Below are 57,671 nucleotides of genomic sequence, written 5' to 3'. Positions count from 1 at the left end.
TCAAATATAGAGAATGGACTGGAAATGGTCATAAAATTCATGCAACTAATAGTGTTGAAGAAACCTCTCATAATTTAGCATTAGTTTTCGGTGTTACTTATGAAGAATATTATGCAAAATTGCCAAAAACATTTAAAGAAGAAAGTTTTAAACGCGACTTGATTGGTACTAATGGTTGGGATAACTTCCCTCAATTATTTAATGTCTTAAATAACACATTAGAGTATTGCGTGCTGCGTAACTTTGAAGGTTTTTTTGATAATATGACAAGTGAAGATCATCTTGATATTGATATAATGGCGCGTAATTATGAAGAAGCTCAATTAATACTTAATGGGCGAGAGCTTTACCCTTTTTCTAAACGAGTTGCTAATGAGGTGATTGTATCCGGAGAAAGAGTCAACTTTGATATTCGTACAATCGGTGATGGTTATATGGATAGCGAGTTTTCCGAAAAGTTAATATCTTCAAGATACCTTTTTGAAAATATCTACTTTAGACCTGAAAATAAAATTTATTTTTACAGTCTCTTGTATCATGCGTTAGTTCATAAAGAGCGTATTGCGGCCGACTATGAGAATAGATTTGAAGTTATGGCTAATAACCTGGCTATCTCTGGCATAAAGGAACAAAATGATAAGCTATCCCTGTTAAAATCATATATGGGGGAAAACTGTTTTGAATTCGTTGAACCTAATGATTTGTCAGTGTTTTACAATTTTAAACTAGTAGGTGCTAAATCTAGCTTTAAGCGACATGTTGTAATGAAGTATAGGGCCTTTAAGAAAATGGTTAAAAGGATGGTTACTTTAAATGAAAGGTAAATTGATCGCAGCTCGTAATTATCTTTTTTCTTTTTTTTGGTATTTATTGTATTCAAAGAAATATAAAAGGTATGTTCATAGCATAGGTATAAGTGATTTAAGACCTACAAGAGTTAAGTTTTGGAACCAAAAAGCAATCTTTTTTAAAGGCGTTTATCAAAAAAGAGAAGTATTTATTAAGTGCTATAAAAATCAAGAGAAAATAGGTCGCGAGATTCAACTCGCTAAAGTTATTGGTTCATCGAGTAATGACCATTTATGTAATTTACTGCTTCATGATGTATCACCTTTCGGTGTAACATTATGCTCCTCAATGTTGAACGCGAGCACATTAACCGAGTTTTCGCGTAAAATTACAGAAGATGAGTTGTTCTATGTGAGTAAACAATTTTACGATATATTGATATATTTGAGAGACCGTAAAATTGTTCACTGTGATATTAGACCTGATAATATTATGATAGATAATAACTTGAATGTTACATTAATAGATTTTGAATTTTCAATTGCGCTTAGTATATCTGAATTTAAAAAACACTATGAATATACGTTAGAACGCTTAGTTAATCTAGGTGGGGAGTACAAATTTTCATCTCTTATTTGGGACGATGCGTACTCCTTTAATGAAATTTTAAAAGAGTTAAGTAATAAAAGCAAAATTGATTTAAATCTAATGAATGCCGAATATGTCAGGAAGATTCAAGACATGATTGGTGAGTTTGTCTATGCTCACTAAAATAGCTTTTACAGCTTGTCTGATTGAACTTTTTATTGGTGGCAGCGGTCAAGTTTTTACTATTTTTGGTATCCCTTTAAGGCAGATTTTTTTTGTATTTTTGTTATTATCTTTCTTCCTAGATTTGATTTTATCCAATGATAGTGTGCGTTTCTCAAAGCATCATTTTGTAGTTTTTTTGATGATTTTTGGTGTTTTTCTATTCGCTTTCATTGGCATCATGAAAGGGCATGATCATAATATTATTTTTAATGATGTGTCACCAATGTTGTACTTTTTGATGTTTTTCCCATTTTATTTTTATATGAATAAATGGGATATTAGTTTTACATATATCTATAGAATTCTTTACGTTTCTAGTTTCATTGTTTCAACGTTCGTAATTGTATCGTACTTTGTAATTAAGACTTTTTTTGATGGTCAAGGCTATAGCTACGGAATATTGTTAGAGTCGTGGACTGGTCGGGAGATTTTATGGTTTAGACCTGGTGGCTTTGTATTTTATCCTAGTTTATTTTATGTGTTAGTCACATCAGTAATTATCTTTGGACGTGTATATGATAAGTCAAAGGTCAATTTCTTTGAGTTATTAACCCTTGGTTTAGGTATCTTGGCAATTTTTCTATCAATGACTAAAGGGTTAATACTATGCCTCGCTATTGGCTTTGTTTTGGTTTTGGCCTCTAATAAGTTAAGTTTGAAAAAGTTTTTATTGATTGCAGTAGCGCTGGGTCTTTCATTTTTTATATCACTTTCATATTTAGATTTTTCTAGATTAACAAATTTAGAAAATGATAGGGGGATGGAAAATAGATATCAGGTAATTGATGAGTCCTTGGAAGTTTTAGAACATAGTTACTTAATTGGTAATGGATTCGGGACTGAGCTACCAACTAAAAAACAACACCAAGAGAATTCATATATGGATATACTAGTTGAACAAGGAATTTTTGGTTTATGTTTATATTTATACTTGTTCTATTTATGTCTTGTAGATTTTAAATTTTTGACACACTTTAAAATCGCAATGATAGCTTCAGTTTTGATGTCTTTAACTAATCCATATGTCAACAATCCTATAGGTATTGGGTTTATTTTGATTTTATTGACACTCAACTTAAGGCGTCGTAAAAGTTTCAGTTTATCGGAGGAAAACAATGCTTGAAGTAGGCGCAGTATTTGTCACTTACAACCCTAATTTTGAAGAGTTTAAAAAAAATCTATTGGCAGCTTCATATCAGGTTAGTACTATTGTCATTGTTGATAATGGTTCAGACTTTTTCGACGAAGAAAGTATTGATGAGCTTGTAAAAGGAATAAAAGTAAAGGTTATTATTAATGATGGTAATTTGGGTATCGCTGACGCCCTTAATATAGGCTGCAAATATTTAAAGTTGAAAGGTATTACTCATTCGTTATTACTTGATCAAGATAGCTTGATTACAAATAACTTAGTCGAATCACTGATTAATACTATATCGTGCTCTGATAATATTGCGGTTGTCGGTCCAAAAATTGTTCCAAAAATTTTCGAGAACAATACCGGCGAATTTAGATCAACGTTTATAACTAAATCATCTAGATTCACTTTTAAAAGAACAGTAATAAAAAATACGCCATTGGAAGTTATTTTCAACATTACTTCAGGAAGTTTGATTGATCTTCATGTTTGGGAGGAAACTGGCGAGTTTTGGGCAGGATTGTTCATTGAAGGGGTAGATAATGAGTATGGTTTAAGAATGCAAAAATTTGGGTATAAAGTTGTCATTGATAATAAATCAATACTTTTTCAAGAGTATGGCGCTCAGATAGAAAAGAAAATTTTCGGAAAGAGTTTTTTTCCTACATTTCATAGCCCTCTTAGGTACTATTACCTCTCAAGAAACAAGGTTCATATATTTAAAAAGTACGGATTTAAGTATCTTTATTACTTTTCTTGGGACTTTATTTCAAGTTTAAAGTTGCTTTTTTTATTGGTGTTTTTTGAAGATAAAAAGTTTTGTAAGTTTAAGAATATCTGTTTAGGTATTGCTGATGGAATTAGAGGTAAATATGGCTGTAAATAGTAGCTCTTCAGCCCCCATAAGTGTCATCATCCCTTGCTACAATTGTGAAAATACAATTGAAAGAGCTGTTCAATCAGTTGTTAATCAGACTTGTAGCGTAGCCGAAATTATTCTAATCAATGATTGTAGCCAGGATTCGACCCTTGAAGTTATTTCTTTACTGGAAGTAAAGTTGGGTGTGTCAAATCTGATTAAGATTATTAATTTAGAAAAAAATTCTGGTCCTGGTGCAGCACGGAATATAGGCTGGGACGTTGCTATTGGAGAGTACATTGCCTTTCTAGACGCTGATGATATTTGGCATCCTAGAAAAATTGAAATACAATTCGATGCTATAACTAAAGACCCTGCATGCGTAATCACTTGTCACAATAGCAAAAGAATAAATGGTGAAATAGAATTTCCTGTAATGTACGACTCTGATTCGATAATAACTGAAGTAGAGGAACTAACCTTCGAAAAATTATTACTTAGTAATAAAATCGCTACCCGAAGTGTTATGATCAAAAAGTCGATTGTTGAGCGTTTTTCACCGAAGTATTACGCAGAGGATTATAAACTATGGTTAGAAATAGTTGACGAATATGGTTCTATTAAAAGTTTACAAAGTGAACTTTCGTACTCTTTTGGTGATGACTATTCTGGAGGGTTAAGCAGTAACTTATGGCAGATGCATAAAGGAGTTTTAAGTATATATTTGGAGTTTTTTAGAGCTAATAAAATTGGGAGTTTACGATTTATTTTTTTGATTTTGTTTAGTTTCTTTAAACTTATAGTAAGGTTTGTAAGGCAAAAAGGCGCTTTAAGATGAAAAGAAAAATTGCTTTTGTAACTGCAACTCCAATGACTGCAACCAGTTTTTTGCTGGATTTTTTTAAAGAGTTGAGCAAGGAAAATGAAGTTTTTTTGATTAGCTCATGTAATGATGACCTTGTTATTGAAGGGGTAAGAGTAATTAATGTTAAGATCGAAAGGAAGGTTTCGATATTTCATGACATTTTAGCTCTAATTAGACTGGTTTCTATTTTTAAGAGTTATAGGTTTGATATTGTTCATTCCGTTACTCCTAAGGCTGGTTTGCTTTCTATGGTAGCAGCAACCGTTGCCGGAATAAAGGCTAGATTTCATACTTTTACAGGGCAAGTTTGGGTAAATAAAACTGGGATAAAGCGTTTGACTCTTAAGATTGCAGATAAAATTACTGCTAGTTGCGCTTCTCATATTTTGGTAGATAGTAATTCCCAAAGAAATTTTATCATCACTGAAGGAATAGTAACTTCGAGTAAATCTTCTGTTTTAGCGCATGGTTCGATTTCTGGAGTTGACACTAAACGTTTTTCACCATCAGCAGAAGTAAGGTGTAGTGTTAGGAATGAGCTTTCAATAGAAGAATCTGATTTTTTATTTTTATATCTTGGAAGAGTTAACTCTGAAAAAGGAATTCCGGAGCTTTTAAAAGCTTTTAGCCTTTTACAAACTAGAGTTGCAATCAAAAATTCCGTAAAGTTATTGATTGTTGGCCCTGATGAAGAACAACTTTTAAGTGAAGTTTTTGTAGATGATGTAATTATCTTGGGTTCAACAGGACAGCCTGAAAAATATATGATGGCTGCAGATCTATTTTGTTTGCCTAGTCATAGAGAAGGTTTTGGGACTGTTATTATTGAAGCCGCGAGTTGTGGTATCCCGAGTATAGGTTCGAATATCTACGGAATCCAAGACTCAATTCTTGATGGTTACTCTGGTTTACTTCATAAGGTTTTTGACGCCGAGGATATTTGCGACAAGATGTTTTTTTTCATCGATAATAATGCTGCGCTCAAATCTTATTCATCGCAGGCAAAAGAACGAGCAATAAAGCATTTTGCTTCTTCAAATTTAACTCAAGCGTTAATCTCATTTTATAACACAAGATTATAAGGACTAGAATTTTGAAACGTTGTTTAGATTTTGTAATTTCTCTTTTACTTTTGCTAATGCTTGCTCCGTTACTTATGGTAGTCGGTTTATTAGTAAGAATTTTTCTGGGTAAGCAAGTACTTTTTACTCAAAAAAGACCAGGTTTAAACTCCAAGATCTTCAAGCTTTACAAGTTTAGAACAATGACTGAACAACTAGAAAGTGATGGTTCCCTAAGTCCAGATGAGGTTAGATTAACTAAATTTGGTAAAATTTTGCGTGCAAGTAGCATTGATGAGCTCCCAAGTCTATTAAATGTGATAAAGGGTGATTTGAGTTTGGTTGGACCACGGCCTCTTTTAGTTGAATATCTACCCTTGTATAATACGACCCAGGCCAAACGACATTTAGTTAGGCCGGGTATTACTGGCTGGGCTCAAGTTAATGGTAGGAATGCTATATCTTGGCGCGAAAAATTTGAGCTCGACGTTTGGTATGTCGAAAACCAATCCCTCTTGCTAGACTTTAAGATTCTGTTAATGACTCTGAAAAAAGTTTTTATAAAAGAAGGGATTTCTGCTCACGGTCATGTAACTGTCGAGCCATTTAAGGGAAACAAGTCTGTAAAATGAAAAGTATTGCAATTTTAGGAGCTAGTGGGCATGGAAAAGTGCTTGCGGAAATAGCATTGCTCTGCGGCTATACTTCTGTTTATTTTTTTGATGATAGATATCCAGGGCTTGACAAGTTGGAGTCTTGGCGAGTTATTGGAAACACTGAAGATCTAGTCCTTAGATGCAAAGAATTTAGTGCCGTTTGTATTGGAATTGGTGAGAATAAAATAAGGTTAGCTAAACAAGTATTATTGGAACAAGCCGATGCAAGGATTGTATCATTAGTCCACCCTAATGCTGTTGTTAGTCAATTCGCTCGCATCGAAGCTGGTAGTGTCATCATGGCGTGTGCTGTTGTTGGTTCTTTTTCAATCATTGGTAAAGCCAATATCGTAAACACCGGAGCGACAGTTGACCACGACTGTCGGTTAGACGATGGAGTTCATATCAGCCCTGGTGCGAAGCTTGCTGGCTCCGTTGAAGTAGGTGTGTGTAGCTGGGTCGGTATGGGAGCTTCTGTTTTACAGGCACTGAAGTTAGGAACTAACGTTATAGTTGGGGCTGGGGCTTGCGTCATACACCCTGTTGAAAATAATTCTACTGTCATAGGGTCTCCTGCAAGGCCTATTATTTCTTTACGTTAAATAAAATTAGGAAAAATTCGTGCTTAATACCCCGTTTTCACCATGGCCTGCATTTACACAGGAAGAATCTGCTGCTGTTAGTAGTGTTCTATTATCTAATGAAGTCAATTATTGGACTGGTACAGAATGCCGAGAGTTTGAAAAGGAGTTCGCGATATGGGCTGGCACTGAATATGCTGTCTCGCTTTCTAATGGTACGCTTGCATTAGATGTTGCTTTAAAAGCACTTGGCGTCGGTGTTGGTGATGATGTTATCGTTACTCCCCGTACATTCCTAGCTTCCGTCTCTACGGTTGTCACCGCTGGGGCAACCCCTATTTTTGCTGATGTGGACTTAAATAGTCAGAATATTACAGCAGAGTCGATAGAAGCTGTTTTAACTCCTAAAACTAAAGCTGTTATAGTTGTTCATCTTGCTGGAATGCCTGCTGAAATGGATCCCATAATGGACCTTTCTCGTAAACATGGTTTTTATGTTATTGAGGATTGCGCTCAAGCACATGGTGCTCGCTATAAAGGTCGTTCAGTTGGAAGTATCGGGCATATTGGAGCTTGGTCTTTCTGCCAAGATAAAATTATGACAACAGGTGGAGAAGGAGGAATGGTGACCACCAATGACCGAGAACTATGGTCTTTTATGTGGTCATATAAAGATCATGGGAAGAGTTTTGATTCTGTATATAATAAAAAGCATCCATCTGGATTTCGATGGGTACATGATAGTTTTGGCACCAATTGGCGTATGCTCGAAATTCAAGCTGTTATCGGCCGTATACAGTTAAAGAGAATGTCAAATTGGTCCATGATTAGAAAAAATAATGGGAAAGCAATTGATAATGCAGTTGCAGATTTGAATGTAGTGAGAACCGTGGAAGTTCCACCACACATCGAACACGCTGAATATAAACATTACCTCTTTATACAACCAGAATTCTTAGCTAAGGGATGGACTAGAGATCGTGTTCTCGAAACGATTGTGGCAAATGGAGTGCCAGCATTTCAAGGGAGTTGCTCTGAGGTATATTTAGAAAAGGCTTTTGATAATACCCCTTGGATTCCCAAAAAACCTCTGCCAAATGCAGTAAAACTTGGTGAGACAAGTCTTATGTTTTTAGTTCACCCGACGTTAACTAAAAGTGAATTAAAGAAAAGCTGCGAGGTGATTCGTAATGTTTTGCTCTCGGCTCAAATCTAATTCAGATAATTGTTCTTTAATCTGTATTTCTATTAGTTTCTTTATTGGTATGAAAGCTTATTTTTTATAAAATCTAGCACAGAAACACTGGTGAAGCTGGTTGATTTTTATACATTGATTTACATATATTAATTCTTAGTAGTTATAATTTATGAACCCTTCTAGCAAAATGGAGCAAAAAATGGATTTTTTGCAGTGCTTGTTTTCGTTAAAACGAGTGGAAAAACGAATTGTAAGTGTGTTGATTGACTCGTTGTTTTTAGTCATAGCGTTTTGGGGGGCGATACTCGTTCGTGTCGATGATGTCAGTGTACTCATTAATGGTACCTATTGGTTGCTCATCGCGGGCGTTGTGCCGCTAAGTATTTTAGGTTTCGCAAAGCTTGGCTTGTACCGAGCTGTTTTACGTTACATGGGACTACAGGCACTAACGGCAATTTTGTTAGGGGTGCTAGTTTCAACCGTAAGCTTAGTATTGTTAACTTACTATTTTGAATCGCAGCTTCCTAGAACAGTACCGATTATATATGCCGCATTCTCAATAGTATTCATTGGTGGTACGCGCACTATGGTGCGGGCGTTTGTTGGTACAGGAATGAAGCGCGTCGGTGAACCCGTGATTATATATGGAGCCGGTGTAAGTGGTCGCCAACTGCTAACGGCCTTGGTTCAAAGCCATGAATATTACCCTTTCGCTTTTGTCGATGATGATACAACACTGCACGGTACAGTAATTCAAGGGGTACATGTACACTCGCCATCGATTATGCGTAAATTGATTAGAGATAAGCAGGCAACCAAGGTGTTGTTAGCCTTGCCTAGCGCTTCAAGAGCGCGCCGTAAAGAGATTCTACTCTCTTTAGAGCAGTTAGCTGTACAGGTACTTACATTGCCTGCAATGGCTGACCTAGTCAGCGGTAATAAGCTTTATAGCGATATTAAAGAGGTCGAGATTGATGATCTGCTGGGGCGTGATAGTGTAAAGCCTCGTGAAGATTTAATGACGGCCAATATCAAAGATAAAGTTGTTATGGTCACTGGTGCCGGTGGTTCTATTGGCTCAGAGCTATGTCGTCAAATTATTAAACAATCACCTAAGAAATTGGTTTTGTTTGAACTGTCAGAATTTGGTTTATATTCCATTGAGCGAGAACTATCCGCTCTGGCTTTAAGTTTAGGATTAGATATTGAAATCTATCCTATGCTGGGCTCTGTTCAAAGAAAAAACCGTATGGCTGCAGTGATGGGAGCATTTGAGGTACAAACCGTTTATCACGCTGCAGCTTATAAACACGTACCATTAGTTGAACATAACGTTATAGAAGGTATTAGAAACAACGTGTTTGGCACTCTCTACACTGCACAAGCTGCAATCGCCGCTAAGGTTGAAACATTTGTGCTTATCTCTACCGATAAAGCGGTTCGTCCAACTAACGTTATGGGGACAACTAAACGCTTAGCAGAGCTAGCGCTGCAAGCTTTAGCTAATGAGTCACATTCAACCCGTTTTTGCATGGTTCGTTTTGGTAATGTGCTTGGGTCATCAGGTTCTGTTGTTCCATTATTTAGAAAGCAGATTGCATCAGGTGGTCCTGTAACCGTAACGCACCCAGAAATCACTCGTTTCTTCATGACTATACCTGAAGCCTCACAATTAGTTATTCAAGCTGGTGCAATGGGTAAAGGTGGGGATGTATTCGTTCTAGACATGGGTAACTCAGTCAAGATCGTCGACCTTGCTGCAAAAATGATCCGCTTGAGTGGATTTGAAGTTAAAGATGATATTAATCCTAAAGGTGACATCAGTATTGAGTATAGCGGCCTTCGTCCTGGCGAAAAGCTATATGAGGAATTATTGATCGGTGATGATGTGACAGGTACGGATCATGAGCGCATCATGACTGCTAATGAGCAATACCTGCCTTGGCAAGAGCTTGAGGTTATCCTTAATAAACTAGACTCAGCATGCCATCAGTTCCAACATGAAGCGATTAGAGATATTTTGCTTAGTGCTCCGACAGGCTTCAATCCAACAGATGGGATCTGTGATTTAGTTTGGCAGCAACGCACAGAAGAAGCAGTATTAGAGACTGAAAATAAAAAAGTTGTCTCAATAGTCTCTTAACTAAATTTGCTTGAACCCTGAAAGCCAGCTCATTGAGCTGGTTTTCTTGTTTTTAAGCCATACTGATTTAGCTTAATTACTCTACTGAGGTTGTAATCTGAGTCATAAATAAGATTTCGGCTCATCTAATAATTGTTTGCATATAGTTTAATTGTGTTTATTGGTTGGTGTTTCTTTTGAAAAATATTACTAGTAACCAAACTGCTACCAAAGGGATCGTATTAGCTGGTGGTGCAGGCTCTCGACTTTATCCAATCACGCGTATTGTATCGAAGTAGCTATTACCTGTTTATGACAAACCGATGATTTACTGCCATTATCTGTTCTGATGTTGGCGATTTTGGTGTACAGCTGACTTTTGCTATTCAGGAAAGGCCAGAGGGTATTGCTCAGGCATTTATTATTGCGGAAAGCTTTATCGGCAATAGTAACGTATGCCTTATTTTGGGAGATAATATCTTCTATGGGCAAGGTTTTACTCAATTGTTAAATTCTGCTGTTAAGTGTAGATCTGGCGCCACCATTTTTGCTTACCAAGTAGATCAAGCAGAAAGGTTTGGGGTTGTTGAATTTGATAAAGACTTTAAGGCGCGATCTATTGAAGAAAAGCCTGTACAGCCTCAATCAAATTGGGCAGTGACGGGACTTTATTTTTACGATAGCAAAGTGATAAGTATTGCAAAGAACTTAAAACCATCAGCCCGAAAAGAGTTAAAGATCACTGATATCAACCAAGCTTATCTGCTGTTGGGCCAACTAAAGGTTGAAAAGTTAGGTCGTGGATTTGCTTGGTTAGATACAGGTACATTTGATAGCTTGCAGCACGCATCATCTTTTGTGCAAACGATTGAAACAGTTCAAGGTTTAAAGGTTGCTTGCTTAGAAGAGATTGGCTGGAGAAGTGGTTGGTTATCCAGTGCTGATATTATTCGACTAGCAAAATCGATGGCGCACAATAGTTATGGGCAATATTTACTTAATTTGGTTGAAGGATAGTGATGAGATTTTGTGATGAGTAAAGTCATATTAGTCGCGGGCGGCTCAGGTTTTATTGGGTCGGCATTGATACGGTTTTTGATTGCTCACACAGATAATAGAGTGATTAATCTTGATAAACTTACTTATGCTAGCAATGAAAATAGCTTAGCAGAACTAACATCTTTAGAGCGCTATTCTTTCATTCATGGTGATGTTTGCGATCGCGCTTTAATCGTTAGACTGTTCAAAGAGTATCAACCTGATTGTATCATGCACTTAGCTGCAGAAAGTCACGTTGATCGCTCAATCAATGGTTCTGGTGAGTTTATGCAAACCAATATTATTGCTACATATACGTTACTTGAAGTCGCTCGTGAATATTGCGCCTCTCTCAGTACTGGACAAAAAGAGTGTTTTCGTTTTCATCACATTTCAACCGATGAGGTGTACGGAGACATCGAGGGTGATGGGCTATTTTCTGAAGCAAGCCGCTATGATCCTAGCTCTCCCTATTCAGCGAGCAAGGCTGCATCTGATCATTTAGTTCGTGCTTGGCATAGAACTTATGGCTTACCTGTAGTTGTGAGCAACTGCTCTAATAATTATGGCCCTTTTCAACATAAAGAAAAGCTTATCCCGCAAACGATACTCAATGCGGTTCAAGGTAAGCCTATTCCTATTTATGGCAATGGTTTGCAAGTTCGTGACTGGTTATATGTTGAAGACCACGTAAAAGCGCTTTATTGCGTATTAGTTAATGGTGCCATTGGGCAAACATATAACATTGGTGGAAGTTGTGAAAAACACAATATCGATGTCGTTAATGCTATCTGTGATTTGTTAGAGGAATTAGTACCGAGTAGTCCTAATTCATTAAAATCTCAAAGTAATATTAGCGGATTTAAGGAACTGATTACTTATGTAGATGATAGGCCAGGGCACGATAAACGGTATGCAATTGACTCTACAGAAATTCAAAAAGAGTTAGGATGGAAGCCTTTAGAGTCGTTTGAGTCAGGGTTACGCAAAACGGTAGAGTGGTACATCGCTCAAGAAAACTCGTTATTTAAAGGCTAAAATATAATAGCCAGTCGTCATGAGTATAAGCTCATTAAAGACCTTGGTTACGCTCGGTTTGGGAAGCTTGAGTAAATGGGTTGTACAAGACTTTTTTATGATTGAGTGGTATTTTACGCGGATATTATTTTTTAAGGTTTTAAGATGAAAATTGCTATAGCTGGAACTGGCTACGTTGGCCTTTCAAATGCGGTGCTATTGGCTCAAAACAATAGCGTTGTTGCAGTTGATATTATCTCTGAAAAGGTGGAGATGATTAACCAAGGCTTATCACCTATAGCTGATGCCGAGATAGAAGATTATCTACAAAATCAAAAGCTAGATTTAACGGCGACACTTGATAAAGAACTAGCGTATCAAGATGCCGATTACGTGGTTATAGCTACACCGACAGATTACGATACTGAAACAAATTACTTCAATACAGGGTCAGTAGAGGCTGTTATTCAGGATGTATTAGCGATAAACCCCAATGCAGTTATGATCATTAAGTCTACAGTACCTGTAGGTTACACTGAGTCAGTTAAGCAGAAGTTTAATACGCAAAATATTATTTTTTCTCCGGAGTTTTTACGCGAAGGCCGAGCGCTTTTTGATAACTTGCATCCTTCACGTATCATTATTGGTGAACGTTCCGAGCGGGCAGAAGTATTTGCTAACTTACTTAGCAATGCCGCAGTCAAAGAAAACATCGATATTCTTTATACAGATTCTACTGAAGCCGAAGCGGTTAAACTATTTTCAAATACTTATCTTGCGATGCGTGTAGCATATTTTAACGAACTAGATAGTTATGCTGAGTCTCACGGTTTAGATTCGCGCCAAATTATTGAAGGTGTAGGGCTAGACCCACGTATTGGTAGTCATTATAACAACCCATCTTTTGGTTACGGTGGCTACTGTTTACCTAAAGACACTAAGCAGTTACGCGCTAACTATCAGGATGTCCCGAATAGCTTGATAAGCGCAATTGTTGACGCAAACTCTACCCGCAAAGACTTTATTGCAGATTCGATTATTAAAAAACAACCAAAAATCGTGGGTGTTTATCGACTCATTATGAAGTCAGGCTCTGACAACTTTAGAGCATCTTCTATTCAGGGCATTATGAAGCGAATAAAAGCTAAAGGTATTGAAGTCGTGGTATTTGAGCCGGTATTAAACGAGCCAGACTTCTTTAACTCACGTGTTATTGAAGAGCTTGCAGAGTTTAAAGCGGTGTCAGATGTCATTGTATCTAACCGCATGGTAGATGAGCTGGCCGATGTTGCTGGTAAGGTTTATACCCGCGACTTGTTTGGGTCGGATTGATTGCTGAGAAGGTCCTTGGCTTAAGGAAAAGCAGGTTCTAGGTAAAAGCTAAGACGGAAAAGCGGAACGGCCTTTGGCCTTACGGATAACGGAACGTTCGCTGGCTCACTTACAGAACGTTTTGCTGACGGTTAAAGCCTAACATGGCGCTGCGCTTCTTAAGCTAAAAGCTAAGAAGGTCCTAGGAAAAGTAGATTCTAGGTAAAAGCTAAGACGGAAAAGCGGAACCGCTTTTGGCCTTACGGATAACGGAACGTTCGCAGGATCACATATGGAACGCTTTGCTGACGGTTAAAGGCTGAGACGAATAAGCAGAAATTAGAAGATAATAAGAAAGGTTACTGGTGGCGCTTGGGCTTTTTACTTTCCTAGTAGAGCTGAGACCGTCCTAGAACCTTTTTTAACAAAAGAGATTTTTATGAAATATTTAGTAACAGGTGCAGCAGGTTTTATTGGCTCAAAAGTAAGTGAGCGCTTATGTGCTTCAGGTCATGAGGTTGTTGGTATTGATAATATCAACGATTACTACGACGTAAACTTAAAACTGGATCGCCTTAAAAACCTAGAGCCACAGGCTCTTTTTTCATTTCAAAAGTTAGACTTAGCCGACCGAGATGCCATTGCTACACTGTTTGCTGAGCAAGGCTTTGATAGAGTGATCCATCTAGCAGCGCAAGCCGGCGTACGTTACTCTATTGATAACCCAATGGCTTATGCAGATAGTAACTTAGTTGGACATTTAACTATCCTTGAAGGTTGTCGTCAGCATAAAATTCAACACTTAGTATATGCCTCGTCAAGTTCTGTTTATGGCCTGAATTCTAAAATGCCATTTTCTACTGATGACAGTGTTGATCATCCTATCTCACTATATGCTGCAACTAAAAAAGCCAATGAGTTGATGTCGCACACTTATTCTCATCTCTACGGATTGCCAACAACTGGACTTCGCTTCTTCACTGTCTATGGGCCGTGGAGTCGTCCAGACATGGCCATGTTAAAATTCACCAATAAGATAGTGAAAGGTGAAGCTATTGATGTTTATAACCACGGTAATCTAAGTCGCGACTTCACTTATATAGATGATATCGTTGAAGGTATCATTCGTATTCAAGATAGCATTCCTGCCCCGAATCCAGATTGGAATGCTGATGAAGCAATACCTGCAACGAGTTCTGCGCCGTATCGAGTATTCAACATTGGTAATGGAAGCCCGGTTAAGTTAATGGACTATATCTCTGCACTTGAAAAGTCGTTAGGTATTGAAGCCATTAAGAACATGATGGATATGCAGCCAGGTGATGTACATTCAACTTGGGCTGATACCGAAGATCTATTCAAGACGGTAGGTTATAAGCCGCAAACCAGTGTTGAAGATGGCGTCCAGAAGTTTGTTGAGTGGTATAAAGAGTATTATTTGAAAAGCTGAGAAGATTAAAAGCTAAGAAGGTCCTAGGGAAAGCAGGGCCTAGGCTTTAGGAAAGCTGATTCTAGGCTTTTATGTTGGCATTTATGCCATCAGCTCTTTTGGTATATGTATAATGTTGATGGGCTAAAACTTATAAAGCGGAACGGCCTGTGGCCTTACGGAACGCTTCGCTTACGGTTAAAGGCTGCGCTTCGAGGACGTGACTACGTCACTGCGAGAGCGTCACGTTGCGACTTCTAGATTCTAGGTTAAAGCTAAGAGGGTAGAAGCTGAGATGGAAAACGGCCCGGCCTCTTCGGCCTTACGGAATACTTCGTCTTTGCCTTTGCCTTTGCTTGTGATTCTTTTAAGCTTATACCGTCAGCGCATCGTTTTGTGAGTGAGCCTGTGAACGTTCCGTCTTCCGTGAGCGAAGCACCCTAGAATCTAGAACCTTCTTTAAACTTTAATAAACATGATGAAACTATTACCGACTTTAATTCCAGATGTACTGTTGTTCGAGCCGCAAGTTTTTGGCGATGCGCGTGGCTTTTTTATGGAAACCTTTCGTCAATCTGAGTTTGAATCTTTGTTTACTCAGGCTGGTTGCGTTTGCCCGACTTTTGTTCAAGAGAATATGAGCCGCTCTCAAAAACATGTGTTACGTGGCTTACATTACCAAGTGCTGCAAGCTCAAGGTAAGCTTATCCGTGTGGTTGCAGGTAGTATTTTTGATGTTGCGGTAGATATTCGCAAAGATTCAAAAACATACGGGCAGTGGTTCTCGCAAGTACTCTCGGCTGACAATAAGCTGCAAATGTATATTCCGCCAGGCTTTGCTCATGGGTTTTATACCTTAAGTGATTATGCTGACATTATTTATAAGTGTACCGATTACTATGCGCCTGAATTTGAGCAAACTTTGGCTTGGAATGACCCAGAGCTTGCTATTGATTGGCCAATAGAGCAGGGCATTGAGCCGATACTTTCCGACAAAGATAGAGTGGCAATGACCTAGCACTCTATACATTTCTTGTCGTTGTTCGTTAGTCTTATCTTTGTTGCTTTAGCGCTGTTTCTAATGCGCTAAAAGCACTGCCTCGATTTATCCCATCTTTCCCCCAAAATTGCTGGCTTACATCTTTATATACCTGTCTATACAGCTCTGTTTGCCCACTAATTGCTTGAGGTTGTAGCTGTTCAAGTAATTGCTCAAAACTTTCACATATTGGTGCAAACTCTGGCAGTTTGTTGGCGTATTCGTACATGTCGCGGCAATCTTGTAAGTAATCTTGCTCGTCAAAGCGGTAGAAACAGATTGCAGTATCAAGTGGCAACGCGTCGATAAATAGCGATGAATAATCGGTAATCAGTAGGTGTATTTGCCCTAAAATACCGTAAACATCTTCCAGATGAGAGATATTGACAATGTTCGGAAAGTCGACAAAGTCAGCAGCTAATGCAATCTCATTAGGGTGTAAGCGCAGCAGTAATATTTGATTATTTTGTACAAGGTGGTCTGACAATTTTTGCCAATCAAAAGCTTGTAAATATGGATTGTTTTGTTGCTTATTATCCCGCCATGATGGCGCATAAAGAATGTATTGCGGCGGTGTAACTGAACTGGAGTTTGTACCTGTCACTGAGTCATTTATTAGGTAACCTAAATCAGTTTGCTGCTTCGGATAGCTGTGATAGTAGTCGGTTCGTGGATTCCCCGCGCGCACTAACGCAGAGCTTTGAGTGTTATCTGAAGCTAGCTCTGTTGAATGCGCACCAATATTGGGGGGGAAGTCTGTAACACTGTCATTGATGTTGGTAGGGAACAGCCTAAAAGCACTACTGAAAATGTCATCCATCAGTGGACTCGGGCTTAACATTAAGTCCGGTTTGATAAGTTGTTGGTGACTGATTAACCATTGTTTAAACTGGTTAAGTCTGCATTGAGGATTAAACACCTCTGCCATTGGCCCATTATTGATATCAAACTCAATTTTTTTCATTGGTAAACCGTGCCACAAATTGATTTTGGTGGCACCGTTAGCAAACCATTGGTTTATATCACCAATGTAACTGTTGTAAAAATAGTACTTTGCACTGAGGCAATGGAATATCCCTTTTGGAGACCAACGATAATAGGCTTCTTGGCCGAATTCAGTCCGTTGGCGTACAACGTCTTTATTGCCGCTAATCCAAATGGCGCGGATAAATTGATTGTGTTGCCAATGTAAGTATAGATATTTGCTGTTATCGCTAAAGCTATCTTTATAGCTACCAAATACGGCTTTATGGTTACTTCGCGGAAAAACAGCCACTAAGGTATAAATTAGCTTTCTTACGCAGGCCTTTAAGTAATCCGTTACTTTTAATTTATGTCTTAGTGTTAATGCCATTATTCGCTTCTTTGTTATTTGTTTGCTTTATTATTGGGCGTACAGGGGTTATTTGTGTCCTGTATGTTTTCCTCTTGTACACGAGGCTTTTTAGCTAAACTGTTTTTGATTTCAGTCGATGAGATCTCACCAGTTCTGTCTAAGTAAACAACGTCACATAACAGACGCAGTTCGTCAAACTCGCCGCGCCAATCATCTCCCATCCCAAATACGCTTACGTCGTAGCGGCAAATATCTTTAGCCTTTTGATCCCAGCTGCTTTCAGGTACTACCATATCAACGTATTGGCATGCTTCGACAATCTCACTGCGCTGCAGGTAACTGAAAAAAGCCGCTTTGCCCTTTTTGGCGTTAAACTCATCAGTCGACACTGCCACAATCAGTTTATCGCCTAATGCTCTGAGGCGTTTAAATAAGCGAACGTGACCGTAATGGAATAGATCGAATGTACCGTAAGTGATAATTGTCTTCATAACGATATTCTCCTGTGCGCTATTGTTTCATTTTCTATGGCTAACATATTGTTAGTTAATGTTATTGCGGTTTAAATTCAAGTAATGTTTGCCTGTGTTTTAGTATGTTTTGCGGACTTAATAGGCGATAGTTTTGTGACCAACTTCATTAGCTGTTGCTTGGTGGTCAGCTGGGCAAACTCTGCTTCAATAAGTTGTTGTTCTTCTTCTGGAATGTTACTGCTATCTTGTAACTGCAGTGGGCCATATACCCCAAAAGCAGTTGACTGATCAGAATTGAGCTCCAACTGGTTCAGATTAAACAGGCTGGTATCAAGAGACTGAGTCGTTTCATTACTCTCTGATGCTGCTTGATTGGTTTGTTGTTTGTGCTCGTTATCCTTTATTATTTGTGCTGAACGCTTAAATGGATTACAACCTAGCAAGTTCAGTTTGCCGCGCACAACGAACATTAATTGAGGTAGCCGGCTGATAAATGGCGAGCTTAAATTTAGACGCCAGCTTGAATATGTTTTTGCATCAACGGTTAGTAATTCCGTATATAACGGCTGCTTACGGTTATGCAGTAATGCCGCGATTAATAATAAAGGGCTAATTAGCAAAGCGCTGATCAACATTACAAGAGCTATGGCTTGTTCGGTTGCACTGACTTCAGTGTTATCAACGTGAGAATTTTGGTTTCTTGCTAGCAGGCTTTTATCATCTAGCTTGATATAGCCGCCAGTATTAACTGAGATCAGTAATGAGTTGCAGATTATCGCATTGCTTACATTTAGGTTTTGGCCAACATAGCTGTCATCTAAAATAATGCAGTTTTTAAGGTTACAGTTTTTGTCGACTAAACAGTTTCTCCCCACCACGATGTTTTGCTGCATAGTAACGCTTTCATCAATCCAGCTATTATCCCCAATCACGCCCCAAGCATTTTGATTTCTTAGTTGACCTGTTTTAGTTTTTGCGCCGACATAAAAACCGCAACCTTGGCTTGCAGCACTTAAAAACCGACCTTGCGGACTACTACCAATCACTTTGGCGATTGCCATTGCCTGGTTTGCCTGTACGTAGTTATCTAAGCTGTTCAGCATAAAGCAGTCACCGTGCAGCACTTGGGTTACGCTATCGCAATGTATTTTTTCGATGAGTTGCTCACTAGGTGGCAATGGCCAATTCATTGCACTGGTGTGGGCCGCTGCCGCTGGTAACATCATTAGCCCTGCATTTTGATTATTGATTTTTGCTATGACTAAACTAGCGGGCATTTGTTGACTGAAAGCAACAAATGCCTTAATGCTTGGGCTACGCAGAATATCGGCGCGAGCCAGCAAGATAGATTGGGATTTACCAAGCGCCATTCGTTTGAGTACTTCAGATGCAAGCTCTTGCTCGCGACTTAAAAAGTAATCTACGCTCAAGCCCCAACGCTCGCCACTACCAATTAATGCTTTGAGTTGACTAACTTGAGTAGATACAACAAGCTTGACCTGTTTTACACCGGCCTCGGCTAAGTCTTCTAAGGTGTACTCAATAACACTTTTATTGCTAACAGGTAGTAATGCTGGGCAGTATAAGCTGTTTAAAGGCGTTAATTCTGCGCCATTACGGTTTGCAAATACGACTGCTTGCATAGGACGCTCCTTAGTATGCACCGCGGGCAAAAATCACCGCTGGAATAGTTTTTAGCAGTAGCCATAGATCGGCAACTAACGATTGCTTGTAGATATACTCAATATCAAGTTCTACTTGTTGCTCAAATGGAATGGTTGAGCGGCCAGATACTTGCCAAATACAGGTAATACCTGGTTTTACCGCGAGCCTATTACGGTGATGTAGTTTGTACTGTTCGACCTCTGAGATAAGTGCCGGGCGTGGTCCAACAAGCGACATATCTCCTTTCAGTACATTCCAAAGTTGTGGTAATTCATCGATTGATGTTTTGCGTATACAGCGACCAATAAATGTAATCCTCGGATCGGCTTTCATCTTAAAAGTTACGCCGCCATTCATTTCGTTACTTTCAGCTAGTGCTGCAAGTCGCTTATCGGCATTTTGGTACATAGAACGAAACTTCCACATGGTAAATGGACGGTTGTAAAGACCAGAGCGAGGTTGGCTGTAAAGCACTGGGCCGCGAGAACTCACTTTTATCGCTATTGCGGTTAGAGCAAAAATGGGGGCGAGTAACAATAGTAATATTGCAGAGCCAGCGAGGTCTAAACAGCGCTTTGCTGCTTTACTGCAGCGCATAGCTAAATCAAATTGTGCTCGGCGTACATTGGCTCGTTTACAATCAAAACTAGGCAGTTCTGCTTGGCGTCTGTATGCCTTGCCAAGTTGTGCTTGCAATTGGGTAGTTAGTTGCGCATCGGTTAAGGAAGCTCCTGGCTGCGTTTTGGCTTTTTGCGGCGTACTTTGTTGTGTTATACGCTTTTTAAGTTGACGGTTTTCACGCCATACACGGTACAAAAATACTGGATTGCCAACGATGTAGCGTTTCCACATTCTTTTAGGCTCTTGCAGTAATCTAAAAGTCCACTCCAATCCCATTTGTCTTAGCCACAACGGCGCGCGTTTAATCCGGTTTGAATAAAAATCAAATAGCCCGCCAACACCTATACCGATCGTGCAGTTAAGTTGCGATTTGTTTTGCGCAAGCCAAAGCTCTTGAGTTGGTGCACCCATTGCGACTAATAGTATGTCGGCATTGGCACTGTTTATTGCCTGTATGACTTGTTGATTATCTTGGCTGTTTGCTGCGGTGTTGAAATAACCGTGATGAGTACCCGCAATCTTAAGGTTTGGATAGCGTGCTTGCATATTTTGCGCAGCAGTTTGTGCCACATCTGCTGCGCCACCGAGCATATAAATTGATAGCTCTTGCTGTGCTGCAAGCTGGCAAAGCCTAGGAAACAGATCTGTACCATTTAAATTTGCTCGTAAGGCTTCGCCTTTACTTAAGCAGGCGACTCTCAACCCGATACCGTCGGCAAATATGCGCTGGCTTTGTTGTAGACATTGACGATAGTGTTCATTTTGCGTGCTGATATTTAGGCAGTCAGCATTAACAAAAGCGTATTGTTGCATGCCTGCAAATTCATTACTCGGAGTATGAGCATTTGATACTTTGGAACTAGGCAACTCAACATCTAGGGACGTGGTGTCTGCCGTGCCTTTTTGGCACTGCAGCAGGACCTCATTCAGCAGTTGCTGCATGGTCCAATTGTTAAGCGAGATCCCAAATAGTGAAATGGATTTACTCATTTTCGGCGTATTAGTAAAAAATAGCGCCATAGTGGTACGCAGTACAAGGCTTCTAATAATTGCCATAAGATAACGAGCCAAGCTGCTGTTCGCTTTAGCTAAGGCGTTAACGCCGTCTTCAAAATTTAAGCCCGTAAGTGCATTTAGCTGCTCCATAGACATCAAACCAGGTTTGATATTTGGGTTAGCTTTATGTTCGTCTGTAATAGGGGCTGTATTGATATCGGCTAAGACAAATTCTGCCTGAGCGCCAATAATAGCAATATCACCTTTGCTTAAATTGAGCAGTATTGGCAGCTTTTTGTACCAGCCGTTGTAGCTAAATTGCAGTAGTTCGATGATCTGCTCTGAATTACCTTTGATATAAACACTTTCAAATGCTGAGTTTGAGGTAAATAGACTTCTTAAATAGCCATAGACCATCAAGGGGCTCACGATAACGAGCGAAATAATCCCACTGACACAGTCAAAGCAACGAATGCTAAATGGTGTTCTAATCTTGCTAGCTGGGTCATTTGGCATAATCTTTCCTTCCATTTATTCAGCGAACGATTGCGGTTTTATTATTTCTGCCTAGTTATAACGGTACTTGTATATCAGTACTCATATGTAGAAATGCACATAGCTTGCCAACTATAAAATTTATTTAAATACAACAGCTTATCTTGGTTTGCTTATTCTTGGACCGGATGTTTTGCTAAATGAAGAAGCTATTTGCAACTTGCAAGGCAGGCTGCAAATAGCGTTTATAGGAGTTGGGGGTGAGTGAGTATGTAAAACTGAAAGGGGCTATTAACTATAAGCTAATAGCTAATAGTTAATAGCATTAATCTGTTTATTAAAGGGCTAGCCCTTAAACATTGGAATTATGTTTTAACAAATTTTCGCTCACACCATCTTTACTTATCCGTGCACTTTGAATTCGTCCCAGCACTGACTGCGCTGCCGATTCAATTTGGTTATAAATAGATAAAGGAAGTAACCTTAGCGAATAAGCTGCCGCCATAGTCGCTAGCGTTCGTCCAGTTTCTGCTTGAAGAATACTTGGACAAGTTTTTAGGGCTTGATGGAAGTGTTTTACTGCTTGTTGACCATTTTTATTACGAATAGCCTGCCTAGCAATATAACGTAATTGAAAAGCGCGCGCTTTTTTCTCGTATTGCTCAAGTAATCGGGGGGCATATCCACGGGCTTTATCGATCATTTTTTCCCACGACTGGTATTGCTTAACTAGATCTGCTGATAAGCCCTGCTCATTGAGGCGGTAGAAAGTTAAAGGTGCCGGGATCCCTTCTATTTGCCAATGAGTGGTTGTGATGATCCTTAACCAACACTCAATATCTTCAGATTGTCGGAACGTTTCGTCAAAGTAGCATAGGTGTCCTGTCGCACCGCGATACTGAATATCGCTTAAGGTCTCTTTACGTAATATTGGTGCTGAGCCGTTGCCGACAGGGTTTCTGCACAACAAGTGTTTAGCATCAATGCTATTAAGCTGCGGCATTTGATAGAACTGAGTTTTGTCGCCGTTATAATCCATAAAAAGAGAGCGTGAAAAACTGATCCCGACCTCTGGAGCACCATCTAGGTGGGCCACATGCTGCTGAAGCTTTTCAGCATGCCACATATCGTCAGAGTCAATAAAAGCGACATATCGACCTTTAGCGTGACGAATGCCGGTATTTCTGGCTGCAGAGAGTCCCTGATTTTGTGCATGATTGATAATCTGGATCCTAGGATCATCAAATTGTTGGCATAGGGCTAAGCTATTATCAGGCGAGCAATCGTTGACTAACAGTAATTCAAAATGAGTGAAGCTTTGAGCCAATACTGACGCGATAGCCTGACTGACAAATGCTTCAACATTATAAATTGGCATAACAACAGAAACGGTAACGGGCTGATTAGGGCGCTGGTAGTTGATCATAATAGCCTCCTGATAACGTTTAGTGCTTGGCTTGTGGTTAACTAGCACTTAGCGTTGGGTAAAGTAGTAAAGGTTGACTGTAAATAAACTGTTAGCGCGGGCATTAAAGCTAAATGAACCAGCAGAACACTCAAAGCAACGGCTTGTAATCCGAACTGACTTGCAAACGAAATAGCCATGATTAACACCAAGGTAAATGCACTGTTGCAGGCAAGGTTAAATTGGCTTTTGCCTATACTAATTAAATATTGGCTTGCTGCTTCGCCCAGTGGGCGAACTAGACCGCTTAAGCACAGTAAAATAAAGATTGGTAGCGCACCGGCATCGAGCCACTTTTGTCCATACACAAAAGGAACATAAATAGGTGCAAGCAAAGCCTGAAAACCGATAATTGGCAGAGTAAGTAACATGATGAACTTTAACGATTGAACATACTTATGTTGAGTATCACTCCTCTTGTTAGCGGACACTTGAGGATTTGGTGCATGTGTTGGTTTTTGTTTATTGGAACTTTGGCATAAGTAGGAATACAGCGCTGTGCCATAGCTTTGTACCAAACCTAAGCTGATCCCAAGGCTTGCATTAAAAGCGAAGAAGTAAACACCTAGCACTTCAATTCCAAGAAAATAACCCACTAAGATGTAGTCAATATTCTGCCTAAGTACGATGGCGAGATCACTAAGACCTACCTGAAAACCAAAACTCAATATTGCTCTAGCACGCAGTGAAATAAGCTGAGTGAATAAGTTAACTGATGGTAGCAATCGTTTGTACCAAACTGCAGTTGAAAGGGGCTGGCTGGTGGCATTTTCGGATGTTGTTGATACTGGTTCTAACTCTGCTCGCTCCAAAGGCACTGAGTTTAATGGCTTACCGCTCGATAAAGCCTTAGCGTTTGATAAAGTCTCGGGTAGGGGATTGCGATATCTATGAACCCCAATCCAAATAAATATCACAATTATCTTTGGCAAAATAATTGCCCAGATCCCTAACCCGAGTAAAGCGAATGCAGCGGTGAGTGCGCCATCAAATAATGTTTGCCAAAGTACTGCGCGGCCAACAATACGCATTTTATTAGCACGTAAGTTGATTGCAGCGTAAAGCATACCTAGTGGTAGTAATAAATAGCTTGTTGCCATAAGTATCATAGGAAGTATTAGCTGCATGTCATCAAAATAGATGGCAAGCGGCCAGCTGAGTAAGCTCATGGCAACGAAGGCGACAATTGCTGCCAACCAATTAACTTGGTTAGCAGCATGTAAAGAGTGTTTCAGTTGTTCATCATCCATTTTTATTAAGGCTGCAGATGAGATCCTGCGTGTAGGTGTACAGATGATTTCAAAACAAGTGAGAATAATGGCGACTTGACCGAAGATTTCCGGAGTTAGCAAACGGGCAATAATAATACTTGATACTAAACGAACGATACGACCAAGTACTTGTGCTGAACCTAGCCAAAAAAGACTTTTGCCTAAGACGCTGCTGAAGGATGTCGTAAGGGCATGCTGGTATTGCATTAAGCTTTGCATATATCCTCCGCAATTAGTTTCTATTGAGATGGTGACTCTAGTGGCACTGCATTTTTGCTTAAGCTTTAATGAGTGAGTAGGTTTGTGCACTAGATTTGTTTATTAGGTTTAATACAGAGTTCATGCCAAGTTTTTAGATAAACGCAATTTTAAATAACACTATGAAAATAAGCGCTTTATTGTTTGTGTAAGACACCGCTGTATTACTGTTGGCTTGCTAATTTAGGTTAATTGCAAATTGGTATTGCAAAATGCGAGTCAGATAGCTATGCACATAAAGTGAGTATTGATTGATGCAATATCGGATTAAGTTTCAAACAAGGCTTGCTTAACGCTGTTTTCAGCTAGGTAAGAAGTAAAAGGTAAAAGGTAAAAGGTAAAAGGTAAGAAGCCTTGCAGCCTAAACCATGCCGCTCAAACTACTTATCTGGCCGGCATATCATGGGGAAGTATTATCTTAGAGCACTTTGGTTTATTTGGGCTGGTGATTTGCGGATTTAGCCGCGCTTTATGGGCGATACCAATAACGATTAATCCAGGCCAAAACAGATAGGCTAAGATCTCTAAATTTTCGCCAAAGGTGTATAAAAATAATTGTAATAAAATGGCGACTGCAGTGGCCGATAACTTAGAGCCAAAGACGTTGCTGATAAGTGAAAGTAGGCTAACAAGCATTGGTAGAGCAAGCGCTATTGCGCCAAAAATACCTTTTACAAATAGTAAACCATACCAAGTATGATGCGAGCCAATCGGCATGTACTCAACAAGGTGAGGGCCGCGTTCCACAATACCGTGGCCCCAATATACAGCTTCATTGCTCCAGCGCTCAATGGCGATATTGGCGAGTTCCTGCCTTACTCGTGTAGAGCCCGCTCTGGCACTTTTAAATGCGTCGATACTCAGTTGAATTTTCTCTACTACTTCAATACCAAATATACCAAACAACAATAGGACTGGGCTGGCGATAAAGTATAACCAAGGGCTACGATGCAAGCGGATAAACATAAACCAAGACGCTAATAACAGATAACAGACCAACGCCAACCTAGATTGAGAGATCAGTACCATAGATAAGCTGCCTAAAATACCGTAAAACTTATAGTGTTTAGACTGCTCTTGGATTGAAAAGATAAAAAATAGATTTGCTACCATACCAAGTGCGGGGGCCCAGGGGGTAAATAAACGCCAGCGCGGCAAACCGCTTGCGGGATCGATCTCATACAAGCTGACACTAAAAAACTCTGGCCCCGGCCCGCCAATAATGCTTAGCGGTGAGGTATAAAGTGTACTGGGAGCCCCTATAGCCCAAGCGAGAATAAATATCGGTAATAAAAACAGTGTGTGTTTGCATACAATGCAGCAAGCGCGGTAAATGAGTTGTGGACGAATATTTAGCGATCCGAGTAGCGGAAAAATAGCCAATAACGCCCAGCCTTTTGCCCAACCTATGCTAGATTTTATCAGCTTAGCCACACCAAGCTCGTGAGTTAAGTGGCCAATAACCAGCGCCAGTAACATTACTGCCATGGCGATTATCCAAGTCGTTTGCGCTTTGCTTATGGGATACATTACTTTATCGACTGCGCGGCGCTTAACCATTCTTAGTAATAATATCCATGCAATGACGGGCGCAATAATGTACATGGCGCCTAATAGCCAAAACAGGTAAGTGCCGGTTATGGCACGCCAGACGATTACTTCGTCAGAATTTTCTGGAGTATAGGTTTGCGGATCCATAGCATCCCCATTCCTGCAATAATTGAAATTGAAGCGGCAAACCCGCCCACTAGCGCCAACAGGACTAATAAGTTGTCAGGTTTCTCAGGCAAACTCGGTGCAGCCATAAGTTGTAGTAGCGGGTAAGCTGCATAAATGTCGGATTTACCTATGTCCATTTTGGCTAAAGCCGAGGTAAATACTGCTGTTGCAACTTGGTGTTCACGCTGCAGATCTTCAAGTTTAGCAGCATCATCATTACTATCAGTAAAACGATGGTTCCAGTCATGGATCTGTTGAGTAAGTGTGTCTATTTGGTGCCTTAACCCTTCCGCTTCGGTATTTAGCGTCAGTAATTGTTGCATGAGTTGGGCTCTGCCATCCAAGTCATCGGCAGACAACATTAGCATGAGACGTTTGTCGGTATAGCCTAATAGCGTTTTACAGCGCTTGCTTAATGCACTTAAAATCGATGTTTGTTCATCGCGATAGGTCACCACTTTAGGGTGACGCTTACCAAAGCGACTTCGATACTCAGCCAAAGAGGCGGTCACACGGGTGTAGCTTATAAGTAACTGTTGAAACAGTTGATCGTTTTTCAGGGTTAATAGCCCAGCGGCCTGTTTGGGCGTAAGTGAAAGGTGGATTTCGAGCATTTTCTGGCTTGCTTTAACGCCTTGTAACTCAGACACTAAGTTAACTTTATTGTGTCTTAACCTTTCCATAGTTAATGCAAGTTCTTTAAATTGATCTAACGACACTAAACCATGTTCAGATTGGAATTCTAAGAGCTTCTCTTGAGTATGGCTGACTTTATTTGCAAAGCTTGCCATACCAACACGAATAGCATCTTCTCGCTGCTCGATTTCATCGCTTCTAAGCTCAGATAAGATGGCTTGCAAACTGTGATAATGCGCCCAGGCTTTTTGTTGAGCGGCCTTTGCTGATTGGGCTTTAATGCTAAATTGCATAATACCAGTTTGATTAGGCAGCTTGAGTTTAGGGCTACCAAATTCTCCAGCGGTTAATTGCAGCGTTTTGGCCGCACTTGCTAGTAGTGATTTACTGCTCGCGATAGTTTTATAGTTAATTCTAGGATCAATTGCGCTACTGGTGTAAGGCGATGTTGTAGAGCTATTAGCTTGACCAACACTGTCTAAGGTTACGTGAGCACCAGCACCAGAACCAGGTAAAATAAGTGTCCACTGGCTCACATAACGACTTGGGCTTGCAAAGATAAACAACAGCACTAATAACCAAATAAGCAGTATTAGTAATAGTGTTGCACGTAAATACGCTTGCTGCCTTTGCTTTACAGTTCGTTGACTACCATTAATAAAGTAGCGCTGAAGCCAAAGAAGTGGTCTGTAGGCGTGATTTGATTTCATGTTCGCCCCCTATTACTTAAAGCAATTCCAATAATGTTGCGGGAACTAATACTTCGGTAATTGAGCGAGCAATTTCTCGAATATTGGTGACGCGAGAGTCGTAACAAGCGATACCATCACCGGGCATTAAAATCGGATTCATCCCAGTTTCCCACGAATGCCTGATAAGCTCATCCATTGACCGTTCAATGACATCAACTTGTGCCGTTAGGGGGTTTTTGGTGATTAATAAAAGGTGTCTACTGGCGTTGGTTGATTGCGCACCACCAACGCAGTTAGCTGCTATAGCACCATTAAGTAAACGAGTACCATAAGGAAAACGCGTTGCATCTGTATCGACTGCTGATTGTGAGTTACTACTCGCGGGCTGAGTTAAGTTTGATAAAAAGACTCTAATACCTGGCGCGGTTATTTGTGATGGGCGTGCTAATGCATCATCGAAGTAATCGTGTTGCGGAACGTGGATATGATCGCCAGACATTAATGTCATGCTAGGTACTGGAAAACCGTGGATCACACCAGATAGATCAAGAGTAAAACTGTGCTGCTCACGAATAACGACAATCTCTGAAATATTGGCATCGGGGCGCACGCCTCCAGAAGCTCTTAGTGCGGCAGCAATACTTCTTTTAGATGCTTGGTCACCACTGTGATCGCCATCGTCATCAATAATTTCAATATCAGATTTTTTATTAATTTGATGTTGCCCTGGCTCAAATACACCGCCTGAAACGGTTATTTGCACCGGTGCCCATTTGAGTGGCGTAATACTGAGTTTTACGCTGTTTGCAAGCATAAATTGCTCATCTACAAGGTGCTGCTTAATCTTAGTTGATAAAGCTTGAACATCTAAGCCTTTAGCATGAATAGGCGCGAGATAGGGTAGGTAGATATAACCATCATTATTTACCTCAACCGTGCCGCTAAACTCTTCCCCATTGAGCACGCGCACTTTCAATCTGTCCCCCACAGAAAGGCGAATATTTTGCGGCAGATGCAGAGATTGTTGAGCTTGGCCTGTATACATCAGATAAGTGTTACCTGTCATATTGGTTAGCACTTGTGTTTGCGCCTGTCTTTTATCTGTTTTGCTGCGTAAATAGGGCGTGTCACGGTCGTAGAAGTGGCATTGTGTCATGTCGTTATTTTCTGCATCACACACAGCTTTTTGCTCTGGAGCGTGCGGCGTGACACACGCTGATAGCATGATTAACGGCAGCACAGCGATTGTCGTTTTAACAGCTGTGGCTAACTGTTTATGGTTTAGCTTTGCTAGGATGCTGTGATTGGGGTTCATAGCCTTATCCTCTCGTTTACTAATGCGACGACATAAGTGACGATCTATACAAGTCAGAGTGCACTGATTAAAGTAGCTCTTCTTCAGTTTCGTTACAGATGTACTCAATTGCAGCTGTTTCATCTTCATAAATTGCGAAAATTTGATGCAGGCGAGTTAGCTCAATTAACGATCTCACACCTGCTGTTGGTGATAGCAGCACAATATCGCCATCGAGCTGCTCAATACGCTTTAATGCCGAAATAAGCACTGAAAGACCGCTTGAGTCGATATATTCAACTTGGTGCAGGTCAATGACTAATTGAGTCATGCCCGCGTTGATTTTTTGTAGAATAGCCGCTCGGAGAGTCGGAGTCTGTGTCATAACGACCTCTAGCGGTAGCGTGACTTTACATGCGTTATGTTGTGGTAATTGAGAGAAGGTCATATTGCTATCCTTAAAAACGCCAAAGGCATTTTGCTTGATGAACTGAAATTTTCAGTTCTGATAGTTAGTATTTAGCAATTACGAGGCCAACTTTTAAATTATTGTTTTATATTGTTTAATTATGTTTTGGTATGTGTTTTTTTGATGTGATGTAATGGCATTTTGAATATGCGATGCAAAATGAATGAGTGCAAAACGTGTTTGAGCTTCGATGACGCTTTCTTGCTGAAGCGATTCAAAGCGAGGGGATATAGTAGTCGCAGTATTAAGAGTCTGAGTTCATCTTTTGTGGGAGCAAGTCGCGCTGAGTGCCTTTATAAACGCTGACTTTATCAGTTTTAGCTTTGACTCATTTACTCATTTGCTCTTTCAATTTCAAACTGGCATCAATTTGTATCCAAGAAACATAACTTAATAATTCATCTCTGCAGCAATTATATCGCTAGGGTTAATTGTAAGTGTGTGCCTGCAACGGTTTGCTGACTGCGCACGCTATCCATCCAGTTGTTGATTATCCATAGGCCGCGGCCTGATGATGCATCAGTCGCTGGGCATGATGTGGGTTGTAAAACCGTTTTGTGGGGCGAGTTATCAAGTAAATCTACAATCACTTTATGGCTGTCACAGTGGAGAATAACTATCATGCGTTTTAGGGACGGCGTTGCATGTTCAAACACATTGGCGATAGCTTCTAATGTGCAGGTAATGATCTTAAATCGTGTGCTATCTGCAACTTGGTTTTGCAGCATAAATTGATCGATCTCTTTGCTAATTGAGTGACTCTGCATCACGTTCCTATCTAGGTTAAGTTGTAAGCTATTCATGTTTGCTTATCCTTTTATCACTTGTTTTATTAGAAAATATGCGTGTATCACTACTATCTTCACACTGCGATCTTCTCACTATTGCTGCTGCCGAGTATTAGCTGGTTGTGAGCAACTTGAGATCAGCATCAGAGAAATGTCATCTTGGGCTTGTTTCTCTTGCCACAAATCTGCGCTATAGCTTAAAAAATGCAATAGTTGCTCGGCAGGTAACTTTCTAGCTTCATTAATATTTTTTAGTAATTTTTGCTGGCCAAAGCACCCATATTTGCTATTGCGGCATTCGTAAATTCCGTCAGAGTAGAGTAATAGCTGGCTCTGTTTCGGTAAGTTAACGCTATAGCTTTGATACTGATACTGAGGATCTAATCCAATGGGTAACTGGTTATTTGTGCTATTTTCGCTAACCTCTTTGTTGCTAGCTGCACCGTAGTTAAACTCATTATTTACCAAGTCATTATCATCAAGAAAGTGAGCTGCTTGCTGTGTTACAACGATAGGTGCTGGATGGCCAGCATTAACTAACTCAACAGTATTGAGTTTGGTATTGATTATGCCGATGAGCAAAGTTGCAAAGCGGCCTGCTTGCTGTGGATCATCAAATTGTTGGTTTATCTGGTTAACTAAGCCGCAAATATCGCCTGTTTGCCAAGCATTTTGGTTTGGGGATAAATAATGGGCTAGGGTAAAGCTCAGCATTGATGCAGCGGTGCCATGCCCACTGACATCAAGTAGGTAAAATCCAATACGATGCTCATCTATTTCAAAGCACTGAAATAGGTCACCGGCTAACTCTTGTGCAGGTTTAAAGGTGGTGTTGACTCGCCAGCCTTGATTAAGCTGGTTGTTTTGTGGAAGCAATGCCTGCTGCAACTGAGCTGCACTGTGTAGATCTTGTTTTAGCGCTTTAAGGTATTCTTGTTCTTTAGCAAGTAACAAGTTCAACGTTTGATTATGAATAGTTAATTGCTGCTGCATTTGTATTATTCTAAGTCCAGCCAAGACCCTTACTTTTAACACTCCTGCGTGAAAAGGCTTAGAGACAAAGTCATCGGCTCCTGAGTTTAGCCCTTCGATAATGCTGTCATTTTCATTCTTACCTGTGAGTAAAATAGTATAGGGCGGGTTGTTGTTTGATTTAATGGCTTTGCACAGCTCGATTCCGCTCATATTTGGCATCATCCAGTCGGTAATTAACATATCAACTTGATGAGACTCTAGGTAATTAAGGGCATCTTTAGCATTGCAAAAACTGCTCACCTTATGATTCAAGGATCTTAATAAATTTGCGAGTAGTAGGCGCTCGCTGTCGCAGTCCTCTACTACTACGATAGTCTGCTGTTGAGTGCATTGTTGCCTCAGGTTTTGAGTTAATGACATATGCTGGCTCACTTTTTAAGATTGAAGCAGTTAAGTTAATCAGTTCATTCAGCGCTAGTTATGGATCTTGACGAATGGCTGAATCTTAATACACGATGTCTCGGTACTGTGCGTTTCAATACAGTGCGTCTCAATAAGGGGCTTTCAATTCGAGATACCTTAATACGGAAAATAGCAAAGTGTGTGCCATACAGAGGTGTTGTCGTTTGTCATCTGTTTTTATTAGCTTTTTATTGATTACGTCATACCACATGTGTTTGGCAAACTTTGATTTATGCGACAAGATGCAATTTGATTCGCAAAATGAGAATGAGGTATAAATTTTGTTGAATAGTGATCACAGCGGCGTGTAGGCGATAGCGGTTGGACTTAGCCGTTGGACTTTTCAGCTTGCTATGACTCGCTCTGCATACCAATTAGCTATTAGGCATTGTTGTTGATAGGTGGGTAACTGGTGGTTTAGTGAGTTATTTAGAGGAATTACGGCAACTAACAGATTTGAAAGCTAAACTTATTAAATTGATTCGAAGAAACCCGCAAACATACTTGGGGGACGTTCAATCGAGTAAGCAGAATCAACACTGCTTATTGGGCTGCTATCAAAAATTATATACATAATCGGGTAGGTAGTTTATTGATAACAGAACATAGACAGTCGAGGAGTAGTTAAACATGATAGATGAAACCATTTTAAATGAGTTAACTAGCATGCTGGGCGAAGAATCAATACAAAGGATGTTGATTGTTTATACAACCGAAGTAGAAGAGCGTTTGCAGGTTTTAGCGCAGGTGTTGCAAGCTTTTGAGTCCGGTAACGCTGTTGATTTTGCTGAAGTGGAAATTCAAGCTCATACCCTGAAGAGTAGCTCTGCAAGTTTTGGTGCTATTGAGTTTTCATCTCAAGCTGAAATACTTGAACATGCAGCTAAAGCACATGATCTTAGCAAAGTGGTAGATCAGCTCGGTGTTGTTAACGACGTTGGCACTAAAACACTTAGCTTTTATTCTCAACGTCTTGCACCCCAAGGCTGAATACGGTTTACTGCTACTATTAGCTAACGCAAGTTCAATGTTGTGTACCCTAAACTCATAATACAACTCGTTGAACATTAGATGTAATTATCAATAGGCTGATTTATATGGATATAACAAGCTCATTTACCACATTACTTGTAGAAGACAGCATGTCTTTAGGTGCGCTTTACACGGAGTATTTACGCGCAGATGGTGGTAGGGTTACTCACGTTAACCATGGTGAGGATGCTTTAAACGAACTGAAGCAGTGGCAACCTGATCTGCTGGTACTTGATATTCAATTGCCTGATATGTCAGGGATGGATATTTTGGCGGTTGTGCAAAAACAATACCCCGATGTTACCGTTATAATGATCACCGCTCATGGCACTATCGATATTGCGGTGGATGCAATGCGTTCAGGAGCTTTTGATTTTCTGGTTAAGCCCTTTGATGCTAAGCGACTTTCTATTACGGTTCGTAATGCCCTTAAACAACGCCAATTAGTTAATTTAGTTGCTAAGTATGAAAGTAGTCTGCCTAAACCACGCTTTATGGGGTTTGTTGGCGAGTCTTTAGCCATGCAAACCGTTTATAAAACGATTGATTGTGTTGCCAACAGTAAAGCCTCGGCATTTATTGTTGGCGAAAGTGGCACGGGTAAAGAGGTGTGTGCCAATGCCATCCATCATGCAGGGCATCGATGTGATGGCCCTTTTGTTGCGTTAAACTGCGCATCAATTCCTAAAGACTTAATTGAAAGTGAGATTTTTGGTCACACCAAAGGCGCCTTTACTGGCGCGGTTGCCAACCGAGATGGCGCTGCAACGCGAGCGCATAACGGTACCTTGTTTCTTGATGAAATTTGCGAAATGGATCTTGAGCTGCAAAGTAAGTTACTCCGATTTATTCAAACAGGTGTGTTCCTGCGTGTTGGTGGCACTAAAGAAGAGAAAGTTGATGTTCGATTTGTCAGTGCGACAAACAGGATCCCTTGGGAAGAAGTCAAAGCAGGGCGTTTTAGAGAAGATTTGTTTTATCGATTACATGTTATTCCTATTGAATTACCACCGTTACGTGTACGTGGTAAAGATATTCTGCTACTCGCTGCTAACCTACTTAAAGAGTACAACAAAGAAGAAGGTAAGAAGTTCAAAGGTTTTAGCTCTGATGCTAAGCAATGCTTAAAAAATTACGCTTGGCCTGGGAATGTGAGGCAACTACAAAATGTGATCCGTCAGGTTGTAGTGCTAAATGATGGAGAGCTGGTAGAACTGGATATGTTGCCGTTACAGTTAACTGCAGCTGAAACAAAACAGGCTCACAGTAAACCTCAACATGAACTGCAACCTCAAGCCCAATATCAGTCTCAACCTCAGCCCAAAGAGAGTTCCTCATTTATAGGCAACATTGAGCAAGGTGGCGCTTATAGTTCTTCTCAACAAAAGCTTGATGAAAATGCAGTTGGCGCTAAAGATAATGAGATTGAGCCATTATGGTTAACCGAAAAGCGTACCATTGAAGGTGCGATTGCACGCTGTGATGGTAATGTTCCTAAAGCGGCTGCATTACTGGATATTAGTGCCTCAACAATTTACCGTAAACGTCAAACATGGGAAGAGTTAGAAAATAGTTTAACCACCAGCTAAATCGGCCGATAAAAATATGCTTGTGTTTTAGGTAAGTGATAGAGCTATATTGATCAAAGGAGTAGACTTAGCGCTACTCCTTTTTGCGTTAGAAATGAGGTCAAAATGAAATACCTTGTTGATACCCATACTCATACCGTTGCTTCCACCCATGCCTATAGTACCTTGCAAGAATATATTGCAATGGCTAAACAAAAAGGCATTAAGCTGTTTGCTACAACAGATCATGGCCCTGATATGGCCGACGCTCCGCATTTTTGGCATTTCGTAAATTTACGAGTGATCCCAAGAGTGGTTGATGGCGTTGGGGTTTTACGCGGGATTGAAGCTAATATAAAAAATGAACAAGGTGAAATAGACTTCTTCGGTGACTACTTAGCTGAATTAGATATTGTTCTAGCGGGATTTCACGAACCTGTTTTTGCACCTGTTGATAAAGCAACTCATACCCAGGCATTGCTCAACTGCATAAAAAGCGGCAACGTTGATATAATCACTCATCCAGGTAACCCAGCTTATCCGATAGATATTGAAGCTGTAGCTAAGGCTGCGGCAGAATATAATGTCGCTCTTGAAATTAATAACTCCTCATTTTTAACTTCGCGCAGGGGCAGTGAACATAACTGTTTAGCAATAGCCAAAGCGGTAAAAAATGCTGGTGGATTATTAGTGATGGGCTCTGATTCTCATATCGCTTATAGCTTAGGTGAATTTGAACAGGCAATTAGCATCGTTGAGCAAGCAGAATTTCCGCAAGACCGCTTACTTAATCGTTCACCAGAAGCCTTGTTATCGTTTTTGTCGGCTCGTGGTCATGGTGCGCTTGATGATTATTCGGTGCTGGTTGAGGAATGATGTTGTGGTTTATGCATAGAGATAGGCTAAAGTGCGAATATTAATTACAGGAGCGGGTAGTCAGCTCGCACAAGCTTTGCTTTCAATCGCTGAGTTACCTCTCTGCCATAAGATGGCTGAGCATACTGCTACGCAGCGATTATTGATTAACTTATTACCAGAAGCTAAAGACTGTGTTTCAGCAAACGATGTTGTAAAAGGTTTCTTCAAAGAGCAACTGGATATTTGTTGCGTCGACTCAATACGCATTGCTTTTGAACAATTTAAGCCTGATTTTGTGGTTAATTGTGCGGCCTATAATGCTGTTGATCTTGCAGAGATTGATTCGGAACATGCCATAGCGATTAATGAAAATGGGCCGAAATTACTTGCACAAGAGTGCTTGGTACGCAAAATCAAGCTAGTGCATATCTCAACGGACTTTGTATTTAATGGCCAATTGTCTCGTGCTTATAACGAGCTCGATGCTACATCACCTTTATCTGCATACGGTAAAAGTAAGCTCAATGGTGAGTTTTGGGTTAATCAGATCTTAGGCTCTGATGCGAGCATCATTCGTACCTCTTGGTTATATAGCTGTAGGGGAAACAACTTTGTTAAGACGATGCAGAGACTGTTTGCAGTTAAAGACGAACTTTCTGTTATCAATGATCAAACAGGTAGCCCGACTTGGTGTGAAGCATTGGCTGTGGTTATTTTCCAACTCTTGAAACAGCTTGGAACCTCTTGCCAAATCAGCAAAGAGTTAGGCATGGAACAGGGCTCAGAATTAATTACGGCAACAGTAGAAAATATAGCGCCCAATTTGTACCATTATGCGGCAAGTGGCAGCTGTACTTGGTTTGAATTTGCCAAACAGATCCAACAACAGATGAATGTGCACTTCAGTATAAATAGTAAAGAGAGATTAGAGTGCAAGCTTGAACCTATAAGCACAGATTTGTGGCAATCTTGGCATCAACACACACTCGCGAAAAGACCAGCACAGAGTGCTTTATGTGCTGATAAAATACGTGGCAGATTAGCGTTTAGAGAGCAAAGTCTCCTGTTTGCGTCATGGGAATTGCAGCTACAGGCAATGCTGCAATATCAAGCGGCAATAAAAATCTGATTGGTATTGCTGCTCAGGCAAAAGAATGTAGAAAACAAAAAGGCAAAAGTCGTGGCGACTTTTGCCTTTATTTTTATGCTAACTGTATCGAGATTGTTTGCGACTCCATACTCAGATCAACCCCTTAATAAGTGCCGACAACTAAAGCCCGCTAAATAACAATCGCTACGGAAGTTATTATCGTCACTCAACACGCTTAAAAGCTGCGTTCCCAGCCTGCATAAATAGTTGTATCCCAGTCGTTACCGCCTGAAGTTACATATTTGCTGTAACCAACTGTACCGCCAACTTTCAAGGTGCCTTGATATAGTGGTCTATGGTAACTGGTATCAAACTGATAAACGCGCTCGTATTCACCCGGCGATACAGGATTACCACCAGATGGATTTCCTGTATCAGTGCCGTCAGTGTTTAGTCTTAACCAACGGAACTTATTAGTGATATTTTGACCGCCACCTAGCTGAGTAATACCTCCAACAACCAATGTTGTGGCGTCATTGTCGTAGGTGCTACCTAAGCTTTTACCGTAATAGCGGTAACCATCTTGATAAAAACCATGCTCATACAAGCAGTTGTAATAACTTGAGTCAACGCCACAAGCTACTTGGGTATCAGAGTATTCAACAAAAACACGGGTATTAATATTGGCTAAAACAAAGTCAACACCGCCCATATTGGCAGAGTTAATCAGCTTGTTTTTACCATTATGATAGTCTTCATGAATGCGCTCATAGTAAATGCCATAAGGAATACCAAACGCAGTATCAGACCAGCGGAAGTCATAACCGGCTAGCAAGTTTTCTTTACCGTCAATACCTGTTACGCCGCCGTTGAATAGGCCATCCCACCAATCACCTAAGCTATTACCATAACCTTCACCGCCCCATTGCATGGTCCATGAGAAGCCCACCTCCAATTGTGAAATGGGTCTTAATGTACCGCGAGCGCCCCAATGTTTTGCATCAGGAACATGGCGTCCGCTTTCCATTTGGCTAAATGCTGTGGTAAATGTCCATGGGCCAATCCAGTTTAACCAAGGAGTCTCAAATGCTTGGCTGTTGTTACGTGAAAAGGTCACTCCAGGCATAGGTCTAGCGTTGGTGGTTTGAATTAATCCACTATCCCAGCCTGGTCCCCAGAACTTTTGCTGCGCACCTGCGCTGACAATCCAGTTACCTAGCATCACGGCGGCAAAGCTATCATCTAAACGGGTACTATTACCGTCTATTGGATCGTAATGGTAGCTGGTAGATAAGCGCCCGCTAAACCAATCTTTAGTGATTTCAGCAGAGACTTCAGCTTCAGCCTTATCACGATAGTCTTGACCAAAGCCTATAAAGCGTGTGGTGTCAGAACCGCCAGCAAGTTTGACTTTTGCACTCATGCCACGGTGATCTTGCAGATAGGCTTGGTTAACTCTATCAAATGCATCACGCTGAGCATTTGATAGAGTGCTTTGATCTGCTTTATCCATATCTTGCTTTAAGCCATCCCACATTAGCGGGTAGGTTGTAATCGGCTGCACGATAACGCCCGTATCAGATAACAGCTGAATATCGGCTCTAAGTGCTAAGTCAGTTGGCTCTACCCACCAAGCAGCATGCACTGATTGACTCGCGAGTAGTAATAATCCAGATAATAATTTGAGTTTCATGGTATTCCCTTTGGTAATTGGGTGCATTTTAGAGGATTTAACTGCTAGCGGATAGTCGGCTTAATCGTTAATTTGCCACAAAATGTGACATATCAAGAATTTGATTTATAACGGGGAGAATTTATTGGCGGCATAATTAATTGAGGCTTAAAAGTCTTTATTTTTATGCGAGTTAGCAAAGTATGTTCTATTTTTAACAGTAGTTATTTACCTGTTGGTCGCAATTGGGGCCACTTTGATGGTCCCATATAACTGTTTACAAGGAATGTTGACATGTTAACTGCTGCTTTTGCCTCTCAGTCTTGCTCTTTCTTACGTAAAATTAAGCTACTAAGTTGTACTTTTTTACTCACTTGCGGCTGCAGCTCTGGTCATTCAGAGCCGTCTCAGGCTAGCGAGAACACAAGCCAAAAAATCAGCATATGGCCCGAGCTCAACTTTGAGGTTAAACCCGATAAACAGCTTGAGCAAAAAGTAGCGGATTTAGTGAGTGAGATGACATTAAAGCAAAAGGTCGCTCAGGTGATACAACCAGAAATTGGTGACTTTACCCTTGAGGATATGCGCGAGTACGGTTTTGGATCATATCTTAATGGCGGTGGCTCATTCCCTAATGGTAATAAACATCTGTCAATTAATGATTGGGTGACATTTGCTGAAGCCATGTATCAAGCATCTATTGATGATGAGCTCGATGGTTCGAGTATTCCAACTATGTGGGGCACAGATGCTGTACATGGACACAATAATGTCATTGGCGCGACTTTGTTTCCACATAATATCGGTTTAGGCGCTGCTAATAATCCTAAATTAATTGAGCAGATTGCCACGGTTACAGCCAAGGAAGTTAAGGTAACCGGTATAGATTGGGTATTTGCACCTACGGTTGCTGTAGCAAGAGATGATCGCTGGGGACGTACTTATGAGAGCTACTCCGAAGATCCCAATATCGTTAAGTCTTATGCCAGCGCCATAGTTAAAGGTTTACAAGGGGACGTAAATGAAGATTTCTTGTCTGAATTGCGGGTGATTGCTACCACAAAACATTTTTTAGGTGATGGTGGCACGCTTAGTGGAATCGACCAAGGGGATAACCTTGATTCAGAGCAAGCATTATTTGATATTCATGCTCAGGGGTACATATCAGGTTTAAGTGCTGGTGCTCAAGTGGTAATGGCATCATTTAATAGCTGGCAAGGCACCAAAATTCACGGCAGTGAATATTTGCTAACTCAAGTGCTCAAGGAAAGGCTAGGGTTTGACGGTATTGTAGTCGGTGATTGGAATGGCCATGGTCAAGTTGCTGGATGTAGCAATGAAAGCTGCCCTGAGGCATTTAACGCCGGACTTGATATTTATATGGCACCAGGTAAAAGCTGGAAGCCACTTTTTGACAACTTAGTTGCGCAAGTCAAAAGTGGTGAAATTGCCATGCAAAGACTTGATGATGCGGTAAGCCGGGTGCTTAGAGTAAAGTTCCGCACTGGTCTATTTACCAAGCCAAGTCCTGCAAATCGTCAATATGCTAATCAAGCGGAGCTTATCGGTGCTAATGAGCACCGTGCTCTAGCAAGCCAAGCGGTTCGAGAGTCCTTGGTGCTTCTTAAAAATAACAATAACTTATTACCCTTGTCAGGCAAACAGATTGTGATGGTTGCGGGTGATGGCGCAAATAATTTAGCGAAACAAGCTGGTGGCTGGTCGGTGAGTTGGCAAGGTAGCAGCAATCAAAATAGTGATTTTCCTGATGCGACATCGATATTTTCAGGGATCAAAGCGCAAGTTAATCAAGCGGGTGGTAAGGCGTTTCTAAGCGTAAACGGCCGTTATGCAATTAAGCCGGATGTGGCGATAGTGGTATTTGGTGAAGAGCCTTATGCTGAAGGCTACGGAGATTTAGATAATCTTGAATATCAAAGGGGCGACAAGCGTGATTTAGCTTTGCTGAGAAGGCTTAAAGCCGCGGGCATACCGGTTATTTCAATTTTTATTAGTGGTCGGCCGCTATGGATTAATGCAGAACTTAATGCATCAGATGCGTTTGTAGCTGCTTGGCTGCCGGGAAGTGAAGGCGATGGTATTGCTCAAGTGTTGTTTAGGGATAGCGCCGACAATGTTCAATTTGATTTTTCAGGCAAGTTATCGTTTTCTTGGCCCAATCATCCTGAGCAAACGAGGCTTAATATCAATGATACTGACTATAAGCCGTTATTTTCCTATGGATACGGCTTAAGTTATCAAGGCAATTATCACAACAACTACCAAAACAATGTAAACCTACCTGAACTTGAAGAACAGTATGTTGCTGCAACTAAAGCTCTAACGCCATTAACTATTTATGATGGCAAAGCGTATAAGCCTTGGCGGCTGAATATTAAGCCGCAGTCATCTAACCATGATGAGTATGGTAGCAGTACTAAAGCTAGGCGCGTCAAAGGTGTAATGCTTAGCTTGGCGACTTATCAGACACAAGCTGATGCGTTAACGATAGACTTTGAGGGGAATGCTAAAGCCAAGATGAGCTTTAAAAGTGCTTTCCCACGAGATCTACGTTCTTATTCTGAGCAAGAGAGTATGCTGAGTTTTGCTGTCAAACTAGATAAATTACCGAGCGCTCAAGTGCAGTTGATTATGCAGAGTGATAAATATGGCAAAAAGGCTGTTGATATTACTCAGGCATTGAAAAGCCTTTACCGTAAAGGCTGGCAGACGATGAATGTTGACTTTAACTGTTTTATTAAACAGGGGATGCATTTTGCTGATATTAGTTCGCCATTTGCCCTTAAAACTAAAGGGCAATTAGTCATGGATATCGCAAAGATACAATTGAAAGAAGCTTCTTGGGGGAAGAAAGGAGATGACGATAACAATGAAAATGCGGCTACGGTCGAGCAGTCTGTAAATATTCAGTGCACTAATGTGTTGTAGGTTCTACTTAGTGTTTCTATTTCGCACTTAGACTTCGCACTTAGAGTTGTTTTGATGGGGCGGAGAACACTAGTCATGCTTATACTGTTTCATTTATAAAGTGGCATTGATACAGCTCTTTTTATAAAGGTGTGTTTGTATAAGTCTGACAATGAAAGTTTATTCTTAATTTTGCATGAGACAGAGGCTAAGTATCAGAGTTTATTTACGCTATTTTTTGTGGCTATTTTTCATTGCTGTACTTGGATATGCTTTTGCTGCTTTCCATAATAACTCTGCGGCTCTTGTAAATGAAACTAACGTTTCTGCAATGGATAGTGATTGGCAACTGGTTTGGCAAGATGAGTTTAATGGCAAACACATCGACCTTACTAAATGGAGCTTTGAGTATAACTGCTATGGCGGTGGTAATAATGAGCGCCAATGCTATACAGATCGCGCTGAAAATGCCTTCGTTAATAATGGACACTTGCATATTGTAGCGCGGCTAGAGTCATTTACTGGACCAGTTCTGAAAGATGATCATTTGCTTTATCAACGCAGTGATGTTTCTGTCAGTAAACCCTTTACCTCTGCTCGAATGCGCACGGTATATAAAGGTGATTGGTCGTATGGTCGGTTTGAGGTTCGGGCGAAATTTCCTAAAGGTCAGGGAACTTGGGGAGCTGTGTGGATGTTACCCACTGATTGGCATTATGGGGAATGGTCTGGTTCCGGTGAAATAGACATTGTAGAAGCGATTAACTTAGGTACGGCTTCAGATAGAGCAGGAGCCTTGAAAGGTGAGCTTGAAACACGAATACACGGAACACTGCATTATGGTCAGCCTTGGCCGAATAATGTCTACTCTGGCCAATCATTTCAGCTGCCTAATGGGCAAAGTCCCGCAGCAGGTTTTCATCTATACGCATTGGAGTGGGAACCTGATGAGATCCGCTGGTACGTTGATGGCATTCATTATGCCACTCAAACCTCAAAGACTTGGTTTACGCAAACCATCATAAAAGAGCAGCATGTCTTAGCCAAGCAAGATGCGCCTTTTAATAAACGATTTCATTTACTGCTAAATTTAGCCGTTGGCGGTGATTGGGTTGAAAATGCCAATGATAAAGGAGTTGATCTGGAGGCATTTCCTCAAACGTTGTTGGTTGATTATGTGCGTGTTTACCAAAAACAAAACTAGCAAGCTGTTGCTAACTTAATAACTGTTGTGGAACCCCTTAGTTAAACACTGGCATTTATTGTTTAATACTCCTCCTGAATATTAAAAGATAGATTTAGGCTGCTGTTTAAATATTAGATGTTTACGATTGATTAAGCTTAGTTTTTTTTAGTCATTGAATGAACAATTGGTTATTAATTTTAACTGTTAACTACTGGCATAATAGAGTGGATGACTAATAAATATTAAAGAGAGCTTTAATGACTACTCCTATGTTTAAACAAGAATGGTTAGAGTCCGCAGTTGCTATTGCACTAGAAGCTGGTGAGCAGATTATGACTGTTTATGCCAGTGATGAATTTGGCGTTGAAACTAAAGATGATGCTAGCCCTGTTACAGCAGCAGATCTTGCGAGTCATGAAGTGATAGTTAAACGATTAAAGCTGCTAACCCCTGATATTCCTGTTATGTCTGAAGAGTCGACAGATATTGACTGGAATGAAAGACAGCACTGGCCTGCATATTGGCTGATAGATCCTCTTGATGGTACCAAAGAGTTTATTAAGCGTAATGGTGAGTTTACCGTAAATATCGCTTTCATTGTTGGAGATAGAGCCGTTGCGGGTGTTGTATACGCGCCTGTTCTGGATAAATGTTTTTATGGGGCAATAGCACGCGGAGCTTGGGTTGAGCACGCTGGAACTAAGCAACAGCTTTGTAGTGCTAACAGTGATTATGACGGAGCGCCGCGAATTGTCGGCAGCCGTTCGCATATTAGCCCGGGGTTAGAGGCGTATTTACAAGATACTGGTGAACACCAAATGAAAAGTGTGGGGAGTTCGCTTAAGTTTTGTTTGTTAGCTGAGGGAGAAGCTGACATTTATCCACGCTTAGGGTTAACGAGTGAATGGGATACTGCAGCTGCGCAAGCTGTTTTAGAAAGTGCTGGTGGTAAAGTTGTACAATTTGATACCGGAAAGCGCCTTGATTACAACCAAAAAGAAGATATATTAAATCCGTATTTTATTGCTTACGCCCCGCATTGGCAGGCTTGTGATTAAGTGAGATTTATGGCTGATAAGTGTCATTTTTATCATAGTCAACCGCTTCATCAGGCTAATATCTTTGATTGCTGAATGCATAAGTATATCGATGTATAGTCACAAGTAATGATAAATCAGTTTAAAACTAAAGGCTTACTTGATGTTGAGTAACACTTAAGGATGAGACAATGTTAAGGATTGGTGTTGATCTTGGTGGAACCAAAACTGAAGTGGTTGCTCTTAACGAGCAGGGCGAAGAGCTCTTTCGTAAGCGTGTCGCAACTCCTAAAGAGTATGTTGCAACCCTTGACGTTATTGAGGCGTTAGTCTTTGAAGCTGAGTCAACACTTAATCAAAAAGGCACTGTTGGCATAGGCATTCCAGGCGTTGTTTCACCTTTTTCTGGTTTGGTTAAAAATGCTAATTCGACTTGGATTAACGGTCACCCACTTGATATCGATCTAGGCAGGCGACTAAGTCGTGAAGTTAAGGTCGCTAATGATGCTAATTGTTTTGCAGTATCAGAGGCAATTGATGGTGCTGCTGCAGGCGAGTTTATTGTATTTGGTGTGATCCTCGGTACTGGCTGCGGCGCTGGGATTGCTATTAACGGCAAAGTACATGGTGGTCAAAATCGTATTGCAGGTGAATGGGGCCATAATCCACTACCTTGGATGGATTCGAGTGAACTAAACTCAACTCAATGTTTTTGCGGCAATAATGATTGTATTGAAACCTTCGTGTCAGGTACTGGGTTAGTTCGTGACTACAAACTTGCTGGTGGTCAGGCTGAGAGTGGTATGGAGCTTTCGCTAAAAATCGACGCAGGTGAAAAGCTAGCAAGATTAGTATTTGAGCGCTATATCGACCGACTGGCGCGTTCTTTAGCTCATGTTATTAATATTCTCGATCCAGATATGATAGTTCTTGGGGGGGGGATCTCTAATATCGATGAGCTATATCAGCTTTTGCCAAAAGCTCTGCCTAAATATGTTGTTGGTGGTGAGTGCCGTACACCTGTTGTACAAAATATGTATGGTGGTTCTTCCGGTGTTCGTGGCGCTGCTTGGCTTTGGCAAAGCTGAAACCTTTCACATTAAGCCTTTATCGAGATAAAGCAGCGAATTACAGATATCATTGCATGCTACACTTGCTTTGATATTTATCGCTTTGGGCTTCCACTTTTATGTTCTGGTTAAAAAAAATTGTTTCTCAGCTATTTATGCCAATACCGTTAGTATTATTTATTTTACTATTGGCTTTTATTGTTATCCGCAATCGTCAGCGTAGTCGCTTGTTATTATTTATAGCTGCTAGTCTTTTAATCATATTAAGCAGTGGTTGGGGCAGTAATGCACTGTTGAAACCACTTGAAAACAGTTATGTCGTGAACAATTCACCTATAGAACAAGGTTGTCTGGTGATGGTTTTAGGTAGCGGTCATGATGAAAACCCAAGTTTAACTGCGGTTCAGCAACTCTCAACAACCGCATTAGCGCGGCTTACTGAAGGGCTTAGACAACTGTCGTTAGGACAAGATTGTAAATTGGTCGTTAGTGGTTGGAGTGGTGGGCTTGCAACCCGCTCCCACGCCGATGTTATGTTTGATGCTGCTGTTGAGCTAGGTGTAGACCCAAGCGTGATCATCAAGTTTCCTCTCGCTAAAGACACCATTGAGGAAGCGCAGTTTATGCGCTGGGAGGTAGCAGATGCGCCTTTTAGATTGGTGACGTCAGCGAGCCATATGCCAAGAGCCATGGCTATTTTTGAAAATGCAGATCTAAATGTCTCAGCTGCGCCGACTGATTTTGCACAACGACAGACATATTGGTGGCGCTTTGATGCCATGAGTTTATTAAATTCACAGCGGGCAATTCATGAGTATTTAGGCTTAGCTTGGTTTAAGATTAAACATCAAGGTAGAACTGCTACGGAAGCGAGCAATAATGTTAATAATGATGAGAGCGCAATGTCGTCATTTTGATAGATTCGGTGAATTAAAGATTTAATCTCAACAAGTAGAGTGCAGAACATTGAAAGATAATGAGATTTTGATTAAACCTGTAATTAAACGAAACGGACTCACCTTTAGTGTTTTTGGCAGTATAGGTGTGGTTTGCGGTATGAGTCTTTTTTTATTGGGAAGTGAATTCTTTGCCCCTGGGATTATTTGTTTTGCTTTAGGAATAATCGCTTTGGTGTTAGGTTTTTTTAAGCTTGCGGAGCCTGAAGTATCACTAAAGCTTTCAAGCGAAGGCTTCACCTATTTTCATCGACGTGGTCAAGTCAGTGTTTCATGGGATAATGTGCAACGCATGGATCAGCCACGTGTTACTCAAGGAATTGATACTGTGTCTTTGCCCTATATTGGTGTAAAGATTAAACAGATGAGTCCAGTTTTAGAAACGATATCGCTGAGACTTGCTGCTGGCCTGCTTACAGAACAGCGTCCATTATTAATGACTGCATCGACACAAGATGAAGATTTATCTGTGCTTGAAAATCAAATGAGCGCTGAATTTACGCCTTTTATTGAAGACAATGATCGCTTTAAAGGCGTGTTAGCGATGTTTGGCCATCGTAGTAAATTATTGGGCAACCATCTCGGTTATCATCTGTATATTTCAACAGACGCATTAGATAGGCCGGTTAATGAATTTATTGCGCTGATGAATAAATCTAAACAAGCTGCTGTGGTAGGAGCTTAGCCTTTGGGGCAAATAGTTTGGTGAGCATAATAGCCTATTTAAAGAAGGCTATTATGCAAATGGTTTTGGGGATAGAGTTAGCTTGCGGTCAATTCTGCATCTTCAATTTTCTCATTGCTAATTGATTGCTTTATTTCCGGCTTGTTTTCTTTGTTTGAGGGCAAAAATGCAATTTCGTCTCTGACTCGCATACCGATGAATTGACCGCCTTCAAATATCTCCATTGATTGGCAGTTCACTTCGCCATCAACTAGACCTGTACTCGTTATATTGAGCTTTTCACAGTTAAGTTTCCCTTTAAAAGTCCCTGAGACTCTCAGCTCAACACAGTGGAGCTTGCCTTCAATAAGTCCATCTTGCTCTATGGTTATATTGTGGCTAGAGGAAACATTACCCTTTAAAGTGCCTGCGATAAGCGCCTCTGCAGTAAATTCTGTATCACCGGTAAATGTAGAGCTTTGCGCAATAAAGGTAAGTCCGCCGCTTCTTTTTTTTCTAAACATCTTTCTGCCTTAACCAGACTAAGTTGCATAGATGTTACCTCTATTTTCTACAGAACAAAACCACTTTAAATTGGCGCTGGTTGCCATAATTTTGGCGCGTGTAGGTGTGATGAAAAACGAATGATGTTGCCTAAGCAATTAAATATTTAGAGTTAATTTAAGGTCTAGATTACGGCTGATTATGAGCAGGGTTCGATTTCTTGAATACGAATCGCATTACTAGGGCAAGGGAATACGCAGGCTCCGCAGCCAGTGCAAGCTTCAATATCAATATTGGGTTGCGGGGCTTGGCCTATTGCAAGAGTAAAACTGATTGCTCGGCTATCACAGGCATCTTTGCAGCTTTGGCACCAAATACCTTGATGTGCCATGCATGTATCTAATATTTTGGCTTTAACGTTCCATGCTTGCAAGATAGTAAGATCGAAAAGTGGTTCTTCGCAGACTTGGATACATTTTTGGCAAAAAGTGCACTCATCAATTGAAAAGTCTACTTCAGGGAAACCGCCATCACCCTTGATAAGGATTTGTGTTTCACAGGCTTCAATGCATTTATTACAGCGGGTGCAAAGGTCGGTAAATTCAATGTTAGGATCAACCCATGGTAGATGAATCGCTTGAGTCTTTTTACGACTAAAAATACGCCTTCTACTTTGATTAATACTGCTCATTGTAATCCTCTAAACAAGAACGAAAGGGAGGGTATAGTTAAACTCCCTAGCGCTCCATGTGTCATATCGATAATTCTTTAACTGTTTCCAGGCGTTAATGCCGAAACATTAAACAATTATTCGCAGTCAGTTTTATAGCCGTTAGGGTTGTTTGACTGCCAGTGCCAGCTACTTTGCGCCATGTCGTCAATGTTATGGCTAGCTTGCCAGCCAAGCTCTTGTTGAGCTTTATCAGGGTTGGCGTAACAAGCTGCAATATCACCGGGTCTTCTGGCAACCAATTGGTACTTGATCTGGGTGTTGCTGGCTTTTTCAAAAGCCTTAACCATTTCTAGTACACTATAGCCTTGACCGGTACCTAAATTATAGGTGACTAAACCACATTGAGTTTGTAGTTTATCAAGTGCTCTTAAATGGCCGATGGCAAGATCTACCACATGGATATAATCTCTAACACCTGTACCATCAACGGTATCGTAATCACTACCAAATACACTCAATTGCTCTCTTTTTCCTACCGCAACTTGGGTGATAAAAGGCATTAAGTTGTTTGGAATATCATTTGGATCTTCACCGATTAAGCCGCTGTGATGGGCACCAACAGGGTTAAAGTAACGTAGACGTGCAATATTCCAACTGTTATCCGAGTGGTATAGATCGCTTAGAATGTGCTCGACCATTAGTTTAGATTGCCCATATGGGTTAGTTGCACCTGTTGGGAAATCTTCGGTAATAGGTAAGCTTGCAGGATCACCGTAAACGGTAGCCGATGAGCTAAACACTAAATTCTTAACATTGAACTCGCTCATCACCTCACATAGAACGATTGTTCCTGTGACGTTATTTTCATAATAACGCAATGGCTGCTCAACTGACTCACCAACGGCTTTTAAGCCTGCGAAATGAATAACAGATTTGATATCGTGGTCAGTGAACAGTTTTTGTAAAAAAGCGCGATTTAGCACATCACCTTGATAAAACGTGACTGATTTTCCAGTTATTTTTTCAACACGCTCAAGCGCCGTAACGCAAGAGTTACTCAAGTTATCGAGAATAACAACATCATTGCCGTTGTTAAGAAGCTCTACAACTGTGTGAGTGCCAATATAGCCAGCGCCGCCGGTTACTAATATGGTCATAGTGGTATCCTGTAATTTGTTGGAGTTTAAAAGTAATTAGTTAAGGGTTTTAACGATCGCTTTTAAGTACTCAGCAAATTCTTCACCAATTTCGTTATGACGCAGTGCATGCTCAACATTCGCCTGCATATAACCGAGTTTATTACCACAATCATGACTCTTGCCTTGCATGTAGTAAGCGTTAACTGTTTGGTTTTCCATTAGCATCGCAATTGCGTCAGTTAGCTGGATCTCATCGCCTGCACCGGCTGGCGTTTTCGCTAAGTAACCCCAAATTTCAGCTGGTAAAACATAGCGGCCGACAACGGCAAGGTTTGACGGTGCTGAATCAATACTTGGTTTTTCTACAAGCTGGCTTAAAGGTAGGGATTGCCCTGGTTGTAATTCTTCGCCATTGATGTCGGCAATACCGTATTGATTAACCATTTCATGAGGTACACCTTCAACCATAATCTGGCCAACCTCAGTTTCATCATACAGTTTAACCATATGTGCTAAGTTATCTTGAGTGAGATCGCTAGCGGCACAGTCAACCAATACATCAGGTAAAAGCACTGCAAATGGCGCATCGCCGATAATGCTTTTAGCGCATAAAATAGCGTGACCTAGGCCTTTAGCTTGAGATTGACGCACACTGATAATTGTCACATCTTCTGGGCAAATACCTTGTACTTCAGCAAGGAGTTGGCGCTTTACACGACGTTCGAGTTGGGTTTCTAACTCAAAGCTTGTGTCGAAATGATTTTCGACTGAGTTTTTACTGGCGTGAGTCACTAAAACAATTTCTTTAATCCCTGCAGCAATTGCTTCTTTTACAACATATTGAATCAGCGGCTTGTCCATAACTGGCAGCATCTCTTTTGGAATAGCTTTAGTTGCAGGAAGCATGCGAGTTCCTAAACCTGCTACCGGGATGACTGCTTTGCGAATTTTATGTTGTTTCATTCTAGTCCTATTCGTTCCTAATCGAGGAGTCGGCAAATAATTAATCATTGTATACCGAAAAGCATTTGTATTGGACAAGATTTGATTCGCTATGAGCCGAATGTGGTGTTTTTCTTCAATCAGTGTAGGAAGTTTATACTGTGTGACGGTAAATACGGTGCTTAGCTGACAAAGGCGAGTGCTGTATCAGTTGGTTTTGCCTAAATTTGTCGTGTCATAGGATGACTTTTTACTTATTAAAGCAGAGCTTGTTTGCATGAGTTCATTAAATTAAGGCTTGGTGAATAGGCAGTCTTTACCAAAAGTAAGCGTCTTTGCTTTATATCTTCGCGTTATTGTAAATCTTGCAATACACATTAAACCCCTTATTTAAATAAGTTTATAGGTAACCTAAATTTAATCTGTATCATTTTGATTACACTTATTACCACCGAAGGCTTAAATTATAAATTGTGATCTACTTAACAATTTAGTGGGCTTGGTTAACTATGGATACAGAACTTACACCCATGTTTAGGATAACTGTTTAGTACTATGAGTAAGCAACAAAATTACATAGCATATGAGCCTGATAGCAATGGGTGTATTGATTACCCAAAAGCTGAAAATGATATCTGGTCTGAACTTTATGCGCGTCAGCTAGTTAATCTACCTGGGCGAGCATGCCCAGAGTACCTGCAAGGTTTAGATAAACTCGCTTTGCCTACAGACCGGATCCCGCAGTTACCAGAGATTGATGAGGTGTTACTGCAAACAACAGGTTGGAAGACTGCCGCTGTACCAGCTTTAATTTCATTTGGTAAATTTTTTGAATTGCTGGCGAACAAATCATTCCCCGTAGCGACCTTTATTCGAAGTCGTGAAGAGTTCGATTACCTACAAGAACCGGATATATTTCACGAAGTATTTGGTCATTGCCCACTGCTGACTAATCCATCTTTTGCTCACTTTTCACATCTTTATGGCCAGTTAGGGTTAGCAGCAACCAAAGAGCAACGGGTGTTTTTGGCGAGGCTTTATTGGTTTACGGTTGAGTTTGGTGTGCTGCGTAACAAAAACAATGACCTTAGCATCTACGGTGGCGGTATTTTGAGCTCTCCTGGTGAAACCTTATATGTTATGGGAGATGAGCCGGAAATTAGGCCTTTTGATTTAATCGATGTACTTAGAACTCCTTACCGCATTGATATCATGCAACCTATTTACTATGCCATCGATAATATTGGCCAGTTAGATGAGATTGCTGAAATGGATATTATGGCTGCAGTGACTAAGGCACAGCAGTTAGGGTTGTTTGAAGCGGCATTTCCAGTAAAAGCAGGTTAAAAAATTAATATTTAAGAGCTGATAATATTGAGCGGTTTGACTCGAAATTATAGCTTCTTCTTACAGTTAATACGGTTAACTAAACGAACAAGTAAAGGAATAAAAGATGACAGAATTAGCGCAAATGAAATGTGAAGCTTGCCAAGCAGATGCTCCAAAGATTAGCGATGAAGAACTGGCACAGCTTGTGAAAATGATCCCGGATTGGGGGGTTGAAGTACGTGATGGCATAATGCAGTTAGAGCGAGTTTATAAATTTAAGAACTTTAAGTTGGCGATGGAGTTTACTAATAAATTGGCTGAGCTTGCTGAAGCAGATTTTCATCATCCAGGTATTCTTACTGAATGGGGAAAAGTGACTGTGACTTGGTGGTCTCACTCAATAAAAGGCTTGCACAAGAATGATTTCATTATGGCGGCTAAAACAGACACGCTTTATTCGTAATCACTAGGTTTATGCTTTTTCCTATATTATTAACAGCATTGCTGCGCAATTTTGCTTAATGTTGATAGATGAATAAACTGCATTAATTGAGCGTGTTGGCCTGACTAACACGCTTTTATTTTCTTAATGTTACAAATCCGCTGTAAACAAGCCTTGCCACAACTAAAATAAACTTCTAACGTATAGGCAAATTACAGGTGTCAGCAAAAGTGTCGCTGCAAACGGTAAGCAAGGCATGCTCCATCTGTCGATTGTTTTGTCCCAATAACGAGTATCTAAAAAAGGGAATTGCAATAGTATGCGCTTGGAAGTCAGCTGTTTAGATCGTGTCGGTCTAGCTAAAGATATCTTAACTATTATGGAAGGCTATGGGATTAACTTGTTTGCTATCGATGCAAGTAACCAAGGCTTCCTGTACCTACAATTTGCTGAAGTGAGTTTTGACACGCTCAGTGAATTATTGCCACTTATTCGTAAAGTAGAAGGCGTTCATGATGTAAGAACGGTTTCTTTTATGCCATCAGAGCAGGAACATTACGCCTTAAAGACGTTATTAAAAACCTTACCTGATTCAGTTTTTTCCCTCGATGTGAAAGGCCGTGTTCGTATTGTCAATGAGTCAGCGTTGCACACTATTGGTATGGCTGAGCATGAGATCCTTGATGAGTCGATAAATCATTGGGTACAAGGGTTTAATTTTGGCCGTTGGTTAAGTGAATCAACCGTCTTAGCCCAAGCTACTCGTGTCAATATTGGCGAAAATGAATACCTCGCTGAGATGCTACCAATTTATTTACCAGATAGCGGCAGTGACACACCTATTTTAGCTGGTGCCGTGGTATCACTAAAGTCTCCCGCGCGCTTAGGTAAACAATTTAATGCATTGCAAAACCAATCGAGCGGTTTTGAAAATGTACTGGCAACTAGCGATAAAATGAAAGAAGTGTTGGTGCAAGCACGCAGAATGGCGCAGTTAGATGCTCCATTACTTATCACTGGTGAAACTGGCACGGGTAAAGAGTTAATGTCGCGAGCCTGCCATGATGCAAGCATGCGACGTGAGCAGCCGTTTATTGCCATTAACTGCGCGGCAATGCCTGACAGCGCTGCAGAAGAAGAGCTCTTTGGTTTTGTAAATAACGGCAATGTTATTAAACGTGGTTTTATTGAAGAGGCGAAAGGTGGCACTGTATTTCTTGATGAAATCGCCGAAATGTCAAAGTCTGCGCAAGTAAAGCTATTACGATTTTTACAAGATGGCACATTCAGACGCGTAGGCGGTGATGAAGAGATCCGCAGTGATGTACGTATCATTTGTTCGACCCAAAAAAATCTGGCCGAGTTATGTCAAAGCGGTGAATTTAGAGAAGATCTTTACTACCGTATTCATGTTTTAAGTTTCCATGTTCCATCTCTGCGTGAGCGCAAAGTCGATGTTATCCCGTTAACTGAAATGTTTTTAGAGCATTATAGTCAGCAATTGTCTATTCCTATTCGCCGTATTTCTGGCGAGTGCCGCGAACATCTTTTAGGTTACGCTTGGCCGGGTAACGTTCGTCAATTAAAGAATGCCATTTTTAGAGCGGTATCTATGTGGGATGGCAGTGCAGAGTTAACCGTTGAACAGCTAAAACTGCCATCTTATGCAGAAGGTTTTGGTTACTTTGATCATCAATTTGAAGGCAGTCTCGAGCAAGCAATGAAGCAATTTGAATCGAGCCTATTACGTAGGCTTTACCCTGCTTATCCAAGTACGCGCCAATTGGCAAAAAAACTTGGGGTGTCTCACACTGCAATTGCTAACAAACTGCGTGAATATAAGATCAGTAAACAGAAAGAAGTGTAAAACTAGCTTGCCGATGGTTGCTGTATAGATAAGCAACTTTGGGCGTAAAACAGCGTGTAGCTTGATAATTGTTTAGACTGTAATTTTTTGTTTACAAAACTATGGTCAAGCCTGATGAATGTGATTCAGCTCACGCTATTTCGTATCCCGATAAGTGGTGTCATTCTATGGCAAATTTCGACTTAGATTGATATACCTGCTGTCATCAAAAAATAGAATTAGATTGATAGTGTGGCCACAAACGATTAGGAGTAAGTATGAAGTTAGCAAGTTATGATAATGGTCGTCGTGACGGCCAATTGATGTTAGTTAGCAAGGACTTGACTAAAGCGATTGCGGTACCTGCAATTGCGCATACTATGCAGCAGCTTATTGATGCATGGGATCTTTTGAACCCTCAGCTTGTCGAACTTTACGATGCGCTTAACAAAGGCTTAATGGATAACGCCGTTAATTTTGATGAGTCAAAGTGTTTATCACCGTTGCCACGTGCTTATCAGTGGGCTGATGGCAGCGCATACGTAAACCATGTTGAGCTAGTGCGTAAAGCCCGTGGCGCCGAGATGCCAGAAACATTTTGGACTGATCCGCTAGTATACCAAGGTGGTTCAGATTGCTTTATTGCACCTAAAGCTGATATCCCGTTAGCAAGTGAGGAGTGGGGCATCGATTTCGAATCTGAAATTGCTGTGATCACTGACGATGTGCCAATGGGGGTTACTGCTGATAACGCTGAAAAGCATATTAAACTGTTGATGCTTGTGAATGATGTGTCACTGCGTAACCTGATCCCTGGTGAGTTAGCTAAAGGGTTCGGTTTTTTCCAAGCAAAACCATCGAGCAGCTTTTCTCCTGTAGCAGTAACGCCGGATGAGCTAAACGATAAATGGCAAGATAGTAAGGTGCATTTACCTCTAATAACGCATTTAAACAGCGAGCTTTTTGGTCGCCCTAATGCGGGAGTTGATATGACGTTTAATTTTAGCCAGTTGGTATCACATGTTGCTAAAACGCGTCCGCTTGGAGCTGGCGCGATTATCGGCTCTGGAACCATTTCAAACTACGATCGTAGTGCTGGCTCTAGCTGCCTTGCTGAAACACGTATGCTGGAAACCATTGCCGACGGTAAACCTTCGACTTCATTTATGCGTTTTGGTGATCGCGTGCGTATCGAAATGCTTGATGATGAGAACAACAGCATTTTTGGTTCGATCGATCAGCAAGTTGTCGAATATAAAGTGTAATAAGTCACTTAATCTAGTAACTGTTACCTAGTTAATAAAGGCTGATCCTCTGGGTTAGCCTTTTTTATAACTTTTAGATAAATGGCTAAACCGTTTTAAAGGATTAAGAAAATGCCAACAACTAATATGAAACTTTATGGCTATTGGCGCTCAAGCGCTGCATATCGAGTGCGAATAGCGCTAAACTTAAAGTCGCTAACTGCTGAACATATATCTGTGCACTTAGTTAAAGATGGTGGTGAGCAACATAGTGCAGTTTACGCTAAGCTCAATGCACAAGAGTTAGTACCGAGTCTTGTTATTGAACAGGGTGAGCAGCAACAAGTACTAACTCAATCATTGGCTATTTTAGAGTATTTAGAAGAGGCTTACCCTCAAACGGCATTGTTACCGGCAGATCTATTTGATAAATCTGTGGTTCGCTCAATGGCAATGCTGGTAGCTTGTGAAGTGCACCCGTTAAATAACTTAAAGGTTTTACAGTATTTGACTAATGAGCTATCTCTAGAGCCTGATAACAAAACGGCTTGGTATCATCACTGGGTAACAGAAGGTTTTACGGCACTGGAAAAAATGCTTGAAAAACATAGTGGCCGTTGCTGCTTTGGTGATGAGCCAACGCTTGCGGATCTTTGCTTAGTGCCTCAGGTCTATAATGCAAAACGTTTTAATGTAGACATGAGTGCTTACCCGAATATTCAGAGGGTTAATGACTATTGTTTAACCCTACAAGCATTTGCCGATGCAGTACCTGAGCGCCAAGCAGACGCAGCTTAGCGATTTTGCAATAGGAATGACACAAACGCCTTATCGGCTTGATCGATAGGGCGCTGTTTTTTCCACGCTATGTGTAAGTCTAAAAATACCGGTGGAGAAAAGGGTTTAGTGCAAATATTATCGTGCGGCTCAATTGCCATCTCTAACACACTGGTTATACCGTATTCCTGTGCCACGACTTGTTTAATTAGGTTAATTAGATTGGTTTCAAATGCAATGTTAACCTCAAGCCCCAAGCACTCCGCTTGTTTTAACATCCACTCCCTATGAAAGTATCCTTGCTTAAACAGTACTAATTCATGTTCGAAAAAAGCTTCTAAGGAAACGCTGCTAGATTTTGCTAGCGGATGATGTTTACCTACAGCTACAACCATTTGCTCTTTTAGCAATAAATGACTGTCAAACTCATCAGTTAAATCTTTAGCGGTAATAATTGCGATATCGACCTCTTCTTGTTGCAACATACGCAGAGTGTCTCGAGTACCGCCCTCAAAAAGCGATAATTTAAGATCGGGATACTTATGTCGAAATGCCATTAATCGACTCGGCAAATAAAAAGAGCCCAGCATCCCTGGCACAGCGAGGCGCACTTCACCTTTAGTGAGGTTGGCCATTGCCTTTATATGCGCCTCAGCCTGCGCGAGTTGATTAATAATCAATTTTGCATGTTGATGTAATGCTTGTCCCTCAGCGGTTAAAGAAAGGGATTTAGTGATGCGATTGGCACCTCTATCAACAAGTATCACCCCCAATTCCTGTTCTAATCTTTTAATACTCTGGCTGAGTGCTGGTTGAGCAATATTGAGCCGCTCGGCTGCCTTAGTAAAGTTGCCTGTTTGCACTAATGTGTCTAGGTACTTGAGCTGTTTAATATCCATAATTCTGAGCCATTACTTTTTACTGTCCGCATGTTTGGATTCAACTATTAGCGGTTGCTTTATATGGGGTAGATTAATCTAAAGATATAGAAATCATTTTGATCCAGCATAACAAAAATTAATGGGTTGGCCACTTTCTAGTTATTATAATTATGAGTAGGCTCTTGTTATGCTTTCAGTTATCTAAACTAAGCAGAACTTTTAAATGAAGGCCGTAATACAACCACTTAAACGCAATGAAGTTAGATTGATAGCCGGACTATCACTTGCATCTATGGTTATTTTCATCAATTTATATCTTGTTCAGGGCATGTTACCGCTGATCTCGAGCTCTTTTGAGATCACAATGAGTCATGCCACCTTATTGCTATCAGCAACTAGTTTTACGATGGCATTTTCATTGTTAATTTTTGCAGTCATGTCAGATAGAGTCGGTCGTAAAAAGCCCATTTTAGTGAGCTTGATTTTATTATGTGTCACCGACGTATTTGCTTATTTTATTACTGATTTTAATCAGCTGCTTAGCTTAAGGTTGGTACAAGGGGTTTTGCTTGCATCTGTTCCTGCTATGGCGATGGCTTACTTTAAAGATGAACTGGCAGGTCACAGTCTATTAAAGGCTGGCGCTATTTATATTGCAGCGAACAGTTTAGGCGGGATAGCGGGGCGTTTACTCGGTGGAGTGATGGCACAATACCTTGATTGGCAACAATCCATGTTATTACTAACAGGTATTACTTTAATGGGGACCGCGCTTGCCTACTATTTGTTACCTGCAAGCCACTTTTGTAAGCCAGAAAACATCTCAAAAAATCGCTTTTTCAGAAGAACAGATTTTAACGGCTTTTGCCTTCACTTAGGTGATGCCAAAATGAGGCTAATTTACTTAGTCGGCGGTATCGCTTTTATGGTTATGGTTAATCAGTTTAGCTATATCCAGTTACACCTTATGCAGGCGCCTTTTAATTTGGGACGTTTTGAAGTGACCTTGATTTTTCTCTGTTACTTAAGCGGTACTTATGCTTCGTATCACTCTGCTAAATGGGTGGCTAATCGTGGCCTGAATGGTGTTTTTAAAGGTGCGACATTGTTGATGTTTGCTGGCAGTCTATTAACGGTTCAAGATACCTTATTATCAATTTATGTTGGATTCTTATTGTCTGCCTTTGGTTTCTTTTTACTGCATAGTAGCTGTAATGCATGGGTGGCGAATCGAGCTGAACATCACAGAGCCAAAGCTACATCATTGTACTTGTGTAGCTATTATTTAGGTGCCGCAATTGGCGGTCCATACTTGTTACCGTTTTGGCATCAATGGGGATGGAGTGGGGTAGTGTTGGCTTCGCTACTTGCTTTAACACTTATGTCGTTTGTGATCGTTAAAGTTTTACATGCCAAACCAGATGCAAAGCCACTAGTTGCTGCTTGATAGTTATTTGTGACGAATAGCTGCGATAATGGTTATTCCCTTACAAAGCTGAAGTAAGCTGCTTTAGCGGTCTTAAAACTATTAATTTCGGTAGCTCACAAGGATATGGCTTGAGAGTAATAGATAAGATTTAAGAGACCAAGGATGGTTGCTGTTAAAGCAATGAATGACAGAATTTCTGAATGTTAGTTTTGCTCAGAGGCTAAGGAAGTTACAGAAAGGGACGATTTTTATCTCATGGAAAGCATGTTTATCCTGACCCGCATGTGAAGCGATATCGCAGTAATATCATATCGCTTCGGTTTATTTGTGTATTACTTATTCGGTGCGATTTGGTGCATAACATAATCGCTAGGTAAAAGTTCTAACTGACCGTTTTCATCAAAATACCAACCAGTTATAAATCCTTTCTGACGCATTTTAACCAAATTATGCATAACCGACTTAGCTTCGACCAGAGCCGTTTCTTGGTCGTATTGATAAGTGAGTTTTAAATATGCTGCGATGCTGGCTAGTGATGCGGATTGACTGACATCTGCCATAGCGTTTGTCCAGTAATGAGTTATTCTAAAAGCATAGTTGAGACAGGATTAACTGACAAAATATTGTGGTGTAAAACAGATTGATTTTGCTAAAGCTAGATTAGGAGTTTGATCATTCTTAGAAAAAGAATGGTGGTCGATACTGGGCTCGAACCAGTGACCCCCTCCTTGTAAGGGAGGTGCTCTCCCAGCTGAGCTAATCGACCTGGGATTTCATAATGTTTTAATTCTTTATGAAAAGAATGGTGGTCGATACTGGGCTCGAACCAGTGACCCCCTCCTTGTAAGGGAGGTGCTCTCCCAGCTGAGCTAA

At 40.7% G+C, this 57,671-nt stretch carries 49 protein-coding genes, 1 tRNA gene and 1 pseudogene (1 of these 51 running past the window's edge); 31 read left to right on the top strand and 20 right to left on the bottom strand.

All coding sequences use genetic code 11. The features are described 5' to 3' along the window. The 15 genes and pseudogenes from MSG37_RS00265 to rfbC form a co-directional block, all read left to right on the top strand. A protein-coding gene (locus MSG37_RS00265) for a hypothetical protein (protein WP_248468587.1) crosses the window boundary here: on the top strand, positions 1-824 show its 3' portion. It extends 331 nt beyond the left edge of the window; 824 of the gene's 1,155 nt are visible here — the last part of the coding sequence; its start codon lies beyond the left edge, outside the window; it ends in the stop codon at positions 822-824. Next, positions 814-1,560, top strand: coding sequence for a protein kinase (locus MSG37_RS00260; protein ID WP_248468586.1), 747 nt, complete (start codon positions 814-816; stop codon positions 1,558-1,560). Before MSG37_RS00265 ends, MSG37_RS00260 begins: the two co-directional genes overlap by 11 nt. Beyond that, complete coding sequence (locus tag MSG37_RS00255) at positions 1,550-2,725, top strand: O-antigen ligase family protein (protein ID WP_248468585.1); 1,176 nt, start codon at positions 1,550-1,552, stop codon at positions 2,723-2,725. Before MSG37_RS00260 ends, MSG37_RS00255 begins: the two co-directional genes overlap by 11 nt. Then, the gene (locus MSG37_RS00250) at positions 2,718-3,626 is read left to right on the top strand and encodes a glycosyltransferase family 2 protein (protein WP_248468584.1); all 909 of its coding nucleotides are present in this window, start codon (positions 2,718-2,720) and stop codon (positions 3,624-3,626) included. Before MSG37_RS00255 ends, MSG37_RS00250 begins: the two co-directional genes overlap by 8 nt. After that, entirely contained in the window at positions 3,595-4,437 is an 843-nt protein-coding gene (locus MSG37_RS00245) for a glycosyltransferase family 2 protein (protein ID WP_248468583.1), read from the top strand. The genes MSG37_RS00250 and MSG37_RS00245 overlap by 32 nt, the downstream gene beginning before the upstream one ends. Then, positions 4,434-5,546 carry a glycosyltransferase family 4 protein gene (locus tag MSG37_RS00240; protein ID WP_248468582.1) on the top strand — a complete coding sequence of 371 codons (1,113 nt, stop codon included), beginning with the start codon at positions 4,434-4,436 and terminating at the stop codon, positions 5,544-5,546. The genes MSG37_RS00245 and MSG37_RS00240 overlap by 4 nt, the downstream gene beginning before the upstream one ends. Positions 5,547-5,557: 11 nt before the next feature. After that, the gene (locus tag MSG37_RS00235; RefSeq protein ID WP_282446533.1) at positions 5,558-6,157 is read left to right on the top strand and encodes a sugar transferase; all 600 of its coding nucleotides are present in this window, start codon (positions 5,558-5,560) and stop codon (positions 6,155-6,157) included. After that, complete coding sequence (locus MSG37_RS00230; protein WP_248468581.1) at positions 6,154-6,783, top strand: acetyltransferase; 630 nt, start codon at positions 6,154-6,156, stop codon at positions 6,781-6,783. The genes MSG37_RS00235 and MSG37_RS00230 overlap by 4 nt, the downstream gene beginning before the upstream one ends. A gap of 19 nt (positions 6,784-6,802) precedes the next feature. Next, positions 6,803-7,978 carry a DegT/DnrJ/EryC1/StrS aminotransferase family protein gene (locus tag MSG37_RS00225; RefSeq protein ID WP_248468580.1) on the top strand — a complete coding sequence of 392 codons (1,176 nt, stop codon included), beginning with the start codon at positions 6,803-6,805 and terminating at the stop codon, positions 7,976-7,978. A 181-nt stretch (positions 7,979-8,159) separates the two neighbouring features. Beyond that, entirely contained in the window at positions 8,160-10,103 is a 1,944-nt protein-coding gene (locus tag MSG37_RS00220; protein WP_248468579.1) for a nucleoside-diphosphate sugar epimerase/dehydratase, read from the top strand. A 176-nt stretch (positions 10,104-10,279) separates the two neighbouring features. Further along, positions 10,280-11,099 (top strand): annotated as a pseudogene (locus MSG37_RS00215) (sugar phosphate nucleotidyltransferase). A gap of 15 nt (positions 11,100-11,114) precedes the next feature. Further along, positions 11,115-12,158, top strand: coding sequence for a dTDP-glucose 4,6-dehydratase (gene rfbB / locus MSG37_RS00210; RefSeq protein ID WP_248468578.1), 1,044 nt, complete (start codon positions 11,115-11,117; stop codon positions 12,156-12,158). Positions 12,159-12,302: 144 nt separating this feature from the next. Further along, positions 12,303-13,469 carry a nucleotide sugar dehydrogenase gene (locus MSG37_RS00205; protein WP_248468577.1) on the top strand — a complete coding sequence of 389 codons (1,167 nt, stop codon included), beginning with the start codon at positions 12,303-12,305 and terminating at the stop codon, positions 13,467-13,469. A gap of 418 nt (positions 13,470-13,887) precedes the next feature. Continuing rightward, positions 13,888-14,898: an NAD-dependent epimerase gene (locus MSG37_RS00200; RefSeq protein ID WP_248468576.1), complete on the top strand. Its 1,011-nt coding sequence runs from the start codon at positions 13,888-13,890 to the stop codon at positions 14,896-14,898. A 457-nt stretch (positions 14,899-15,355) separates the two neighbouring features. Further along, on the top strand, positions 15,356-15,895 hold the full coding sequence (gene rfbC, locus MSG37_RS00195) for a dTDP-4-dehydrorhamnose 3,5-epimerase (RefSeq protein ID WP_248469114.1): 540 nt from the start codon (positions 15,356-15,358) through the stop codon (positions 15,893-15,895). 34 nt (positions 15,896-15,929) lie between these two features. Here the strand turns inward: rfbC and MSG37_RS00190 are convergent, their stop codons facing one another. From MSG37_RS00190 to MSG37_RS00135, 12 genes are all read right to left on the bottom strand, one after another. Then, entirely contained in the window at positions 15,930-17,270 is a 1,341-nt protein-coding gene (locus MSG37_RS00190; RefSeq protein ID WP_248468575.1) for a CDP-glycerol glycerophosphotransferase family protein, read from the bottom strand. A gap of 14 nt (positions 17,271-17,284) precedes the next feature. Beyond that, entirely contained in the window at positions 17,285-17,743 is a 459-nt protein-coding gene (locus MSG37_RS00185; RefSeq protein WP_248468574.1) for an adenylyltransferase/cytidyltransferase family protein, read from the bottom strand. Between the two features lie 77 nt (positions 17,744-17,820). Continuing rightward, on the bottom strand, positions 17,821-19,368 hold the full coding sequence (locus tag MSG37_RS00180) for an NDP-sugar synthase (RefSeq protein WP_248468573.1): 1,548 nt from the start codon (positions 19,366-19,368) through the stop codon (positions 17,821-17,823). A gap of 10 nt (positions 19,369-19,378) precedes the next feature. Then, entirely contained in the window at positions 19,379-21,523 is a 2,145-nt protein-coding gene (locus MSG37_RS00175; protein ID WP_248468572.1) for a WecB/TagA/CpsF family glycosyltransferase, read from the bottom strand. A 331-nt stretch (positions 21,524-21,854) separates the two neighbouring features. Next, positions 21,855-22,928, bottom strand: a complete 1,074-nt coding sequence (locus MSG37_RS00170) for a glycosyltransferase family 2 protein (RefSeq protein ID WP_248468571.1) — start codon at positions 22,926-22,928, stop codon at positions 21,855-21,857. A 41-nt stretch (positions 22,929-22,969) separates the two neighbouring features. Next, on the bottom strand, positions 22,970-24,457 hold the full coding sequence (locus MSG37_RS00165) for an oligosaccharide flippase family protein (protein WP_248468570.1): 1,488 nt from the start codon (positions 24,455-24,457) through the stop codon (positions 22,970-22,972). 423 nt (positions 24,458-24,880) lie between these two features. Further along, positions 24,881-26,194: an O-antigen ligase domain-containing protein gene (locus MSG37_RS00160; protein ID WP_248468569.1), complete on the bottom strand. Its 1,314-nt coding sequence runs from the start codon at positions 26,192-26,194 to the stop codon at positions 24,881-24,883. Beyond that, complete coding sequence (locus MSG37_RS00155) at positions 26,152-27,561, bottom strand: exopolysaccharide biosynthesis protein (protein WP_248468568.1); 1,410 nt, start codon at positions 27,559-27,561, stop codon at positions 26,152-26,154. Before MSG37_RS00155 ends, MSG37_RS00160 begins: the two co-directional genes overlap by 43 nt. A 16-nt stretch (positions 27,562-27,577) precedes the next feature. Then, positions 27,578-28,858: a polysaccharide biosynthesis/export family protein gene (locus MSG37_RS00150; RefSeq protein ID WP_248468567.1), complete on the bottom strand. Its 1,281-nt coding sequence runs from the start codon at positions 28,856-28,858 to the stop codon at positions 27,578-27,580. 67 nt (positions 28,859-28,925) lie between these two features. Next, the gene (locus MSG37_RS00145; RefSeq protein ID WP_248468566.1) at positions 28,926-29,285 is read right to left on the bottom strand and encodes an STAS domain-containing protein; all 360 of its coding nucleotides are present in this window, start codon (positions 29,283-29,285) and stop codon (positions 28,926-28,928) included. 434 nt (positions 29,286-29,719) lie between these two features. Then, a complete protein-coding gene (locus MSG37_RS00140; protein WP_248468565.1) occupies positions 29,720-30,109 on the bottom strand; it encodes an ATP-binding protein in 390 nt (129 codons plus the stop codon). A gap of 78 nt (positions 30,110-30,187) precedes the next feature. Then, a complete protein-coding gene (locus MSG37_RS00135; RefSeq protein ID WP_248468564.1) occupies positions 30,188-31,489 on the bottom strand; it encodes a SpoIIE family protein phosphatase in 1,302 nt (433 codons plus the stop codon). A 672-nt stretch (positions 31,490-32,161) separates the two neighbouring features. Here MSG37_RS00135 and MSG37_RS00130 point away from each other — a divergent pair. The 4 genes from MSG37_RS00130 to rfbD all read left to right on the top strand — a co-directional run bounded on the left by MSG37_RS00130 (position 32,162) and on the right by rfbD (position 36,118). Next, positions 32,162-32,521: an Hpt domain-containing protein gene (locus tag MSG37_RS00130; protein WP_248468563.1), complete on the top strand. Its 360-nt coding sequence runs from the start codon at positions 32,162-32,164 to the stop codon at positions 32,519-32,521. Between the two features lie 107 nt (positions 32,522-32,628). Next, positions 32,629-34,152, top strand: a complete 1,524-nt coding sequence (locus tag MSG37_RS00125) for a sigma-54 dependent transcriptional regulator (RefSeq protein WP_248468562.1) — start codon at positions 32,629-32,631, stop codon at positions 34,150-34,152. Between the two features lie 105 nt (positions 34,153-34,257). Then, positions 34,258-35,007, top strand: a complete 750-nt coding sequence (locus tag MSG37_RS00120) for a phosphatase (RefSeq protein ID WP_248468561.1) — start codon at positions 34,258-34,260, stop codon at positions 35,005-35,007. A 31-nt stretch (positions 35,008-35,038) separates the two neighbouring features. Further along, complete coding sequence (rfbD, locus tag MSG37_RS00115) at positions 35,039-36,118, top strand: dTDP-4-dehydrorhamnose reductase (RefSeq protein WP_248468560.1); 1,080 nt, start codon at positions 35,039-35,041, stop codon at positions 36,116-36,118. A gap of 196 nt (positions 36,119-36,314) precedes the next feature. Here rfbD and MSG37_RS00110 read toward each other — a convergent pair whose 3' ends face one another. After that, positions 36,315-37,772, bottom strand: a complete 1,458-nt coding sequence (locus tag MSG37_RS00110) for a capsule assembly Wzi family protein (RefSeq protein WP_248468559.1) — start codon at positions 37,770-37,772, stop codon at positions 36,315-36,317. Between the two features lie 273 nt (positions 37,773-38,045). Here MSG37_RS00110 and MSG37_RS00105 point away from each other — a divergent pair, with 273 nt between their 5' ends. The 6 genes from MSG37_RS00105 (at position 38,046) to MSG37_RS00080 (ending at position 45,613) form a co-directional block, all read left to right on the top strand. Further along, positions 38,046-40,700 (top strand): glycoside hydrolase family 3 N-terminal domain-containing protein, encoded by a 2,655-nt coding sequence (locus MSG37_RS00105; protein ID WP_248468558.1) that lies wholly within the window; start codon positions 38,046-38,048, stop codon positions 40,698-40,700. Between the two features lie 217 nt (positions 40,701-40,917). Continuing rightward, positions 40,918-41,883 (top strand): glycoside hydrolase family 16 protein, encoded by a 966-nt coding sequence (locus tag MSG37_RS00100; protein ID WP_248468557.1) that lies wholly within the window; start codon positions 40,918-40,920, stop codon positions 41,881-41,883. Between the two features lie 239 nt (positions 41,884-42,122). Continuing rightward, positions 42,123-42,923, top strand: a complete 801-nt coding sequence (gene cysQ / locus MSG37_RS00095; RefSeq protein WP_248468556.1) for a 3'(2'),5'-bisphosphate nucleotidase CysQ — start codon at positions 42,123-42,125, stop codon at positions 42,921-42,923. Positions 42,924-43,093: 170 nt separating this feature from the next. Then, entirely contained in the window at positions 43,094-43,990 is an 897-nt protein-coding gene (mak, locus tag MSG37_RS00090; protein WP_248468555.1) for a fructokinase, read from the top strand. A gap of 101 nt (positions 43,991-44,091) precedes the next feature. Continuing rightward, entirely contained in the window at positions 44,092-44,889 is a 798-nt protein-coding gene (locus tag MSG37_RS00085; protein ID WP_248468554.1) for an ElyC/SanA/YdcF family protein, read from the top strand. A 49-nt stretch (positions 44,890-44,938) separates the two neighbouring features. Next, the gene (locus MSG37_RS00080) at positions 44,939-45,613 is read left to right on the top strand and encodes a DUF2982 domain-containing protein (RefSeq protein ID WP_248468553.1); all 675 of its coding nucleotides are present in this window, start codon (positions 44,939-44,941) and stop codon (positions 45,611-45,613) included. Between the two features lie 77 nt (positions 45,614-45,690). Here the strand turns inward: MSG37_RS00080 and MSG37_RS00075 are convergent, their stop codons facing one another. From MSG37_RS00075 to galU, 4 genes are all read right to left on the bottom strand, one after another. Further along, positions 45,691-46,116 carry a polymer-forming cytoskeletal protein gene (locus tag MSG37_RS00075; RefSeq protein WP_248468552.1) on the bottom strand — a complete coding sequence of 142 codons (426 nt, stop codon included), beginning with the start codon at positions 46,114-46,116 and terminating at the stop codon, positions 45,691-45,693. A gap of 179 nt (positions 46,117-46,295) precedes the next feature. Next, a complete protein-coding gene (gene napF, locus MSG37_RS00070) occupies positions 46,296-46,787 on the bottom strand; it encodes a ferredoxin-type protein NapF (protein ID WP_248468551.1) in 492 nt (163 codons plus the stop codon). A 116-nt stretch (positions 46,788-46,903) separates the two neighbouring features. Further along, positions 46,904-47,926, bottom strand: a complete 1,023-nt coding sequence (gene galE / locus MSG37_RS00065) for a UDP-glucose 4-epimerase GalE (RefSeq protein WP_248468550.1) — start codon at positions 47,924-47,926, stop codon at positions 46,904-46,906. A gap of 36 nt (positions 47,927-47,962) precedes the next feature. Continuing rightward, entirely contained in the window at positions 47,963-48,871 is a 909-nt protein-coding gene (galU, locus tag MSG37_RS00060) for a UTP--glucose-1-phosphate uridylyltransferase GalU (protein ID WP_248468549.1), read from the bottom strand. 534 nt (positions 48,872-49,405) lie between these two features. Between galU and phhA the strand changes: the two genes are divergently transcribed. From phhA to maiA, 5 genes are all read left to right on the top strand, one after another. After that, complete coding sequence (phhA, locus tag MSG37_RS00055; RefSeq protein WP_248468548.1) at positions 49,406-50,197, top strand: phenylalanine 4-monooxygenase; 792 nt, start codon at positions 49,406-49,408, stop codon at positions 50,195-50,197. 106 nt (positions 50,198-50,303) lie between these two features. After that, on the top strand, positions 50,304-50,642 hold the full coding sequence (locus MSG37_RS00050; RefSeq protein ID WP_248468547.1) for a 4a-hydroxytetrahydrobiopterin dehydratase: 339 nt from the start codon (positions 50,304-50,306) through the stop codon (positions 50,640-50,642). A 298-nt stretch (positions 50,643-50,940) separates the two neighbouring features. After that, complete coding sequence (gene tyrR / locus MSG37_RS00045; protein WP_248468546.1) at positions 50,941-52,488, top strand: transcriptional regulator TyrR; 1,548 nt, start codon at positions 50,941-50,943, stop codon at positions 52,486-52,488. A gap of 257 nt (positions 52,489-52,745) precedes the next feature. After that, the gene (locus MSG37_RS00040) at positions 52,746-53,732 is read left to right on the top strand and encodes a fumarylacetoacetate hydrolase family protein (protein WP_248468545.1); all 987 of its coding nucleotides are present in this window, start codon (positions 52,746-52,748) and stop codon (positions 53,730-53,732) included. A 126-nt stretch (positions 53,733-53,858) separates the two neighbouring features. Next, positions 53,859-54,509, top strand: a complete 651-nt coding sequence (gene maiA, locus MSG37_RS00035; RefSeq protein WP_248469113.1) for a maleylacetoacetate isomerase — start codon at positions 53,859-53,861, stop codon at positions 54,507-54,509. Here the strand turns inward: maiA and MSG37_RS00030 are convergent. After that, positions 54,506-55,387 (bottom strand): LysR family transcriptional regulator, encoded by an 882-nt coding sequence (locus tag MSG37_RS00030; protein WP_248468544.1) that lies wholly within the window; start codon positions 55,385-55,387, stop codon positions 54,506-54,508. The two genes, maiA and MSG37_RS00030, sit on opposite strands and share 4 nt — an antisense overlap. Positions 55,388-55,592: 205 nt before the next feature. Between MSG37_RS00030 and MSG37_RS00025 the strand changes: the two genes are divergently transcribed. Continuing rightward, entirely contained in the window at positions 55,593-56,816 is a 1,224-nt protein-coding gene (locus MSG37_RS00025) for an MFS transporter (protein ID WP_248468543.1), read from the top strand. Positions 56,817-57,130: 314 nt separating this feature from the next. On the opposite strand, the gene MSG37_RS00020 is transcribed toward MSG37_RS00025, so the two are convergent. Beyond that, positions 57,131-57,358, bottom strand: a complete 228-nt coding sequence (locus MSG37_RS00020; protein ID WP_248468542.1) for a hypothetical protein — start codon at positions 57,356-57,358, stop codon at positions 57,131-57,133. Between the two features lie 130 nt (positions 57,359-57,488). Beyond that, a tRNA-Val gene (locus tag MSG37_RS00015) sits at positions 57,489-57,564 on the bottom strand. Between the last annotated feature and the right edge of the window lie 107 nt (positions 57,565-57,671).

This window comes from Shewanella sp. 1CM18E (assembly GCF_023161665.1).
Lineage (GTDB): Bacteria > Pseudomonadota > Gammaproteobacteria > Enterobacterales > Shewanellaceae > Shewanella.
This window is presented reverse-complemented; position numbering and strand designations above follow the sequence as displayed.

Coding starts and splice junctions, on each gene's coding strand:
- MSG37_RS00230 (WP_248468581.1), top strand. CDS start 6,154: ATGAAAAGTATTGCAATTTTAGGAGCTAGTGGGCATGGAAAAGTGCTT.
- napF (WP_248468551.1), bottom strand. CDS start 46,787: ATGAGCAGTATTAATCAAAGTAGAAGGCGTATTTTTAGTCGTAAAAAG.
- MSG37_RS00260 (WP_248468586.1), top strand. CDS start 814: ATGAAAGGTAAATTGATCGCAGCTCGTAATTATCTTTTTTCTTTTTTT.
- MSG37_RS00165 (WP_248468570.1), bottom strand. CDS start 24,457: ATGCAAAGCTTAATGCAATACCAGCATGCCCTTACGACATCCTTCAGC.
- MSG37_RS00120 (WP_248468561.1), top strand. CDS start 34,258: ATGAAATACCTTGTTGATACCCATACTCATACCGTTGCTTCCACCCAT.
- MSG37_RS00050 (WP_248468547.1), top strand. CDS start 50,304: ATGACAGAATTAGCGCAAATGAAATGTGAAGCTTGCCAAGCAGATGCT.
- MSG37_RS00150 (WP_248468567.1), bottom strand. CDS start 28,858: ATGAACCCCAATCACAGCATCCTAGCAAAGCTAAACCATAAACAGTTA.
- phhA (WP_248468548.1), top strand. CDS start 49,406: ATGAGTAAGCAACAAAATTACATAGCATATGAGCCTGATAGCAATGGG.
- MSG37_RS00040 (WP_248468545.1), top strand. CDS start 52,746: ATGAAGTTAGCAAGTTATGATAATGGTCGTCGTGACGGCCAATTGATG.
- MSG37_RS00185 (WP_248468574.1), bottom strand. CDS start 17,743: ATGAAGACAATTATCACTTACGGTACATTCGATCTATTCCATTACGGT.
- MSG37_RS00170 (WP_248468571.1), bottom strand. CDS start 22,928: ATGATCAACTACCAGCGCCCTAATCAGCCCGTTACCGTTTCTGTTGTT.
- rfbC (WP_248469114.1), top strand. CDS start 15,356: ATGAAACTATTACCGACTTTAATTCCAGATGTACTGTTGTTCGAGCCG.
- MSG37_RS00190 (WP_248468575.1), bottom strand. CDS start 17,270: ATGGCATTAACACTAAGACATAAATTAAAAGTAACGGATTACTTAAAG.
- cysQ (WP_248468556.1), top strand. CDS start 42,123: ATGACTACTCCTATGTTTAAACAAGAATGGTTAGAGTCCGCAGTTGCT.
- MSG37_RS00160 (WP_248468569.1), bottom strand. CDS start 26,194: ATGGATCCGCAAACCTATACTCCAGAAAATTCTGACGAAGTAATCGTC.
- MSG37_RS00140 (WP_248468565.1), bottom strand. CDS start 30,109: ATGAATAGCTTACAACTTAACCTAGATAGGAACGTGATGCAGAGTCAC.
- MSG37_RS00255 (WP_248468585.1), top strand. CDS start 1,550: ATGCTCACTAAAATAGCTTTTACAGCTTGTCTGATTGAACTTTTTATT.
- MSG37_RS00130 (WP_248468563.1), top strand. CDS start 32,162: ATGATAGATGAAACCATTTTAAATGAGTTAACTAGCATGCTGGGCGAA.
- rfbB (WP_248468578.1), top strand. CDS start 11,115: ATGAGTAAAGTCATATTAGTCGCGGGCGGCTCAGGTTTTATTGGGTCG.
- maiA (WP_248469113.1), top strand. CDS start 53,859: ATGAAACTTTATGGCTATTGGCGCTCAAGCGCTGCATATCGAGTGCGA.
- MSG37_RS00245 (WP_248468583.1), top strand. CDS start 3,595: ATGGAATTAGAGGTAAATATGGCTGTAAATAGTAGCTCTTCAGCCCCC.
- MSG37_RS00105 (WP_248468558.1), top strand. CDS start 38,046: ATGTTAACTGCTGCTTTTGCCTCTCAGTCTTGCTCTTTCTTACGTAAA.
- MSG37_RS00145 (WP_248468566.1), bottom strand. CDS start 29,285: ATGACCTTCTCTCAATTACCACAACATAACGCATGTAAAGTCACGCTA.
- MSG37_RS00075 (WP_248468552.1), bottom strand. CDS start 46,116: ATGTTTAGAAAAAAAAGAAGCGGCGGACTTACCTTTATTGCGCAAAGC.
- MSG37_RS00025 (WP_248468543.1), top strand. CDS start 55,593: ATGAAGGCCGTAATACAACCACTTAAACGCAATGAAGTTAGATTGATA.
- tyrR (WP_248468546.1), top strand. CDS start 50,941: ATGCGCTTGGAAGTCAGCTGTTTAGATCGTGTCGGTCTAGCTAAAGAT.
- MSG37_RS00240 (WP_248468582.1), top strand. CDS start 4,434: ATGAAAAGAAAAATTGCTTTTGTAACTGCAACTCCAATGACTGCAACC.
- MSG37_RS00205 (WP_248468577.1), top strand. CDS start 12,303: ATGAAAATTGCTATAGCTGGAACTGGCTACGTTGGCCTTTCAAATGCG.
- MSG37_RS00220 (WP_248468579.1), top strand. CDS start 8,160: ATGGATTTTTTGCAGTGCTTGTTTTCGTTAAAACGAGTGGAAAAACGA.
- MSG37_RS00250 (WP_248468584.1), top strand. CDS start 2,718: ATGCTTGAAGTAGGCGCAGTATTTGTCACTTACAACCCTAATTTTGAA.
- MSG37_RS00135 (WP_248468564.1), bottom strand. CDS start 31,489: ATGTCATTAACTCAAAACCTGAGGCAACAATGCACTCAACAGCAGACT.
- mak (WP_248468555.1), top strand. CDS start 43,094: ATGTTAAGGATTGGTGTTGATCTTGGTGGAACCAAAACTGAAGTGGTT.
- MSG37_RS00155 (WP_248468568.1), bottom strand. CDS start 27,561: ATGAAATCAAATCACGCCTACAGACCACTTCTTTGGCTTCAGCGCTAC.
- MSG37_RS00180 (WP_248468573.1), bottom strand. CDS start 19,368: ATGCAAGCAGTCGTATTTGCAAACCGTAATGGCGCAGAATTAACGCCT.
- MSG37_RS00020 (WP_248468542.1), bottom strand. CDS start 57,358: ATGGCAGATGTCAGTCAATCCGCATCACTAGCCAGCATCGCAGCATAT.
- galU (WP_248468549.1), bottom strand. CDS start 48,871: ATGAAACAACATAAAATTCGCAAAGCAGTCATCCCGGTAGCAGGTTTA.
- MSG37_RS00175 (WP_248468572.1), bottom strand. CDS start 21,523: ATGCCAAATGACCCAGCTAGCAAGATTAGAACACCATTTAGCATTCGT.
- MSG37_RS00085 (WP_248468554.1), top strand. CDS start 44,092: ATGTTCTGGTTAAAAAAAATTGTTTCTCAGCTATTTATGCCAATACCG.
- MSG37_RS00110 (WP_248468559.1), bottom strand. CDS start 37,772: ATGAAACTCAAATTATTATCTGGATTATTACTACTCGCGAGTCAATCA.
- MSG37_RS00125 (WP_248468562.1), top strand. CDS start 32,629: ATGGATATAACAAGCTCATTTACCACATTACTTGTAGAAGACAGCATG.
- MSG37_RS00030 (WP_248468544.1), bottom strand. CDS start 55,387: ATGGATATTAAACAGCTCAAGTACCTAGACACATTAGTGCAAACAGGC.
- galE (WP_248468550.1), bottom strand. CDS start 47,926: ATGACCATATTAGTAACCGGCGGCGCTGGCTATATTGGCACTCACACA.
- MSG37_RS00200 (WP_248468576.1), top strand. CDS start 13,888: ATGAAATATTTAGTAACAGGTGCAGCAGGTTTTATTGGCTCAAAAGTA.